The sequence below is a fragment of the Rhodococcus sp. NPDC057135 genome (assembly GCF_042670865.1).
Taxonomy (GTDB): domain Bacteria; phylum Actinomycetota; class Actinomycetes; order Mycobacteriales; family Mycobacteriaceae; genus Rhodococcus_F.
Genome location: NZ_JBHUUU010000003.1, coordinates 1 through 57671, shown reverse-complemented (window position 1 = coordinate 57671; position 57671 = coordinate 1). Strand labels below are relative to the sequence as shown.

46 protein-coding genes (1 of these 46 running past the window's edge) are annotated in these 57671 nt (G+C 61.3%); 27 read left to right on the top strand and 19 right to left on the bottom strand.

What is annotated here, in order from left to right; genetic code table 11:
* Window positions 1-1861, top strand: the 3' portion of a protein-coding gene (gene metE, locus ACFT1A_RS05675; protein WP_378446170.1) for a 5-methyltetrahydropteroyltriglutamate--homocysteine S-methyltransferase. 404 nt of this gene lie to the left of the window's left edge; only the last 1861 of its 2265 coding nucleotides appear in the window; its start codon lies beyond the left edge, outside the window; it ends in the stop codon at window positions 1859-1861.
* A 68-nt stretch (window positions 1862-1929) separates the two neighbouring features.
* Here the strand turns inward: metE and ACFT1A_RS05670 are convergent, their stop codons facing one another.
* The gene (locus tag ACFT1A_RS05670) at window positions 1930-2586 is read right to left on the bottom strand and encodes a TetR/AcrR family transcriptional regulator (protein WP_378446169.1); all 657 of its coding nucleotides are present in this window, start codon (window positions 2584-2586) and stop codon (window positions 1930-1932) included.
* A gap of 237 nt (window positions 2587-2823) precedes the next feature.
* On the opposite strand from ACFT1A_RS05670, the gene ACFT1A_RS05665 reads away from it, so the two are divergent.
* On the top strand, window positions 2824-4965 hold the full coding sequence (locus ACFT1A_RS05665) for an ABC transporter permease (RefSeq protein WP_378446168.1): 2142 nt from the start codon (window positions 2824-2826) through the stop codon (window positions 4963-4965).
* Window positions 4966-5236: 271 nt separating this feature from the next.
* Window positions 5237-5983, top strand: coding sequence for a phosphatase PAP2 family protein (locus tag ACFT1A_RS05660; protein ID WP_378446167.1), 747 nt, complete (start codon window positions 5237-5239; stop codon window positions 5981-5983).
* Between the two features lie 11 nt (window positions 5984-5994).
* Here the strand turns inward: ACFT1A_RS05660 and ACFT1A_RS05655 are convergent, their stop codons facing one another.
* Complete coding sequence (locus ACFT1A_RS05655) at window positions 5995-7593, bottom strand: ABC transporter substrate-binding protein (protein ID WP_378446166.1); 1599 nt, start codon at window positions 7591-7593, stop codon at window positions 5995-5997.
* A gap of 602 nt (window positions 7594-8195) precedes the next feature.
* Between ACFT1A_RS05655 and ACFT1A_RS05650 the strand changes: the two genes are divergently transcribed.
* From ACFT1A_RS05650 to ACFT1A_RS05630, 5 genes are all read left to right on the top strand, one after another.
* Window positions 8196-8750, top strand: a complete 555-nt coding sequence (locus ACFT1A_RS05650; protein WP_378446531.1) for a MarR family winged helix-turn-helix transcriptional regulator — start codon at window positions 8196-8198, stop codon at window positions 8748-8750.
* A 108-nt stretch (window positions 8751-8858) separates the two neighbouring features.
* On the top strand, window positions 8859-10055 hold the full coding sequence (locus ACFT1A_RS05645; RefSeq protein ID WP_378446165.1) for a homogentisate 1,2-dioxygenase: 1197 nt from the start codon (window positions 8859-8861) through the stop codon (window positions 10053-10055).
* A complete protein-coding gene (locus tag ACFT1A_RS05640; RefSeq protein ID WP_378446164.1) occupies window positions 10055-10924 on the top strand; it encodes a hypothetical protein in 870 nt (289 codons plus the stop codon). Before ACFT1A_RS05645 ends, ACFT1A_RS05640 begins: the two co-directional genes overlap by 1 nt.
* Window positions 10921-12111, top strand: coding sequence for a fumarylacetoacetase (gene fahA, locus ACFT1A_RS05635; protein ID WP_378446163.1), 1191 nt, complete (start codon window positions 10921-10923; stop codon window positions 12109-12111). Before ACFT1A_RS05640 ends, fahA begins: the two co-directional genes overlap by 4 nt.
* A 201-nt stretch (window positions 12112-12312) precedes the next feature.
* The gene (locus tag ACFT1A_RS05630) at window positions 12313-14205 is read left to right on the top strand and encodes an FAD/NAD(P)-binding protein (protein WP_378446162.1); all 1893 of its coding nucleotides are present in this window, start codon (window positions 12313-12315) and stop codon (window positions 14203-14205) included.
* A gap of 49 nt (window positions 14206-14254) precedes the next feature.
* On the opposite strand, the gene ACFT1A_RS05625 is transcribed toward ACFT1A_RS05630, so the two are convergent.
* From ACFT1A_RS05625 to ACFT1A_RS05610, 4 genes are all read right to left on the bottom strand, one after another.
* Entirely contained in the window at window positions 14255-16678 is a 2424-nt protein-coding gene (locus ACFT1A_RS05625; protein WP_378446161.1) for an ATP-dependent Clp protease ATP-binding subunit, read from the bottom strand.
* A 114-nt stretch (window positions 16679-16792) separates the two neighbouring features.
* Entirely contained in the window at window positions 16793-17308 is a 516-nt protein-coding gene (locus ACFT1A_RS05620) for a hypothetical protein (protein ID WP_378446160.1), read from the bottom strand.
* A gap of 12 nt (window positions 17309-17320) precedes the next feature.
* Entirely contained in the window at window positions 17321-18556 is a 1236-nt protein-coding gene (locus ACFT1A_RS05615; RefSeq protein WP_378446159.1) for an MFS transporter, read from the bottom strand.
* Window positions 18553-19455, bottom strand: a complete 903-nt coding sequence (locus ACFT1A_RS05610; protein WP_378446158.1) for an NAD(P)-dependent oxidoreductase — start codon at window positions 19453-19455, stop codon at window positions 18553-18555. Before ACFT1A_RS05610 ends, ACFT1A_RS05615 begins: the two co-directional genes overlap by 4 nt.
* A 108-nt stretch (window positions 19456-19563) precedes the next feature.
* On the opposite strand from ACFT1A_RS05610, the gene ACFT1A_RS05605 reads away from it, so the two are divergent.
* Window positions 19564-20142 carry a CGNR zinc finger domain-containing protein gene (locus ACFT1A_RS05605; protein ID WP_378446157.1) on the top strand — a complete coding sequence of 193 codons (579 nt, stop codon included), beginning with the start codon at window positions 19564-19566 and terminating at the stop codon, window positions 20140-20142.
* Here ACFT1A_RS05605 and ACFT1A_RS05600 read toward each other — a convergent pair.
* Window positions 20139-20768 (bottom strand): TMEM175 family protein, encoded by a 630-nt coding sequence (locus tag ACFT1A_RS05600; RefSeq protein ID WP_378446156.1) that lies wholly within the window; start codon window positions 20766-20768, stop codon window positions 20139-20141. The two genes, ACFT1A_RS05605 and ACFT1A_RS05600, sit on opposite strands and share 4 nt — an antisense overlap.
* A 216-nt stretch (window positions 20769-20984) precedes the next feature.
* Here ACFT1A_RS05600 and ACFT1A_RS05595 point away from each other — a divergent pair, with 216 nt between their 5' ends.
* The 3 genes from ACFT1A_RS05595 to ACFT1A_RS05585 all read left to right on the top strand — a co-directional run bounded on the left by ACFT1A_RS05595 (window position 20985) and on the right by ACFT1A_RS05585 (window position 24658).
* A complete protein-coding gene (locus tag ACFT1A_RS05595; protein ID WP_378446155.1) occupies window positions 20985-22235 on the top strand; it encodes an MFS transporter in 1251 nt (416 codons plus the stop codon).
* 16 nt (window positions 22236-22251) lie between these two features.
* Window positions 22252-23916: an amidohydrolase gene (locus tag ACFT1A_RS05590; RefSeq protein ID WP_378446154.1), complete on the top strand. Its 1665-nt coding sequence runs from the start codon at window positions 22252-22254 to the stop codon at window positions 23914-23916.
* A gap of 97 nt (window positions 23917-24013) precedes the next feature.
* Window positions 24014-24658, top strand: a complete 645-nt coding sequence (locus ACFT1A_RS05585; protein WP_378446153.1) for an LppP/LprE family lipoprotein — start codon at window positions 24014-24016, stop codon at window positions 24656-24658.
* Between the two features lie 93 nt (window positions 24659-24751).
* Here ACFT1A_RS05585 and ACFT1A_RS05580 read toward each other — a convergent pair whose 3' ends face one another.
* Window positions 24752-28207: an indolepyruvate ferredoxin oxidoreductase family protein gene (locus ACFT1A_RS05580; protein WP_378446152.1), complete on the bottom strand. Its 3456-nt coding sequence runs from the start codon at window positions 28205-28207 to the stop codon at window positions 24752-24754.
* A 321-nt stretch (window positions 28208-28528) separates the two neighbouring features.
* On the opposite strand from ACFT1A_RS05580, the gene ACFT1A_RS05575 reads away from it, so the two are divergent.
* Window positions 28529-29284, top strand: a complete 756-nt coding sequence (locus ACFT1A_RS05575) for a MerR family transcriptional regulator (RefSeq protein WP_378446151.1) — start codon at window positions 28529-28531, stop codon at window positions 29282-29284.
* 7 nt (window positions 29285-29291) lie between these two features.
* Here the strand turns inward: ACFT1A_RS05575 and ACFT1A_RS05570 are convergent, their stop codons facing one another.
* Window positions 29292-31814: a response regulator transcription factor gene (locus ACFT1A_RS05570; protein WP_378446150.1), complete on the bottom strand. Its 2523-nt coding sequence runs from the start codon at window positions 31812-31814 to the stop codon at window positions 29292-29294.
* Window positions 31815-32175: 361 nt separating this feature from the next.
* Here ACFT1A_RS05570 and ACFT1A_RS05565 point away from each other — a divergent pair, with 361 nt between their 5' ends.
* Together ACFT1A_RS05565 and ACFT1A_RS05560 are read left to right on the top strand one after the other, a co-directional pair.
* Window positions 32176-33177 carry a helix-turn-helix domain-containing protein gene (locus tag ACFT1A_RS05565; protein WP_378446530.1) on the top strand — a complete coding sequence of 334 codons (1002 nt, stop codon included), beginning with the start codon at window positions 32176-32178 and terminating at the stop codon, window positions 33175-33177.
* 49 nt (window positions 33178-33226) lie between these two features.
* Window positions 33227-33661 carry a hypothetical protein gene (locus tag ACFT1A_RS05560; RefSeq protein ID WP_378446149.1) on the top strand — a complete coding sequence of 145 codons (435 nt, stop codon included), beginning with the start codon at window positions 33227-33229 and terminating at the stop codon, window positions 33659-33661.
* A gap of 447 nt (window positions 33662-34108) precedes the next feature.
* Here the strand turns inward: ACFT1A_RS05560 and ACFT1A_RS05555 are convergent, their stop codons facing one another.
* Together ACFT1A_RS05555 and sthA are read right to left on the bottom strand one after the other, a co-directional pair.
* Window positions 34109-35011, bottom strand: a complete 903-nt coding sequence (locus ACFT1A_RS05555; RefSeq protein WP_378446148.1) for a hypothetical protein — start codon at window positions 35009-35011, stop codon at window positions 34109-34111.
* A gap of 151 nt (window positions 35012-35162) precedes the next feature.
* Window positions 35163-36575, bottom strand: a complete 1413-nt coding sequence (gene sthA, locus ACFT1A_RS05550; RefSeq protein ID WP_283302488.1) for a Si-specific NAD(P)(+) transhydrogenase — start codon at window positions 36573-36575, stop codon at window positions 35163-35165.
* Window positions 36576-37047: 472 nt separating this feature from the next.
* Here sthA and ACFT1A_RS05545 point away from each other — a divergent pair, with 472 nt between their 5' ends.
* The 6 genes from ACFT1A_RS05545 to ACFT1A_RS05520 all read left to right on the top strand — a co-directional run bounded on the left by ACFT1A_RS05545 (window position 37048) and on the right by ACFT1A_RS05520 (window position 43384).
* Window positions 37048-38580 (top strand): condensation domain-containing protein, encoded by a 1533-nt coding sequence (locus ACFT1A_RS05545; RefSeq protein WP_378446147.1) that lies wholly within the window; start codon window positions 37048-37050, stop codon window positions 38578-38580.
* Window positions 38513-39985, top strand: a complete 1473-nt coding sequence (locus ACFT1A_RS05540) for a condensation domain-containing protein (protein ID WP_378446146.1) — start codon at window positions 38513-38515, stop codon at window positions 39983-39985. Before ACFT1A_RS05545 ends, ACFT1A_RS05540 begins: the two co-directional genes overlap by 68 nt.
* On the top strand, window positions 39985-41412 hold the full coding sequence (locus ACFT1A_RS05535) for a condensation domain-containing protein (RefSeq protein WP_378446145.1): 1428 nt from the start codon (window positions 39985-39987) through the stop codon (window positions 41410-41412). Before ACFT1A_RS05540 ends, ACFT1A_RS05535 begins: the two co-directional genes overlap by 1 nt.
* Window positions 41413-41490: 78 nt before the next feature.
* Window positions 41491-41952: a MarR family winged helix-turn-helix transcriptional regulator gene (locus ACFT1A_RS05530; RefSeq protein ID WP_378446144.1), complete on the top strand. Its 462-nt coding sequence runs from the start codon at window positions 41491-41493 to the stop codon at window positions 41950-41952.
* Window positions 41949-42377, top strand: a complete 429-nt coding sequence (locus ACFT1A_RS05525; RefSeq protein WP_003939720.1) for an organic hydroperoxide resistance protein — start codon at window positions 41949-41951, stop codon at window positions 42375-42377. Before ACFT1A_RS05530 ends, ACFT1A_RS05525 begins: the two co-directional genes overlap by 4 nt.
* Window positions 42374-43384: an NADP-dependent oxidoreductase gene (locus tag ACFT1A_RS05520; protein WP_378446143.1), complete on the top strand. Its 1011-nt coding sequence runs from the start codon at window positions 42374-42376 to the stop codon at window positions 43382-43384. Before ACFT1A_RS05525 ends, ACFT1A_RS05520 begins: the two co-directional genes overlap by 4 nt.
* 78 nt (window positions 43385-43462) lie before the next feature.
* Here the strand turns inward: ACFT1A_RS05520 and ACFT1A_RS05515 are convergent, their stop codons facing one another.
* The 4 genes from ACFT1A_RS05515 to ACFT1A_RS05500 all read right to left on the bottom strand — a co-directional run bounded on the left by ACFT1A_RS05515 (window position 43463) and on the right by ACFT1A_RS05500 (window position 46024).
* A complete protein-coding gene (locus ACFT1A_RS05515) occupies window positions 43463-44338 on the bottom strand; it encodes an oxidoreductase (protein WP_378446142.1) in 876 nt (291 codons plus the stop codon).
* Window positions 44339-44389: 51 nt separating this feature from the next.
* Window positions 44390-45343, bottom strand: coding sequence for a membrane protein insertase YidC (yidC, locus tag ACFT1A_RS05510; protein ID WP_378446141.1), 954 nt, complete (start codon window positions 45341-45343; stop codon window positions 44390-44392).
* A gap of 113 nt (window positions 45344-45456) precedes the next feature.
* Window positions 45457-45762 carry a DUF6412 domain-containing protein gene (locus ACFT1A_RS05505; protein WP_029256089.1) on the bottom strand — a complete coding sequence of 102 codons (306 nt, stop codon included), beginning with the start codon at window positions 45760-45762 and terminating at the stop codon, window positions 45457-45459.
* A gap of 34 nt (window positions 45763-45796) precedes the next feature.
* On the bottom strand, window positions 45797-46024 hold the full coding sequence (locus ACFT1A_RS05500; protein ID WP_378446140.1) for a hypothetical protein: 228 nt from the start codon (window positions 46022-46024) through the stop codon (window positions 45797-45799).
* A 329-nt stretch (window positions 46025-46353) separates the two neighbouring features.
* Between ACFT1A_RS05500 and ACFT1A_RS05495 the strand changes: the two genes are divergently transcribed.
* Both ACFT1A_RS05495 and ACFT1A_RS05490 read left to right on the top strand, forming a co-directional pair.
* On the top strand, window positions 46354-46893 hold the full coding sequence (locus ACFT1A_RS05495; protein ID WP_378446139.1) for a C40 family peptidase: 540 nt from the start codon (window positions 46354-46356) through the stop codon (window positions 46891-46893).
* 190 nt (window positions 46894-47083) lie between these two features.
* Entirely contained in the window at window positions 47084-47320 is a 237-nt protein-coding gene (locus tag ACFT1A_RS05490) for a hypothetical protein (RefSeq protein WP_378446138.1), read from the top strand.
* On the opposite strand, the gene ACFT1A_RS05485 is transcribed toward ACFT1A_RS05490, so the two are convergent.
* Both ACFT1A_RS05485 and ACFT1A_RS05480 read right to left on the bottom strand, forming a co-directional pair.
* On the bottom strand, window positions 47295-49655 hold the full coding sequence (locus ACFT1A_RS05485) for an ATP-binding protein (RefSeq protein ID WP_378446137.1): 2361 nt from the start codon (window positions 49653-49655) through the stop codon (window positions 47295-47297). The genes ACFT1A_RS05490 and ACFT1A_RS05485 overlap by 26 nt on opposite strands.
* A gap of 88 nt (window positions 49656-49743) precedes the next feature.
* Window positions 49744-52080 (bottom strand): ATP-binding protein, encoded by a 2337-nt coding sequence (locus ACFT1A_RS05480; RefSeq protein ID WP_378446136.1) that lies wholly within the window; start codon window positions 52078-52080, stop codon window positions 49744-49746.
* A gap of 197 nt (window positions 52081-52277) precedes the next feature.
* On the opposite strand from ACFT1A_RS05480, the gene ACFT1A_RS05475 reads away from it, so the two are divergent.
* The 3 genes from ACFT1A_RS05475 to ACFT1A_RS05465 all read left to right on the top strand — a co-directional run bounded on the left by ACFT1A_RS05475 (window position 52278) and on the right by ACFT1A_RS05465 (window position 55419).
* Window positions 52278-53003 (top strand): GntR family transcriptional regulator, encoded by a 726-nt coding sequence (locus ACFT1A_RS05475; protein ID WP_378446135.1) that lies wholly within the window; start codon window positions 52278-52280, stop codon window positions 53001-53003.
* 107 nt (window positions 53004-53110) lie between these two features.
* Window positions 53111-54685 (top strand): NCS1 family nucleobase:cation symporter-1, encoded by a 1575-nt coding sequence (locus tag ACFT1A_RS05470; RefSeq protein WP_378446134.1) that lies wholly within the window; start codon window positions 53111-53113, stop codon window positions 54683-54685.
* Between the two features lie 5 nt (window positions 54686-54690).
* Window positions 54691-55419, top strand: coding sequence for an aspartate/glutamate racemase family protein (locus ACFT1A_RS05465; protein ID WP_378446133.1), 729 nt, complete (start codon window positions 54691-54693; stop codon window positions 55417-55419).
* Here the strand turns inward: ACFT1A_RS05465 and ACFT1A_RS05460 are convergent.
* Together ACFT1A_RS05460 and ACFT1A_RS05455 are read right to left on the bottom strand one after the other, a co-directional pair.
* On the bottom strand, window positions 55386-56561 hold the full coding sequence (locus ACFT1A_RS05460; protein ID WP_378446132.1) for an MFS transporter: 1176 nt from the start codon (window positions 56559-56561) through the stop codon (window positions 55386-55388). The two genes, ACFT1A_RS05465 and ACFT1A_RS05460, sit on opposite strands and share 34 nt — an antisense overlap.
* Window positions 56562-56662: 101 nt before the next feature.
* The gene (locus ACFT1A_RS05455) at window positions 56663-56974 is read right to left on the bottom strand and encodes an ArsR/SmtB family transcription factor (protein ID WP_378446131.1); all 312 of its coding nucleotides are present in this window, start codon (window positions 56972-56974) and stop codon (window positions 56663-56665) included.
* 338 nt (window positions 56975-57312) lie between these two features.
* Between ACFT1A_RS05455 and ACFT1A_RS05450 the strand changes: the two genes are divergently transcribed.
* The coding region (locus ACFT1A_RS05450) for an MlaD family protein (RefSeq protein WP_378446130.1) at window positions 57313-57671 on the top strand (359 nt) is incomplete at its 3' end.

The following is a 57671-nucleotide window of genomic DNA, read 5'->3' as shown; positions in this document are numbered from 1 at the left end:
CCCGTCCAAGGTCTTGTCCGAACTGGCAGAAGCACTTTCCGACGGCATTGCAGCCCGCCCGGTCGTCATCGGACCGGTCACCTTCCTGCTGCTCTCGAAAGCTGTCGGCACCGACGAGCCGCTGCTCTCACGGCTCGACGAACTACTCCCCCTCTATGCGGATCTGCTCGGTCGGCTCGCGAAGGCCGGCGCAGGGTGGGTCCAACTCGACGAACCGGCGCTCGTGGGCGATCGCACCGACGAGGAGATCGAAGCGGCACGCGCTGCGTACGAACAGCTTTCGGCACTTTCGGAGCGACCGTCGATTCTGTTGGCGTCGTACTTCGGTTCGTTGCGTGACGCGTTGCCCGCACTTGCTTCGACCGGCGTCGAAGGATTTGCCGTCGATCTGGTGGCCGGTCAAGATTCGATCGGCTCCGTCCCCGAACTCGCCCGCAAGCTGGTTGTCGCCGGAGTGGTCGACGGACGGAACATCTGGCGATCGGATCTGGACTCGGCACTGAGCACGTTGGGCGCCCTACTGGGTAGCGTCGATACGCTTGCCGTCTCCACGTCGTGCTCTCTGCTGCACGTTCCGTACACGCTCGACGCGGAAGCCGGGGTCGACAAGGCACTGCGCTCGTGGCTCGCGTTCGGCACCGAGAAGGTCAAGGAAGTAGTCACTCTCGCAACCGCTCTCACAAAGGGCCGAGAGTCGGTGGAAGACGAGTTCGCTCTGGCACGAGCGGCCGCGTCGACCCGCAAGGACGATCGCAGACTCAACGACGCGAGTGTTCGAGGCCGTCTCGATGCCGTTCTGAACTCGGCGACCGGTCGCGCGCCCGCCGCCGAGCGTCGCGCTGCCCAGGAAGAGTTGCTCTCTCTTCCGCCGCTCCCCACGACGACCATCGGCTCGTACCCGCAAACGTCGAAGATCCGCATCGCTCGCGCGGCATTGCGCAAGGGTGAGATCGACGAAGCCGAGTACGTCAACCGTATGCGCGCCGAGATCGCCGAAGTTGTTGCGCTCCAAGAAAAGTTGGACCTCGACGTACTTGTTCACGGTGAGCCGGAGCGCAACGACATGGTCCAGTACTTCGCGGAGCAGTTGGACGGATTCTTCGCCACCGCCAACGGGTGGGTCCAGTCGTACGGCACCCGCTGCGTGCGTCCGCCGATTCTGTACGGTGACGTCTCGCGTCCGAAGCAGATGACCGTCGACTGGATTACGTACGCACAGTCTCTGACCGACAAGCCGGTCAAGGGCATGCTCACCGGGCCCGTCACCATCCTTGCCTGGTCCTTCGTCCGCGACGACCAACCGCTCGCCGACTCGGCAAATCAAGTCGCACTGGCTATTCGAGACGAGACGGTCGATCTGCAGGCCGCCGGTATCGGAATCATCCAGGTCGACGAACCCGCACTGCGTGAGCTACTCCCACTGCGTGCGGCAGACCAGCCCGCATATCTGGACTGGTCCGTCGGTGCCTTCCGGTTGGCCACCTCGGGCGTCGCAGATTCCACAGCCATCCACACGCACCTGTGCTATTCCGAGTTCGGAGCGGTGATCGGTGCCATTGCCGGTCTCGACGCGGACGTCACGTCCATCGAAGCAGCGCGATCACACATGGAGGTCCTCGACGATCTCAGTTCGGTCGGGTTCGACCTCGGCGTCGGCCCGGGCGTCTACGACATCCACTCACCGCGTGTGCCGAGTGTCGACGAGATCGCCGAGTCGCTACGCGAAGCGCTCAAAGCTGTTCCGGTCGAACGGTTGTGGGTCAATCCGGACTGCGGCCTGAAAACACGCGGCCCGGTCGAGGTCGAAGCATCGCTGCGTAACCTCGTCGAGGCCGCGAAGTTGGTACGAGCGGAGCTTTAGGGGCAAAGCCCCTGTGCGCCTTTTTGGTAGTGGGCACTACCAAAAAGGCGCACGGGGGATGTTTGTTTCTACGAGAGCGTGCCGGCCGCGCGTGAGCTGAGGAAGTCACCGACGCTGGTCACCGGCGCCACGAACATTCCCGCGCAAGCATCGATGAGGAAGTAGGCCAGCCCGTTCCAGTCGGGCTCCATAGTGTCCTGCTCGAGGCGAGCTTCGTACTGAGCACAGGCCTCGGCGACCATTCGTCCCATGATCCATGACCTGGCAACGAGCACTGGTACGGGGATATCCGAGAGGAGCTCCATCGCCTGCTGAAACAGTTCGTCGACCAGCGGATCCGACAGTGCGGCAATGAGTTCGACTCCCGACGGCGCCACCTTCAATTGTTGTACGAGCCGTGCACGCCAACTCGGACGAGGCAGGGACGCCAGTTGGTCGGTCCACGGGAGGATGAGGCAGCCCAACAGGTCCCGGAGATCCGGTTCCTCGCCGAGTAAGTTTGCGAGTTCACGGCGCCGGCGACGGGTGTCGTCGGTATGACGCTCGATCAGCGCTCGGATGAGCTCGTCACGCCCACCGAAGTGATAGGCCACAGCGGAGTGATTGGCACTACCAGTGCGCTCGGCTATGTGCCGGTTCGAGACAGCATCAACCCCTTTCCTGGCAATGAGTTCCTCAGCCGCGTCCAGCAAGGCCTGCTTTACCCGTTCACCGTGTTGTCCCATACCTGCTCCTCGTCGACTTCGTCTGCCGGGCCGTTCGATACTCCGCCTCACCGATAGGACGGATATCACTACCCTGCCGGTTCAAATTTTAAGACATGCGGCGTAACTTTATTTAAGACAGCCTGCGTAATTTGCTGCTCGTAGGTGAGCGCGACCCTCACGGCCATACCGCGGATCCGCCCTGCCTGTCGCCACTGGATCGAGCAACAACCTGCCCAAGTTTCGAGGAGTTCCACGATGCCCACCACTGCTTTTTCTGATGCCGACAATCCGCCAGAGGAGGACGCAGTGGCCGACGCCGCTCGCGCCCGAAAGGAGCAGATCGGCCGCTACGTGGCGATGATCTTGCTGCCCTTCTTGATGGTCGCAATGATGATCACGGGCTACTTGGCTACCATGCACGCGCCTGCTCCGAACAACATGCCTATCGCGATTGCCGGACAGACGCTGCAGGCAGAGCAGTTCGCAGGGGCACTCGAAGCATCCAATCCTTCGGCCGTGGACGTACGAGTCGTCACGAGCGACGAGGAGGCACGTCAACTCCTCCTCGACCGCGAGGTGTCCGGCGTCGTATCGCTGCACACCCCGGACAACAACGGGACAGACAACGACGGGACGGACAACAACGCCACGATATACACCGCGAGTGCGGCCGGAGCTGCTCAGGTGTCCACAGTCACCGGACTCCTTGCTCCCCAGATACTCGCGCAGGGACTCGATCTCACCGTCGAGGATCTGGCACCACTGCCGGCGCACGACACTGCGGGCATGGCGGCGATGTTCATGGCCACCGCATTGATGCTGGCCGGCTACATGCCGCTGAGCATCACGCTGTCCAACTCACCCGAATTGTTGAAATTCCGAAGAGTCGTGCCACTTCTCGCCGGATGGTCAGCGCTGATCGCAGCCCTGGTGTGGTTAGTCGCGGGCCCGATCCTCGGCGCAGTCGAGGGGCACACAGCGGCAGTCCTGGGAATCTCCTGGCTCGCAGTATTCGCTGTCGGTTCCGTGCAGTTGTTCTTCACACGGATATTCGGGCCGCTAGCCGTGTTGGTCGGCCTGTTGTTCGTGATGGTGCTCGGTGTCCCGGCTTCCAACATGGGCATGTCGGTATTCACCATGCCGTCGATCTATGCGACATTGCACAGTTTCCTGCCGACTGCGGCCACCGGTGAGGCCCTGCGCTCGGTGCTCTACTTCGGTGGCGACGGACTGGGCACTCACCTGCTCGTCTTGGCCCTCGGCGCAGCGATTGCACTCCTCGCCACCCTGGGTGTCGATGAACTCAAACGGCGCCGCAAGCCTGATGCGGCGACGCCCGTTCCTTCGTTGGAGTCACTGACAGCAGGTCCGCGCCCCACCAGCAACAAGGTTCGATATGCCACCTTGGCGTTCTTCCCCTTCGCGATGGTCACGTTGATGCTCTCGGTTCTGCTCGGCTCGATGTATCAGCCCACTCCGCGCGACATGCCGGTCGCGGTTGCCGCCTCCACGACGGAACAAGCAGAACAAGCTGTCAGCGGCCTCGAACAAAACCTAGGCGGCCTGTTCGATCTGCGGGCAGTCGACTCGGTGGACGAAGCCCGCGCCCTCGTTCAGGACCGCACGGTCACCGCCGCGTTCGTCTTGCCTTCCGCAGAATCGCCTGCCGCGACGCTGATCACCAGTCAAGCCGCCGGAACCAGCCAGCAGCAGGCTGTGCAATCGGTCTTCAAGCAAGTGTCGGCCGGCCAACAGGTGCAACTGACCACGGAGGATCTCGCGCCGCTCGCACACTCCGATTCCAGCGGCACGGTCAGCATGTACGTGGCGATGGGCTGGATCTTGTCCGGCTTCATATTCATCGTCGTCGGTAGTAGCGCAGCACCGACAGTGATGAGGTTGCGGACTCTACTTCCCGTTCTCGCAGGCTGGTCGGTCTTCATGTCGGCCGTGATCTGGCTGATCGCCGGACCCATTGTGGGCACGATCGACGGGCATTTCTGGCAGCTTTTCGGAACCGGCGTCATCGCGATCTTCAGTACCGCCCTGTTCACCACCGTGTTGATTCGACTACTCGGACTTCTTGCCGTCATCCCGGCCGTCGGAATTCTGATGTTTCTCGGGGTACCGGCTTCGGGGGGCGCGATGTCGGTCTACCTGGAACCAGAGATCTTCCGCGTCCTACACGACATCCTCCCGATGCCCGCGGCGGTGGAGTCCGTCCGATCGATCCTGTACTTCGGCGCAGACACTGTCGGCACCCAGCTGATCACCTTCGGGGTCTGGGGCGTTATCTCTCTGCTGTGCGTGATGCTCATCGACAAAGTTCGCACAGACAAGTCTCGCCACGAAGAGTTGGCGGAACTTCCTTCTGGTCCCGACCTCGCCTCCGCGTGACCACCGGAACTTCTTGAAGGACAGGGATTCACGCCTAGCACGGTGGGTTCGAGCACTGCGACTGTCGGGGACCTGACCTGCGCACTCCGGCCGGGTCCTCGGCAGGTGGGAGTAACAAAAGATCGGACAACAAGAGAATGCCACTGAGCAATATGACAAAGACCGAAGACAGCCGAGCAGATTGCGGTGGCTCTCTCACACCGCCTGAAGGACACGAGCGCACGTAATGGGTGTTGCTGGAGTATCGACCCCTCGACAGATACTGGGACCCTTGTGGTTTCGATCTCTGCAGGCGAAAGTTCGAGGGCGCGGGCGAGAAGCGACAACACAGTTGGCGCTGATCACGGTGCTCTATGTCGGCTATCGTGCCGGAAGGATCTTTGCCACCGGTCAGGAGTCACGAGCATTTTCCAACGCCCACGCTCTCGTGGACTTCGAGCGCGGCTTGCACCTACCCAACGAGGCATCACTGAATGCCTTCCTCATGCATTCCGATACCCTCGCCAGATTTGCGAACGCCTACTACGCGAGCGTGCACTTCCCTTTTGCAATCGCAACGCTGTTATGGCTGTGGATATATCGCGCGCAGTACTACAAATGGGTCAGAAATGTCATGGCCGCGTTGACCGCAACCGCGGTTGTCATACACGTACTGGTCCCGCTTGCACCCCCGCGAATGTTGCCCGACCTCGGTTTCGTCGATCTAGCCGCCAGATACGGCCAATCGGTCTACGGGCCTCCCGCCACCGATACCCTCTCGAACCAATTCGCCGCGATGCCGTCGCTGCACATCGGATGGGCACTGTTGCTCTCCATCGCGCTGTTCCTTGCTATCCGGTCACGGTGGCGTTGGGTAGTTCTCGCCCATCCGGTGGTGACCACACTTGTGGTGATCGCCACCGCAAATCACTACTGGATGGACGGATTGGTCGCGATCCTCATCATGGTCGTAGCGATGGCCTTCATGACTTCTTCCTTTCCGCACCGTAACAAAATCGATTACGAGAGTGAGAGATAGCGGCGCAGAGGTCAGCTCAACCACGTATTGCCGAAGAGCAGAATCCCGTCTGCGCTCGGCGTCACTCCGTGCACGTTCTCGCGCCACGGGATGAAGACCTTGCCGGAGTTGACCACGGCCATCGGCGCCGTCTCGTTGACTACTGTCTGGATGTCGTCGATCACTGCTCGACGCTCTTCCTCGCCCGAAGCCGTCTGCAACTTGCCGAGCAACTCGTCCATCCGAGCGTTCTTGTAGCCGAGGATATTCGACGGCGACTCACTGAACAGATTGCCGTACATGCGTACGAACGGTGACTCTTCGAGAACGTTGAACGCGAAGTAGGACACGTCGTAGTCGTGCTTGGCGTACAGCATGGAGATCAAATCGTTGATGCTGGTTGCGTAGGTGATGTCGACCGTGAAACCCACTGCCTGCAAGAGCGACTGAAACGTCAGCGCGCTGCGTTGCGTCGCCGGATCGTTCATTCCGACGTAGGTCAGTTTTCCGTCGTAACCGTCGGCCTTCGCCTCGGCCAGATACTTCTTCGCGGCCTCGGGATCGAAGCCGTTCCCCGCCACCGAACCGTGCCACTGCGACCACGACGCGAACATATCGGTGCCAGGTTCGCCGAAGCCACCTTGAACCCGCTCGTTGAACGTATTCGGATCCACCGCAGCGACAATCGCCTTACGCACTCGCTCGTCCTTCGCGGCCCGATCGTCGCGCTGATTGATCGCCAGGACTCCGGCCATGCTGGCCGAGTACACAAATCCAGGATCACCGGCTTCGAAAGCCTCGTGAATGAAATCGGGAGACTTCAGATAGGCAACCTGAATTCCGTCGGTGTGTAGGCCCTCCAGTTTGCTCTTCTCGTTGACAATCGCCGGGAAGCGCAACTTCTCCAGATACGGCGCTCCGTCCCAGTACGTCGGACGGGCAGCGAGCACCAATTCGTCCTGGGAAGCGAACTTCTCGACGGTGAACGGGCCTGCTCCGACCGGGGCGAACGTGCCGGTTGCCATCGACGAGGGTGCGACGATCATGCCGGGACCGGTGGTGAACATGATCGGGAACTCGTCCCACGGCTGCGCCAAGGTGAAGACGACCGTACTCGGATCCGGTGAATTCATCTCGCGCACAGCGGTCTTCCACACCAGCGCGTGAGTTCCCTTCTTCTGCAGATAGTGATCGATGCTCCACAACACTGCCGCACTGTCCATCGCGGTGCCGTCGCTGAAGGTGACGCCCTCGCGCAATTTCAGTGTCCACACCGTGTTGTCGTCGTTAGCCGACAAGGACTGCGCCAAGTGGGGAACATATTCGCCCGCAGCGGTGTCGAAGCGCATCAAAAGGTCGTAGATGGCTGCCATTTCGCTACCACCGGTAGCGCCGCCGTCCTGACGGTCAGCTGGGTCGAGACTGCTGATTCCGTTGTACGTCGCAAACGACACCGTTCCACCCGAGCGTGGTTCTCCCCCGTCGTTCTGGTCGCCGACAACTCCGACCGTCACGTCCGATGCATCCGTGGTCGTACCTTGGCCACTACTCGCACACCCGGTCACCACCAGTGTCGCCGACGCCAGGACAACCATCCAGATTCGAGCGCGAGCTCGGTACGAGCGCTTCATTGCGACTCACTTTCACAGTTCACGGATACGTCGATCCTTGGATCCGATACCCGACAGATTTGTAAGTGAATTCTAGGTAAGCACTCATCCTGCGTCTTCGTTTTCGCAAAGCCGAGAAGCCAATCCGCATCCGCGGCGACAGAAAGCGAAATTGAATTCTAGCTGACTACCATTCCTCGGAACACAAATCCGACGACGTCGTCGACGTTCCGCCGAGCCTCCGCGAATCCAATCCGGCCACACGTCCACAGTTCGAGGGCCGTCAACATCGTGCCGCCTATCTGCCGGAACACCGTCCATCAATTCGAACAGCATTCTCCGATGTGCCACCGCGCGCTGATCCGTCGACTCGATCACGAACTGATCCGAGGACGAATGGACTGCCGTGGTCAAGCACCGTCGCCGCTCCAGTTGCCCCGTCGAATTGAGGTCCGTAGCCAGGGGAAACTCGTCGCTTCGCGCAGTCACTCGCGTCACGACAGTTCAGATGACTGGTCGAATTGCCGAGTCACCAAGGTTCATCACAGTCCAGGAAACTAATACACACATTAATTAAGTGTTGAACTATGCGATCACGCTAGGGTTAGGCCATGAATGACCCGATGACCGACAACCAGGCAACCGATGACCAGGCAACTGTCGGCGAACTCAACTTCTGGTCGTTCATCGAACTGGCCAACAAGCGACTGGCCGCTGAACACGGCTTTCGCGATCAGTTGGCCACCGAGGTACTCCTGACGCTCAATCGAGCCTCCAATGTGGTCACCTACGACCTCGAATCGTCGATCCACCGCCCGCGCGGCTGGTCATGGTCCTCGTTCCGGCTGCTGTTCGTCACCTGGCTTGCCGGACCGATCGAGCCGAAGGCTGCCGCCGAGCTCACCGGAATGAGTCGAGCTGCGGTCTCCAACCTGTCCAAGACCCTGCTGGCAGACGGACTGATCGATCGCCGCCCTACCGAGAACGACGGACGCTCGGTCCAGCTGTACCTGACCGACAAGGGCCGAGAAGCCATGGTCGAAGCATTTCGCGAGCAAAACGAACGCGAGCATGCCTGGGTCAGCGTCCTGAGCGAAGCCGAACAGCGCATCCTTGTCATGCTCCTGGACAAACTGATCACCAACCGCAGCCAATTCGACGTACGCGGACGTAACTGACGCAGATCAACACCGCGTCGAAGGTTGCGCCCATCACATCATTTTAGTTAATGTATTTACTATCTGGTGGAGGTGAGCCAGGCAGAACAGCACAGAAGGAGCCCCGTCATGGCGTTCTATCGACAACTCGGCAATATTCCACCGAAGCGTCACACCCAACACCGTGACGAGTCGGGCAACCTCTACTACGAAGAACTGATGGGCGAGGAAGGTTTCTCCTCCGATTCGTCGCTGCTCTACCACCGCGAGATTCCGTCGGCCATCGTCGACGCAACGGTCTGGGAACTGCGCGACCAGAGCACCACACCCAACCACCCCCTCAAACCGCGCCATCTGAAACTCCATGCGCTGTTCCCTGACAGCATCTGGAACGAGACCGACGTGGTCACCGGCCGTCGTCTCGTACTCGGCAATGCCGATGTCCGGCTCTCCTACGTGGTCGCTTCCGCACCATCCCCCCTGTACCGCAACGCAATCGGTGACGAGATGGTCTACGTCGAGTCTGGCGATGCTACCGTCGAGACCGTCTTCGGCGCGCTCGACGCCCGCGAGGGTGACTACGTCCTGATCCCGATGTCCACGACCCATCGGTGGATCCCCAAGGGCGACAAGCCACTTCGCGCTTACACCATCGAGGCGAACAGTCACATCGTCCCACCCAAGCGTTATCTCTCCCGCTTCGGCCAACTGCTCGAGAACGCGCCGTTCTGTGAGCGAGATCTGCACGGACCGACCGCGCCCATGGTCGCCGAAGGCACCGATGTCGAGGTACTGGTCAAGCACCGTACGTCGGCAGGCATCGTCGGAACCCGAATGGTGTACCCCACTCATCCTTTCGACGTCGTCGGTTGGGACGGCTGCCTGTACCCGTACACCTTCAACATCTCGGACTACGAGCCGATCACCGGCCGCGTTCACCAGCCGCCGCCGGCACATCAGGCGTTCGAGGGGAACAACTTCGTGATCTGCAACTTCGTACCGCGCAAGGTCGACTACCACCCGCTCTCGATCCCGGTGCCGTACTACCACTCCAACGTCGACTCGGACGAGATCATGTTCTACTGCGGCGGTGACTACGAGGCACGCAAGGGTTCCGGTATCGGGCAGGGTTCGATATCGATTCATCCCGGTGGCCACGCTCATGGCCCACAACCCGGCGCGTACGAACGAAGCATCGGCGCGGAGTTCTTCGACGAACTGGCCGTGATGGTCGATACGTTCCGTCCGCTCGAATTGGGTGAGGGAGCCTTGGCTTGCGAAGACGAAGCCTACGCCTGGAGTTGGGCAGGGCGGGGGCCGCAGTAATGACGATCATCTCTCCCCTCCTCCGCGCCCTGTGTGACGACGCAGCACTCTTCCCACCCGGCAATGCTCCTCTCGCCGAGGCAGTTCCGGCCCACGCCGCCTACCTGCAGGCGGACTACGACGCACTGGTCGGGCCCTTCGTCTTTCCCGCGCCGCGATTGAGCGAACTGGCCGCGTACGTTTCGGCAGACAACCCGGTGACGCTGAGTCTGACCGTACCGGCCGGCCCAGCCGATACGGCGGCCGCACTGTCGAACGCGCTCGCCATCCCTGGTGTTCACGTCGCCGCCGTCGAGGTGGGAATTCCTGACGGGCTTGACGCTGATGCGGCCTTCGAGGAACTCGCTCGTGTCCATGCCGCTCATCCCGACGTCGATATTTTCGTCGAGGTACCCCGCGGTGATCGGCGCGCGGACTATCTGACAGCTCTCGAAACTGCCGGGTACTCCGCAAAGTTTCGCACCGGCGGGATTGTCGCCGAGGCGTACCCGGACGAGGAAGAGCTCGCCGATGCGGTGATATCCGTTGTCCGAGCGAATATCCCGTTCAAGGCAACCGCGGGACTGCACCACGGCGTGCGCAACACCGATCCGGAAACAGGCTTCGAGCAACACGGCTTCCTCAACATCATGGTGGCCGTCGACGCTGCGAGGAGGGGCGCCGATCGTTCGGAAGTTGTTGCTGCACTGGCGCAGCGCAACGACGAATCGATTGCGCGAACCCTGTCCGGATTGACCGAGGCCGAGGCCGGCGAGGTGCGTCGCCGATTCCTCTCGTTCGGTACCTGCAGCATCTCGGACCCCCTCACCGAGCTCGAAGGGCTCGGATTGATCGTCCGCTCCGACAACACCGAAGGAACATTCGTATGACCGTCACGACCATCGACATTCCCGCCGACTCACTGTTCGGTCTCGACAATCTGCCGTACGGTGTCTTCTCCCCCGAGGGAGAGTCGCCGCGCATCGGTGTACGGGTCGCCGACTCGGTGGTCGATCTCGCAGCCACACTGGGTGATTCCGTCTTCTCCGAACCGACCCTGAACGCATTCATGGCCCAGGGCCGAGATCAGTGGATATCTGTGCGAAACCGGATCTCGGAACTCGTGACCGGTGAAATAGACTCGGATGCAGTATTTTCCGTCGACTCGGTAAAGCTGCACTTGCCCATCGCCGTGGCCGACTACGTCGACTTCTATGCCTCGGAGAATCACGCAACCAACCTCGGAAGGCTATTCCGCCCGGACGCTGCTCCCTTGATGCCGAACTGGAAGCACCTTCCCGTCGGATACCACGGACGCTCGAGCACCATCGTCGTCTCCGGCACCGATATCATTCGCCCCTGCGGACAGCGCAAGTCACCCGATCAGGAGAACCCGGACTTCGGATCGTCGCGTCGCCTCGACATCGAAGCGGAGATGGGGTTCATCGTCGGAACGCCCTCGAAGATGGGTGATTCCATCACCCCGGACGAATTCGCCGAGCACGTCTTCGGCGCTGTCGTCGTGAACGACTGGACTGCCCGAGACATCCAAGCGTGGGAGTACGTCCCCCTCGGCCCGAACCTGGGGAAGAGCTTCGCGACGTCCATCTCACCGTGGGTCGTACCGTTGCTCGCCCTCGACGCAGCCCGAATCGACACCCCGGTGCAGGACCCCGAACCGCTCTCCTACCTGCGCGGTGAGGAGAAGTGGGGGCTGGACATCGATTTGGCCGTCGAATGGAACGGTCACGTCGTCTCGCGACCGCCCTACGCGCAGATGTACTGGTCGCCTGCACAGATGCTTGCGCACACCACCATCAACGGCGCAGCGGCCAGTACCGGCGATCTCTTTGCGTCCGGAACCATTTCCGGACCGGACAAGGATCAGCGCGGCGCCTTCATCGAACTGACTTGGGGCGGCGAAGAACCCGTCGCAGTCGGCACCGAGACTCGCACCTTCCTCGAAGACGGCGACACCATCTCCATCTCAGCCACCGCTCCCGGCATCGGCGGTTCACGAATCGGCTTCGGGGATGTTCAAGCCCGTATTCTGCCGGCGACACAGACCGAAAGGTAGCCGTCGATCTGTCGACTCGGGAGATCGATTGACAACTGTTTGATTCACGCTGATCTGATGTCCGGAATTCCTTGCCTCACGATTCTCCGAAGATAAGCTGGACTAACCATCCAGAGCGATCGAGAGTCCTGGCTCCGTGACGTCGCAGCAACCCCCTCAGCTGAGGTGCGGGTGCTTTCTGCCAGGTCCGATGGAGGACTCGTGCCCGGCGATCGACCCCGTACCTCAGTGGGGACAGCAACTGTCATCGTGATCGTGGGCGGTGGACCCCGCGGTACCGGTGTACTCGAGCGGATCCTCGCTCACGAATCGGTGAATGCCGATCCCACACCGATCGACATTCACGTCGTCGACCCGTATCCGGCAGGTGCCGGCCGTATTTGGCGAGGCAACCAAGCGCCGCTCCTGTGGATGAATTCGACAACCGCGGACGTCACGATGTTCACCGACGAGACCACCGCAGTCACCGGTCCGGTACTGCCGGGTCCGACGCTCGCGGAATGGGTCGCCGAGAACTCGGCTGAGCTTGCCCACTTCCCCGAAATCACGGCAGAAGTGCCGACCGTCACGCCGTCGTCGTTTGCATCGAGGTCACTGCAAAGCCGATACCTGAACTGGGTGTTCCAGACCGCGGTCGACTCTGCACCAGCGCACGTCGATGTTCGGGTTCATCGACGATCCGTGGTCGACATCGTGAACGTCGGCGAAATACAGAATGTTCATCTGGACGACGGCGTTGTCATAAAGGCGGCGGCCGTCCTTCTTGCACAGGGGCACCCGGATGCGTTGGCTGCCCCGCGCGAATCCGCACTGAGCGGGTTCGCGTCCGAACACGGGTTGACCTATGTGGGTCCGGGATACACCGCCGACCTCGACGCCGATGTCATTCCAGCAGACGAGCCGGTATTGATCGCCGGACTCGGGTTGGCTTTCATCGACTGGATGGTTCTGCTCGCCGAGAGCCGCGGCGGTGTTTTCGAACGCGGTGACGACGGCGCCCTCACCTACGCTCCCTCGGGTCGGGAACCACTGTTGTATGCCGGATCTCGTCGCGGCGTGCCGTATCACTCCAAGATCTCTTACTCGATCACTGACGCCCGGCCACCGCTACCGCGGTTCTTCACCGCTGATCTTGTTCCCGGCGACGGGCCTTTGGATTTCCGAAACGACATCTGGCCCCTGGCGTCGAAAGAACTGGCAGGCGCCCACTATCACGAGCTGTTCGCCTCGCACCCGGACCGGACGGTGGGCACCTGGGAGGAGTTCGACGCCGAATTCGCAGCGCTGGCTTGGGGATCGCCTCGATTGCAGGAACTGGTCGAGAACGCGGTCCCGAAGCCGGAAGACCGTATCGATCTCGAACGGCTCAACCGCCCACTCGGCGGTGAGCGCTACGACGGGCTTGCCGAGGTCCAATCCCGGATCACCGAATACATTTCGGCAGACGTCGCACGCCGGTCGGACTCGTATTTCAGCGCCGACGCAGCTGTCTTCTCAGCACTGCTGTCGACGTACATGACCGTCGGAGAATTGTTGCGGCGCGGCAGAATCCCGGCCGAATCCGTCGCCAAGGACGTCGAGGGGTGGCTTCATTCGTTCTTCAGCTTCATTGCCAGTGGTCCGCCGCCTGAGCGTCTGGAACAGTTGGTCGCCCTCAACGAGGCCGGCATCGTCCAGTTCCTCGGGCCGGATTCGGTGTTCTCCACCGAGATCGACCCGGCAACGGGAGCGGGGATCTTTGTCGCTCGCAGTGCGTCGCACACCGACATCGTGGCCGCGAACACCCTCGTCGAGGCGCGCTTGCCGGTCGCTTCCATCAGCGCGAGCGGTGACTCGCTCCTGCGGACACTTCACGGTCGGGGCGAGGCAGTCGAACTACGTGCCACCGCCGACAGTGCTGCGAAGCTCGCGGTCGACGGCACGTCACGAATTCTTCATCAGGACAACACTGCTCATCCTCGCCGCTTCGCTGCCGGGCCGTGGGTTGCCGGACACAACTGGTCGGCGGCGTTCCCTCGCCCGCGCACCAATGCAGGGTTCTTCCGGCACAACGACGCTCTCGCTGCAGAGATTTTGGGCGCTACGCGCCTGTGAGCGGTTAGGGAGTCCCTGGACTCCCTAACCGCTCACGGGGGCTGTGCCCCTAGCTGAACACCAACTCACCCTCGTCAACCGCGACGGTGATGCTGCCTCCCTCTTCGAGGAGATCGTCGAGCAGCATGTCGGCGATCTTGTCGTCGACGACCCGCTGGATCGAACGGCGCAACGGGCGAGCCCCGAACTCGGGCTGATGCCCGTGCTCGGCGATCCAGTCCACGGCGTCGGCGGTGAACTCGATATCGATGCCCTTCGACTGCAACCGCTTCCGGCTGTCGTCGAGCAACAGATCAGTGATCCGGTGCAGTTGCTCGGTGTCGAGCTTGCGGAAGATCACGATCTCGTCGATGCGGTTGAGGAACTCCGGCCGCATCGATTCGCGCAATCTCGCCATCACGCGGTCGCGCAGTGGCTTCTCCGCCGACTCTGCATCACCTGTGGTGAAGCCGAGTCCACCGGACTTACTCGAGATGATGTCGGAGCCGAGGTTGCTGGTCATGATCACGACGGTGTTCTTGAAGTCCACCGTGCGACCCTGACCGTCGGTCAGGCGCCCGTCGTCGAGCACCTGGAGCAAGGTGTTGAACACGTCCGGGTGCGCCTTTTCGATCTCGTCGAGAAGGATCACCGAGTACGGGTTACGACGCACCTGCTCCGTGAGCTGTCCGGCCTCGCCGTAGCCGACATATCCGGGAGGAGCACCGACCAATCGGCTGACCGTGTGGCGTTCCCCGAACTCACTCATGTCGAAGCGCAACATCTTGTTCTCGTCACCGAAGAGTGTGGCAGCCAAAGCTTTTGCGAGCTCCGTCTTACCGACACCGGTAGGCCCGAGGAACAGGAAGCTGCCGACGGGGCGATCCGGATCGCTCATACCTGTCCGGCTACGACGCACCGCACGAGCGATGGCGCGAACCGCATCATCCTGACCGATGACACGACCGTGCAGTTCCTCCTCCAGACGGCGCAGGCGATCCTTCTCTGCCTGAGTCATCTGGCTGGCCGGAATACCCGTGGCGCGAGCGACAACTTCGGCGATCTGCTGAGCGGTCACGTCCGGAGTTTCCTCGGAAGGAACCGAGGATCCTGCCTTCTCGAGACGCTTTGCGACGCCGTTGATCTCGTCACGAAGGGTCGACGCCTTCTCGTACAACTCGTCGGCGACGGCTTTTTCCTTGTCGTTCTCGAGTTGCTCGAGACGCTGCTGCAGGGCAGCGGTGTCTACCGTGGCCGTCCTCAAACGGAGCCTGGCGCCGGCCTGGTCGATCAGGTCGATTGCCTTGTCCGGCAAGAACCTGTCGCCGATGTACCGTGCCGACAGCTCCACCGCAGCGGTGATCGCCTCGTCGGTGTAGTGCACCTTGTGGTGATCCTCGTAGCGACTGCGCAGTCCGCTCAAGATGGCGATCGCGTCCTCGATCGACGGCTCTCCGACCTGTACGGGCTGGAAGCGCCGCTCGAGCGCGGGATCCTTCTCGATGTTCTTGCGGTATTCGTCGAGCGTGGTGGCGCCGACGATGTGCAGTTCACCGCGAGCAAGCTTGGGCTTGAGGATGTTTCCGGCGTCCATCGCGCCTTCGGCACCGCCGCCTGCACCGGCGATGGTGTGCATCTCGTCGATGAAGACGATCAGCTCGTCCTTGTGTGCGGTGATCTCGTCGATCACCTTGGTGAGCCGTTCCTCGAAGTCACCGCGGTAGCGGGTACCCGAGACCATGCTCGACAGTTCGAGCTGGACGATCTTCTTGCCCACCAACGATTCCGGGACGTCCCCGTCGACGATGCGCTGGGCCAGCCCTTCGACAATGGCAGTCTTGCCGACACCGGCCTCACCCACCAGGACCGGGTTGTTCTTGGTACGGCGGGAGAGGATCTCGATGGTCTGTTCGATCTCGTCGGCGCGGCCGATCACCGGATCGACGCCGCCGTTGCGGGCCCGATCGGTGAGATCGACGCCGTACTTGTCGAGCGTCGGAGTGGTGGACTCGTCCTCCACTGGACCGGCCGCGGGATTCTGAACAGCGGCCTGCAGCTTCTCCGGCGTGATACCGGCGGAAGCGAGCAGGCGACCCGGGACATGATCGGGGTCACCGGCCAGTGCGATGAAGAGATGTTCGGGGTCGATGTACGTCGATCCCAGGGCTCGGGCCAGTTGATGTGCCTCGAGTAAAGCAGTTTTGACGGCGCTGCTGAGCGCGGGAGCTGAGTATGCACCCTGCTCACGGCCTTGTGGCAGTCGCAGGTCGACGGCGTCGACCACGGATTTCGGGTCGGCTCCGGCGCGCTGCATGAGCGTGCGGACCGGATCCTGCTCCGCCATGACGCGGAGAACGTGCAGTGCATCGAGATCCGAATCACCGCGAGCAGCCGCTACACGTGCAGCGTCAGCCATGAGTTGCTGGGTGGCCCTGCTCATGAGCCGGGAAATATCGATGCGACCGGGACCCTCGGGCCCGAAGAATGCTGGCATTCCGAAGCCTCCTTGCAGAAAGTTGAGCGTTACTGACTCAATTAACGTGCATGGGGCTCGATCAATTCCCGCGGGCTCAGATTTGTTTCAACACCCTCGGGCCGAAGATCGTTCTCAACTACCGAAAGATCCGGTAGATCGACCGACCGGGTACGCCTCGATGTGCATGATCACCGATCCCTCGCAGGGACCACTCTTGATGTCGGTACGCCACGAACCCTTCAGGCTGCCATCAGGCTGAGGTGTGTAGTACGCGTCCGAGTGTGCCGGCGCCCACACCTTGGGCACGCCCTCACCCTGGTAGCAATCCCACTCCCAGTCATAGGGGTGCACCCAACTGGTTCCGTCCCAGGTGTATTGCGCCGGCTGCGGCAAAGTCGGATTGGCGGGAGCCGGCCCGCCCACCACTGTGGCAACACACACTCCGCCCGAGCAGTCCGTCTCGAACGTGTACGTATCGGAGAAATCCGGCTCCCTTTGACCGGCGGCCAGACTTGTACCCGTCTTGGTCGCGGCGAAGCGCTTGAGCGAGTAATCACCGGACCAGTTCGCATCCGCCGCCCCCGCAGGCATCACCCCTGCGACAAACCAAGCAGCAACCAGCGCAACCACCAACAATGACTTCCGCATGCGTGAAGTGAATCACAAGCGATGTCCGATTTGTCGGATACTGGCCACAAGAACACCGACCACGATCAGCACCAGCGCTACCAAGGGCAACGCTCCCGCACCCCTGTTCGCCAAGATCAGGCCGCCGACGACGCCACCCGCTGCGATCGCCGAATTGAAGATCGTCACGAAAACCGATTGTGCAGTGTCCACCGCGTCACCCGTCGTTTCCGCGAGCGCAGTCTGAAGGAGAGTGGGAGCGCCTCCGAATGCCACACCCCATACTGCAACGCTGAGTGCGATCACTGCGAAGTTCTCGCCGCCGACACCCAAGGCCGTCAAAGCTGCGGCAAAGACCACCAAGCTCAACACGGTGAGGCTTCGAAGCGCCCGGTCGACGAGCACTCCGACCACACCGATGCCCACGAAGGCGAAAAGTCCGAACACGAACAAGACGATTCCCAACCGATCGCCGAAACCGATGCGATCCAGGAACGCCGCCAGGTACGTGTACACAATGTTGTGCGCGAGGATCCACAAGAACGCGACAAGGAGAATCGGTCGTACGCCCGGCAAGACCAGGACTTTCCGCACCGACAGCCGCCGATCCGCTTGTTGCCCGGGAAAGTCCGGCATCACTGCGAGTATCCACACCACCAGAAGTAGCGCAGAACCCGACATCAAGGCGAAGACGACGCGCCAATCGGCCAAGGTCCCGAGCCACGCCCCCATCGGAACGCCGATTGCCAACGCAATCGGCTGTCCGACAGAGGCAACCGCAACGGCCCGCCCCTGCAGGTGAGGGGGCGCCATCCTGCGTGCGTACCCGGCCAGCAATCCCCACACCACACCTGCCGCCATGCCCGCCAGGAACCGAACACCCAAGGTGAGAACAAGATTCGACGACAGCGCTGTCACCAGATTGAAGACACCGAACCCTACAATCGCCGACACCAGGACTGCGCGTCGTCGCAATCCCCGCGTCACTGCGATCAGCGGTACAGCCCCGACGACAGAGCCCAACGCGTATGCAGTGACCAATTGCCCGGCGCCGGAGACAGATACGGACAGTCCTGACCCGATCTGCACCAGTAGTCCGGCCGGCATGGTTTCGGTTGTGATCGCGATGAAACCTGCCATTGCGAGTGCCGACAACCCGGAAAGCGGTAGTGTCCGGACGGAATCGGTCTCCGCCAGTGCCGAAGTCGCATTCCCGTCCGAAGTCACAGTCCCGTCCGAAGCCACAGTCCCGTCCGAAGTCGCGCTCACCTCGTCGGTGTTTCGGGACTGCCTTCGCCTGACTGGCCGGAACGAACCAGTTCTGCAATCGACGCCCAGTCCATCTCGCCCTGACCGTTCGCCAGAGCCTGAGTGAGCACGCCTCGAAGTACGCCACCGAACGGCAAATCCAGATTGACGCTGTCGGCGGCGTCGAGCGCAAGCCTGAGATCCTTGAAGCCCAGAGCTGTGGTGAATCCCGCAGGCTCGTACTGACGCGACGCGACGAGGTTTCCGTAGCTGGAGTAAACCGGCCCCGGGAAGATCGTCGAGGTCAGCAGTTCTACGAGTTGGCTTCCGTCCACACCTGACCTCTCCCCCAATGTGATTGCCTCACCCAAGGATTGAATCGCGGAGAGGATGAGGTAATTGCCGATGATCTTGACGATGTTGGCCCGCTCCGGACGCTCACCTTGTGGCCACGTGCGAGCCCCGATGACGTCGAAGAACGGCTGTACTCGCGCGAGAAGCGCACTGTCGCCGCCGGCGATGATGTTCAACTGACCAGCCTGAGCAACAGAAACGCGTCCGAACACCGGCGCCGCGATGTAACCGATGCCGTGCTCGGTGTGCAGTGCGGCGGCACGCTTGGCAAGGTCGACGCTGACGGTGGCCATGTTGACGTGCACGGTTCCACTCGGAACGGATGCGAGTACGGCGGGATCCAGAATGGCCGCAGACACGGCTGAATCATCCGCCAACATCGACAGCACCACACCGGACTCGAACGCCTCGGCAACGGTTTTCGCGCCCGTCGCCCCTTCCTCGACCAGTTCGGCTACCGCTTCAGGGCTGCGATTCCACACCGTCACGTCGAAGCCTGCGCCCATCAGATTTCGAGCGATGGGACGACCCATCGCGCCCAAGCCAAGTACGGAAACAGAAGTCACGGAATTCCCTCTCGAAAGCACTGAACCATCTAAGACGGTTCAAGACTGTCACACGGGTACAGTTGCTGTCGAACCGGTTGAGATGGTTCACCACGAAGGAGGGCAAAAGTGAACGAAGCAGGAGCTGATCAATCCGCTCGGGACGTCTTTCGACTCGACAACGACACGCTCGCGTTCCGTTTCACCGCCACCCTCACCAACCGGAACGGCTCGAGGTTCGAGCGACTCACGAGCCCGCAGCGACTCGAATTATGGTTACGCGCCAACGATCTGATGAACACCGCGGCAAGAGCAACGGCAGACGACCTCCGCGACGCGCAGGATTTACGTGAGTCCATTCATCGCATTGGAACCGCCGTGTGCGAGAACCGCCAGGCTTCGCGCTCCGATGTCGCGATCGTCAACACCGCATCCGAACTCGGCAACACCCACCTCACCCTTTACGGCGGCCGAGCCCTCTGGAAATCGACCGGAGACAATCCGATCCGCGACGCCCTGTCGATCGTGGCAGCCGACGCGATCGCGGTACTGGGTGGTCCCGACCGCGACCGCGTCAAAGCATGCCAAGGCGACGGGTGCACCGGTCTCTACGTCGATACCAGCCGCGGCAGCAACCGACGCTGGTGCTCGATGAACATCTGCGGAAACAAGGCGAAGAAATCCGCGATGACCGCGCGTGCCGACTAGCTCATGCCACCTTCGCTGCCACTCGATTTCGCCGCCACTCGATCCCACAGCTTCTCGATCGGGGTCGACAACAGGAGAAGAAGTAACGGGAAGTACGACGTCGCCGGGACAAGCACGCTGACGAGCAGTGCCACCGCCATTATCAGGAAGGTGACGATCTCGGCCGTGAAAAGCGGCTTTGCACTCTCTTCGCTCAACGACGGGTTGCGGACCAGACCCCACGCGACCACCGCCAGGCACGCGGCGCTGATTGCCATCGTCCCGATGTAGAGGGCCCTGGTTCCCAGGTCCTGGGACGGCGCTGCAACCAGCGCCGTCGGGAAGGGCAAGAACACGATGGTCAGCACCCACAACCCCAGTCCGCGCACGACCACCTTGTCCCCGTCGATCACAAAACGAAGTAGTCGATGCTGCGACCACCACAGGCGGAAGATCACCAGAAAGCTCAGGGCGAAGGAGTAGAACTGGGCCGCGTTCTCGCGAAGCAGCTCGGACGTAGTTCCGTGGTGGTCGCTGGTCAGCTCGACCAGCGGCAGAACGAGCAGCGTGATCGCGATGGCGACAATCGCGTCGATGAAAGTGACGTAGCGCTCGAAGTAGCGGGTTCGTTCCGCGATCTCAGCCATTGCGGAAGCATAAGCCTCACAACAAGAAACAGAACGGCGACGCCACTTTGCGGGAGTCGGTATCCCGAAACATACAATTAACGAATCAAATTCGTTATACCTCTTGACCGAGCCCTCGACCATCCTCATACTTAACGAATCACATTCATTAAGTGACTCGCATCACGCCATCAGGGGTCGGTTCCGCCACCCCCTTCAGGACTTGGGGTTGCCCTAGTGCCAAACAACGCTTCTGCGAATACGAAGTCCGACCGGGTTCCACTCACCACCAACCGCGGTGTTGCCGTCTTCAGCATCGGCGTCATGGGGTTCATCACCGCGAACCTCATCCCACTGATGATCGTGGCAATGGTCGATGACCTCGGTGTCACCGAATCTGCCGCTGGTGCCGTCCTGACCGCGTCGCTGCTGGTCTGCGCGGGCACCTGCCTCGCCACCACGCGGATCGCATCGGGTCCGCGTCGTCACCTGCTCGGCCGCATCAGTCTGATCGCGATGGCGGCCGCATTCGGCGTCGCGGCCATCGCACCGACCACGGCAATCGCGTGTGCGGCGATCATCATCGGCGGCGTCGGCGCTGGTGGCGCCGCATCCGTCGGTGGCGCGGCATTGGCAGCGCTCACGAACCCGGACCGGGTATCAAGCATCAGCGGACTTGTGAATCGGGTCGTCGTCACAGCGGTCCTCGCTCTCATTCCCATCCTCGGCACACATATGACCAACGCCTTCGGCATCGTCGCGGTCCTGGCGCTTGCCACTGCCGCGACGGTGACCTGGTTGCCGTCATCCCCGGTGAAAGAGTCGCCGGAGACGGCGAAGTCCGCCAAGGCGACCACAACTCTCCCCGCCGGGGTCAGCGCGAAACGACTCACTTTTGCCGGGACTGCCTTCCTCGCGATGCTCGCCGTCTGGGCGATCAGCGAGGACTCACTGTGGGCAGTACTCGGCATCATGGGCTCGGAGCACGCCGGGCTCTCGGACCAACAGATGGGGCTCGCGCTGAGCGCATCAACGGCAGGTGGTGTCCTCGCGGCAGTTGTCCTGACCGCGCTGGGTTCCCGCGTCAGCCGGACAGTGTCGATCTCGGCACTCCTGATACTCGGGGCAATTCTGAAGCTGTCGGCTTGCCTCGCAACCGATTCCACGATCTACCTCATCCTGGCGATCGCCTGGAACACAACCTACGCGGCAACGTTCATCGTCTTGGTTGCCATCTCGGCGGCCCTCGACGCCGCCGGCCGATGGTCCGCCCCACTGCTCGGTACCTATCTCATCGGTTCCGCGTTTGCGCCGTTGTTCGGCACTTCGGTGACTGCGAGCCTCGGCTATCCGACCTTCGGAGTCATCATCTCGGGGATCAGCTTCGTCTTGTTGGTCCCGTTCGCCTTGGTATCGCGGCTCTCCGCACGTACCGAGGGTGCGTATCGTCACCACAGCGCCGCCATCACTACTACCGTCATCGCGTAAGGATCACGTAGAAGTCATGAATGACAGCATCACTCACTACCGCAACGGAAAAATCTTCACGGCCGCCGAAGACGGGTGGGCCGAATCGATAGTCGTCGAGGGCCAACAGCTCAGGTTCGTGGGCGAGACCGTCTATGCCGAAATCCTGGCTCCCGACGCCGAGGTGATCGACCTCGAAGGTGCGGTCGTGCTCCCCGGTTTTGTCGACGCCCATACACATTTGGTCATGATGGGATTCGCGCTGCAGAAGCTCGATCTTCTCGATGCCACCGATCTTGCCGACATTCAGTCCAGCATCCGGCAATTCGCGGAATCGAACCCGGACACGCCGCGCCTGTTGGGTCGCAGTTGGTTGTTCTCGGCGCTGAACGGAGAACATCCGACGCGAGAAATGATCGACGCCGTAGTACCCGACCGTCCGGTGTACCTCGACGCCAACGACGTACATTCGGTCTGGGTGAACACTGCAGCGCTGCGAGAACTCGGCATCGACGCCGACACTCCCGACCCCATCGGCGGTCGCATCGGCAGAGACCCGGAAACGGGTGAAGCGACCGGGATGCTGTATGAGACGGCCATGATGCTCTACGTCTGGCCGAAACTGGCGGAACTCGCTTCGGACGAAGACCGGGACGCTGCCCTCGCGCTCACGTTCCGCCACTATCTCGAGGTCGGCGTGACCGGCGCGGTGGACATGGCTCTCGGCGCGGACGAATTGGCCGCACTGGAACGAGCTTTGGATGCCGGGAACGGCACTCTGCCGCTACGAGTTGCGGCTCACTGGCTGATGACCCGAGAAGACAACGAGGCCGACAACGTGCGGCAAGTTCACGAGGCCATCGAACTCCACAAACGCATCCAAGGGCCGTGGCTCCGCATCGCCGGAATCAAGATCATCATCGACGGGGTGATCGACAGCTGCACTGCCGCAATGAAAGAACCCTACTCGAACGGCACCAACGCCGAGCCCATCTGGGATCTGGAGTCCTTGATCCCGGTCGTGACCGCAGCTGACGCCGCAGGCCTGCAGATCGCCATGCACGCGATCGGCGACGAGGCGTCGGAAATCGGATTGACTGCACTCGAGTACGCGATCGCCGCCAACGGAGACATTCCCCGCAGGCACCGAATGGAACACTTGGAGTCCATCACGCGAGACAACGTCGAACGGCTTGCCCGCCTGGGCATCATCGCCTCGATGCAGCCAGTTCACGCTGACCCTGCGATTCAGGAGAACTGGCAGGCGATGCTCGGCGACTATCGCGTGAATCGCGCGTACCCCTGGCCTGAATTCACCGAGGCCGGAGCGGTTCTGGCGCTGGGTTCGGACGCTCCGACGGCGCCTCACCCGCCGCTGCCGAACATGTTCATCGCCACCACCCGCCGATCCGCAATCGATCCGTCGCTGGCACCCAATCTGCCGAAGTACGCCCTCCCCCTCGCGGACGCGCTGGCTCACGCAACTCGTGACGCTGCCTACTCGTGCAGATGGGAAGATGTGACCGGCCAACTGGTTCGGGGTAAAGCAGCCGATTTTGTCGTGCTGAAACAAGATCCGTTCACCGAAGGGGTCGATTCTCTCCTGACCACGGAGATCGCGATGACCGTGGTTGCCGGAACCGCGCGATACGACGCATCCGAAGTTGCGAACACCGGATCCGCGAACACCGAACCCCGATAGCCGATCGTTACCAGTTGTTCGATAACGCAAACGCATATCTCGGCGACAGAACGAAGGAGGGACTTGAACACGTGAACCCATACTCTCTGGAGGACGCATGCGCAGGAAAGCTCCGATTTCGGTCGTCGCCGCGGCCATTGCACTGGTGACGGCCACTGCCCTGACGGTCGCCGGTTGCGGGTCGACCGAAGGAACACCTGAACCGGCGTCGAGTTCAACGACAGCAAGTTCGACTGCGGCGTCTTCGACTGCAAGCGAATCCGAGACGACGGTAGCGAGTTCTCCCCCGCCACAATCGGACACCCGCACAAGCGCATCCACGACAGCAATCCCCGCTTCGGGTCCCTGTCTCGACGTCGGCTCTCCGCTCGTCACCGATGCCGTCAGCACGCTGGGTACCGACGTCAACGGAGGTAACTGGATACCGACATCCTCGAGCGAGGAGCAGGTCGGGAATTGCCCTGACCTGCTCTGGGTTTCGGTCGACGGCGACGGCGTCGGCGATGCGACGTATCAGACACACGTTCTGTTCTTCCGTGACGGAACATACCTGGGCACTGCTACCAGTAAGCCGTACTCGTACACACACGTCATCGACAGCAACAAGGATTCCGTATCCGTCCAATACCGATGGTTGCTGGACGACGACGCGTTCTGCTGCCCCCAAGGCGGACCGAACATCGTGAACTTCACGTGGAACGGAAGCGCCGTGGTTGCCGACGGGCAGTTCCCGCCCTCCTGAACCTGTCCACGTACGATTCGGCTCCGAACACAACTGTGCCCCAGCAACAACGGTTGCTGGGGCACAGTTTCTTCGAGCTACTCGCCGGCGCTCCTACTCACCGACGCCGAGTTCACGCAGGCGAGTCTTGTACAGCTCGATGTTGCCGAGCTTGATGTCCTCGTAGCCACGAACCACGTCCGGCAGCGCCGCGATCTCGACGGCGCGATCGTATCCGTCGGTGCCGAGAGTACGAGAGAGATCAGCGATCATGGCCTCGTACTCGGCGAGCAGTTCACGCTCGACCTTGCGGACGTGCATGTAGCCGAAGGGGTCGAGCTTGGTGCCGCGAAGCTTCTTGCCCTTGGCCAGAACCTTCAGTGCAACATGCGACTTGGGTCCGAGACCGATCTTCTTCTTGCGACCCATCACTCGAAGGATCGGCGGGTGGAGCTTGTAGGTCAGGTTCTCCCCTGCCGGCACCTGCGACTTGACGTCTTCGATGAAAGCGGGGTCGACCAGCATACGAGCCACTTCGTACTCGTCCTTGTACGCAGTGAACTTGAACAGGCCGCGGGCAACCGCTTCGCTGAAGTCGGTCCGCTCGGTTGCGGCACGCTCGGCGATCCAGACTGCCTGGACCTGATCGATGTAGCGCTGGGCGATCTTGACGGACTGGAACTCGATGAGCTGCGCAGCACGCAGTTCCACCAGTCGCAGGGTTTCACCGGTGAAGGTGGTTCCGGCGAACATGTGAGCCGGTGCGACAACGGGTTCGCGGACGGACTTGGCCGGCGTGGTGACGGCCGAGAACGCAGCGGTGTCGGCAATTGCTGCGCGACCCCAACGGAATGCTGCGATGTTCGCGTCCACGGCAACGCCGTTGATGCCGATCGCTTCTTCGATGGCCTCGGCCGGCAGACGAAGTCCGCCGCTCTGGTAGGCCGCACCGATCAGCAGGAAGTTGGCAGCTGCGGTGTTACCGAACAGCTCCTGCGCCGCTGCGAGGGCGTCGAACGAACGCAGGGTGCGCGATACCTTGTCGAGGCGGGCGAGGAGTGAAGTCTCCTCGGGGTAGCGAACAGCCTTGTCGTAGACCATGTCTCCGGTCGGCGTCTGCGACGTCGACGCGATGGAGACCGTCTTCTCGGAGTTGCCGTAGTCGAGGTTCTTGTTGTCCGTCGCGGTCAGCAGGTCGAATGCGACGATGCAATCCGCACTGCCCGGGGTGAGGCGGTTGGACGGCTCGAGGGCGCTGGAGCTGAAACGCAGGTGCGAGACGACGGGCCCGGCCTTCTGGCTCAGTCCGATCTGGTCAAGGCTCTCCACCTCGAGGCCGGCGCGCAATGCCGCAGTGGCGAGCACCTGGTTGACGGTCACGATGCCGGTTCCGCCGATACCTGCCAGGAAGACGTTCTGCGTGGTGGTGAGCGGGCCGAAATCAGGATCTGCGACGACCGGCGGGACGGGACGTGCAGCCTTGGGAGCCTTCTTGCCCGGTACCAGTTCGACGGTCACGAACGACGGGCAATCGCCGTCCATACAGGTGTAGTCGGTGTTGCAGGACGTCTGATCGATCTTCGTCTTGCGGCCGTACTCGGTGTCCACGGGCTGGACCGAGAGGCAGTTGGACTTGACGCCGCAGTCACCGCACCCCTCGCACACTGCCTCGTTGATGACGACGCGAGTGTTGCGAGTGGGCAGCGTGCCGCGCTTGCGCTGACGACGAGCGTCGGCCGCACAGTGCTGGTCGTAGATCAGCACAGTGACGCCCTTGATCTCGCGAAGCTCCTTCTGGGCCTCGTCGAGGCGATCGCGGTGCCAGAGCTTGGTGCCCTTGGCCAGTGCGCGCTTGTTGTGACGCGAAGGCTCGTCGGCGCAGATGATGATCTGCTTGACGCCCTCGGTGGTCAGCTTGTGGCTGAGTTGAGCAACGGAGAGGGCACCTTCCGCGTCCTGCGCACCGGTCATCGCCACTACCTCGTTGTAGAGCAACTTGTAGGTGATGTTCACGCCTGCAGCGATGCACGCCTGGACAGCCAACTGACCGGAGTGGAAGAAGGTGCCGTCGCCGATGTTCTGGAACAGGTGAGGCACGTCGGTGAACGGTGCCTGCCCGATCCACTGGCTGCCCTCGCCGCCCATCTGCGTCAGACCGGTGACGGCGCTGTCCTCACGGCCGGACATGGTGACGAGTGTGTGGCAACCGATTCCGCCGCCGCCGATGGAACCCTCAGGGATAGCGGTGGAACGGTTGTGGGGGCACCCGCTGCAGAAGTACGCGGTTCGCTTGGCGGAGAGCACGTTCAGCGACAGCGGCGCCGGGAGGGTGCGCTTGAGCTCGACGTGCGGCTTGAGCACGCGACGCAGCGGGGCCAGCAGCCGACCTGCGGTCAACTCACCGCTGGCGGGCATGAGCAGACGGCCCTGGCCGTCACGCTTGCCGATGATGCGTGGGGCATCGTCGGTGCCGTACAGGACTTCCCGGATCTGCGCCTCGATGAACGCGGTCTTGTCCTCGACCACGACGATCTGCTCGAGACCTTCGGCGAACTCGCGAACCTTCTCGCCCACAACGGGATAACACATGCCGATGCGGAGGAGGCGGATACCGGCGCGGTGCAGCGCGGCATCGTCGACACCGAGGTCTGCCAGCGCCTGGCGAACGGAGTCGAAAGTTGTACCGGTGGCCGCGATACCGATCTTCGCACCGGACGGGTTGACCTCGATGACGTCGAGATTGTTGGCAGTTCCGTACGCGTGCACCAAATCCCATCGCGGGCCGTACAGATCGGCCTCGGCGATGACGCTGTCCGGCGGCGCGGCCATCTGACGCTGCTTGTAGACGAAGGGCTTGCCCTCGAACTGCACCTCCGGAACCACGATGTCGAAGTCCGCGATGCTGCCGTCGATCGTCCAGGCACCGTCGGCGACGTCGGCGACGATCTTGAGCGCCACGACACAACCGGACACACGCGAGAGTGCAACAGCGTGCATACCCATCGTGATGATCTCTTCGGCATTGCGCGGGAACAGAACCGGCACACCCATCGCAGCAAGCGAGCGCTCACTGACGGCAGGAACCGTAGATGACTTCGACGCCGGGTCGTCGCCCACCAGGAGGACGACGCCACCCTTGGGGTTCACGCCGTACATGTTGGCGTGGCGAATGGTGTCGGTAGCGCGGTCGACGCCTGGGCCCTTGCCGTACCAGACACCGGTCACGCCGTCGTGGGTTGCGGTTCCTGCGGGGAGGTCCGTCTGGCTTCCCCACACCGCTGTGGCAGCAAGTTCCTCGTTGAAGCCGGGGATGAAGGTGATGTCGTGCTCCGCGAGCACCTTGGGCATCCCGTGAAGCATCTTGTCGACGCCGCCGAGGGGGCTGCCCTGGTAACCGGACACGAAGGTGGCAATACGCTTACCTGCCCGAATGTCGCGAACGTGCTGCTCGACGAAGCCGCGTGCAATTGCCTGAACACCGGTCAGCAACACCGGTCCCGATCCCGACCGGTACCGATCATCGAGGTCATAGGGCTTGGCCTGGGCTACGCCCGACACCAGTTCAGTCATCGTGGACCACCGTTCCGTCTGCAGTGCATTTCAACTACCGTGCATTTTCAACAACCGCGTAACTCGATCTGTTCAGATGATCGTGGTCGAGGTATGTGAAAGCGTCAACAGAGGCTTGTTCAACTATTCAAATTGACAATTTGTGAGCCAAATCACGTGACCTAGGTCATCGAATCAATCAGTTGGAGACCCGTTCGTGGCGATACGGCGAAACGGACATAAAACGTTCCCGACAATGCACACCGAGAACATCCTTGACATTGACGCAACGTCAACTTGCATGCTGAATAGGCACAACCGATCCGAGAGTAGGAACTCCACGTGAGCGAATGGTCCATCCAAGAACTCGCCAAATCCGCCGGTACCACCAGCAGAACGCTGCGCCACTACGGCGATCTCGGGCTCCTGGAACCGAGTCGCATCGGCGCCAACGGCTACCGCTTCTACGACGAAGACGCCCTGGTGCGGTTGCAACGCATCCTGCTGCTCCGAGAACTCGGACTCGGATTGCCGGCCATCGCCGAAGTCCTCACCGGCGAACGCGACACGGCCGCCGCGCTGCGTACCCACCTCGAACTTCTCGAGCAGGAGCGCACGCGGATCTCGAGACAGATCGAATCGGTCAACACGACCTTGAACAAGACGAAGAAAGGTGAATCACTCATGCCGGAAGATGTTTTCGACGGGTTCGACCACACCCGATACAAGGACGAGGTCATCGAGCGTTGGGGCAAGGACGCCTACACCAGCGGCGACAACTGGTGGCGATCGATGTCCGAGCAGGACCGGAAAGCGCATCTGCAGACTCAAGCTGACATCGCAGAAGCATTCGGCACCGCACTGACGGCCGGTCTGTCCGCGGAGAGCGACGACGTCCAGTCGATTACCCAGAGACAGTTCGAGTGGATAAAGATCGGCTGGCAGGGAAGGACTCCCAGCGCCGACGCTTTCACCGGACTCGGACAGATGTACGTCGACGATCCCCGCTTCACTGCAAACTACGACAAGTACGGCGAAGGCACCGCTTCGCTGGTCCGTGATGCGATGAAGGTCTACGCCGAGCGCAACCTGCACTAGCCGGTAATCAGTCCTGCCCGCTGCCGAGCAGGTTGTGTCGGTGCGCTGCCGCGACGGCCTCTTCGCGGGAATGCGCACCGAGTTTGCGATACAGGGCTCGCAAGTGACTCTTCAATGTGTTGTTGGATACGAACAACTTTCGCGCTATCTCGCCGATCGGAATGCCGAGACCCAGTTCCACGAGAACGTCCATCTCCCGCTTCGTCAATTGAACTCGAACGATCGCCGCCGGATACATCTGCGGCGCTTCGGATTCGAGAAAGGTTGCGACGGCACTGCTCGAGCCCTCGGCCCGCTCTTCCAGTTGCCTGATCAGATCACGGGGAACGGTCGCCAGCGCCGACAGGACACCTGAGGTTTCGAGCAGTCCGCGAGCCTCCTCCCACGGGCTCGCGGCAGCGGGGATTCTGCCCAGTTCGCACAGTGCAGCACATTCGATCAGCAGGGACTCGAGCCGAAACCTCGTGAGATACTGCTCGCTCCAGTCGATTTCGCGACATAATTCCAATGCCTGTGACGGAGCCCCCGTCAGGAGATGCGCACGAGCGACAGAAACCGTGACAACGGCAAACGTGTGCGCGGCGGCAACTGATTCTTCCAGCGCCTTCGTACCCTCCCCGGACGCCAACAGAAGATCGATGCGCGCTGCGGTAAGTAGCGCGTCACCGAGCGATCGTTCACACGGATCCACGTGCCCGTGCGTTGCCACCGCCCGCTGCAGCGAGATCAGACCCCAGAACGGGTCCGATTGCAGCAGTGCGAATCTGGTGTACGCGTAGGCGGCGAATGCCCAGAGGTCCCCTGGCGGCGTGATCTCGGCGAGCACGTCCATCGCGACGGCGCCCGCATTCCGGTCCACGCTGTCGTACGCCACCAGTGCACGCGCGATCGCCCCGCCCATGTGCGAAGGCGGTCCCAGCCATCCCGAAACGTCCGGGTGCGTGCTCTCGAGCTGAAGCCACTCTGTCGCATGTGTGACATCGCCGATCAGCGCGGAGTTGAGCGCAGCGTTGCCTGCGGCGTGCCGTAGGACGAACTCCGGACCGTGCTGCACGGCGCCGTGATACGCGAGTCGCAATTCCACCGCGGCATCACCGAGGTCACCGGTCAACTGGTGCGAGACTCCCCAGATAAGCCGCAGGGCGGGCAGTTGAGACCCCAACGCGCACAACGACTCGTCGCCGAGTCCGTACACGACGTGCGCCAACTTGCGTGTGATCTCGGTCGAGCGCTGGTACTTTCCGGACGTTCTCAGTACGACGGATTGCACGGTCCCGACGTTCAACAAACTGCATGCTCGCGAACTACCGCCTATTGCGCGCAACTCAGCAGGTTCCGTCGGCAGCGAATCGCCGTTCATCAACTGTGGACGAAGGCGTGATTCGAGTAGGTCACGCCCCACCAGGATCGAGGGGTTTTCGGCCAGGACGTCACTGGGAATCGATTGCAGCGCCGTTCGAATCAATCCAGTGTGATCGACCAAGAGATCTGCCCAGTGCCGTTCGAGAATATCGAGCACCCGAAGCCACTGACGACCGTCCAACGCGTAGTGGACTGCACTGGCGAAATCCGAAGTCGCGAGAGCGTGACCGACGAGAGCCAGAAAGGGGTCTTCGAATCTCGCCCCTTGTTCAGACCGTATCTGCATGAATGCCAGTCGAACTGACGGCGCGAAATACCACGCCGGCTCCCCGGCACGACCGTCCCGGAAGATGAGTCCGAAAGACTCGAGCACGTCGAGTTTGCCCGTCACGTCGAGGTCGTCGGACACGACGGCCGCGATCGCAGGCGTGACCGTGCGCGCGGCGGCGATTGTCGTCGCGAAATCGAACAACTCGCGCGGCTTGCCCGATCGAGGGGCGGTCCGACTTACGTAAGCGAGGATCGCCTGGTCCACCCGCTTCTGAACGCGTTCGCGCCCACGATTCGGTTCACTCAACCCCGCAACCGCACTCAGAGCAACCTTCATCAGAACAGGGACGCCAGCAACGCGTTCGCAGATCGAATGCACGATGCCGGACGGAAGGTGAATCCCGGCGTCTGCAAACAGAATCGTGGACTCGTCAAGTGTGTACCTGAGGTCGTTCGCGCACAGGTACTCGTCCACACGTACACCGTCGAGCAAGTCCGTCGCAGATCGGTCCTGGAGTGTGACAATCACTTTCAACCCGGGCAGGCGCACGATCAGATCCACGAGTTGGTGGCCCACCTCGTCTCCCTCGACCAGGTCGATGCGGTTGAACACCAACACGAACGGCACGGCCGAGGAGTGGAGCAGTGATTCGACGGCTCCTACCGGATCGTCGAGTATTTTCGGCGGAGCCTTCAGCGATTCCAACGAATCCTGAATCAGGGCGTGCGCCGAGTTCCAGTAGTCGACGGGTGTCATCCGTTTCGACGGTGCCGGCACCCACACAACCGGTCTACTCGGCACCGTCCCGAGAGTCGTCAGCCACAAGGCCGCGAGTTCGGTCTTGCCGAACCCTCGGGGCGAGTCGATGACCGTCAACCCCGCGGGGCGTTCTGTCAAAGCGAGGAGGCGAGGGCGGACCGCGGTGGGTCCACGCCCCGCGAGACGCCGATGCAGCGAGCCCGTTCCGTGCGGGTTTCGCTTTGCTCGGGATAGCTGTGATCGATTCGAAGGGGACGTCACGATTGCCGGCCAGTGAGCAGCCGAGCCCCGCCGAATTCGAGATTTCGTTCGAGAACCGAACTCACAGCCTGTCCACCCATAACGAACAACATAGACAGAATCTGCACGACACGCGAGGGCCGTGCGTCTCAAAAACTCGTCCGTTTTGTCTCAATATGTGGGCTCAGTCACTATCGGCGATTATTTGCGGGAGAGTGACTGCGGCCTGCGGGATCTGACATATCATGCCCGCGTGTCGATGAATTCAGCCCGCATTCGCGTGTCGACCCGATCGGTCGCCCCTGCAGATGCCGACGACTTCTGGCGCGGCGCGACGCGTCCGTTCTTCGTCACCGAACCCGTGGGCGCCGACACCCCACTCGAAGGCTCGATATCCGCTCTGCCCATCGGGACCTCGTTGATCGGTAAAACCACCTTCAATGCGCAGAAGTACACCCGAAACAAAATCGTCATCGCCGAGAGCGGACTCGACGATCAGTACATGATCCAGGTCGTCCTCGACGGGCAGGTGAGTGGTGATGCCGAGGGGCTGGATTTTGTCGCCCACCCAGGGGACGTCACGTTCCTCGACCTAGGGCGCACCTGGACCGCGGACGCCGAGGCCGAGGTGACAGGGCGCACCATCACGCTCCTCGCCCCGCGCTCTCTCGTCGAGGCCGAGTCCAAGGGCCGTTCCCTCCACGGGACGGTACTGCGCGGAGTTCCTGCTTTCGTTCTCGCTCAGTGCATGCAATCGGTCGTACTGGCGCTGCCGCATCTCGACCCCGATGCTGCGGCGGGCTACGAGGACGTCGTCGCTTCCCTTCTCCGTGTCAGCTTGGGCATCGCCGAGCCGGACTTGTTGCCGCGGCCCGATCACTCTCTCCGCGATCGTGCGTACGCCTACATTGCCGAGCATCTCTCCGAGACTTGGCTGGGGCCGACGACCATGTGCGCGGCCATGTCCGTTTCCCGGGCGCAGCTCTACCGTGCATTCGCGTCCGACGGCGGAATTGCTCTCGTCATACGGCGCAAGCGTCTCAAACTCGTGTATCGCGAGTTGACCCGAGCCGAGATGTCGAACGAAACGATCGAAGCACTGGCGCAGCGTTGCGGCTTCACGTCCAAGTCCCAGTTGGCACGCGCGTTCAAGGACTTCTACGGTATGACACCGAGCCAGGCCCGTACCGACGGCAGACGCACGATCGGAGACCCGGCGATCGCGCGTCTGCACCGCCGTCTCCAGTTCTTCAGCCCTTGAATCGCAATACTTCACAGCCTCGGGATCGTGCCTGTGTTCTAGTTGATCCATGAGCTGGGTCGACAAGGAACTGAGTCTGGCTGCGCTCACCGGCGCAGTCACAGGTGTCGCCGTGATGATCCAGATAGTCGGCGATGGAGCCTGGTCCTGGGAAGGACTGCTCATACCCGCCTTCATCGGAGCGCTGGTCGGGCTGATAGTTGGCTCCAGCGCTGTTGCAGGCGGGCGCTGTGCGCTGAGCACAGGCCAGAGATGGCCGGCGCGCACAATCCGCCGCGGGAAGCATCGGTTCGCTGCGTATTCGACGATGGCGGTGACGCTACTGGTGGCCACGGTGTTCATGGCGGCTGTCATCGCTACGGGTGACCCGGTGCGAGATGCCGGAGGATTCCCGACTTCCTTGATCGTACTGGCGGTCATCGCCCTGGTGACGTACGTGTTCTCCTACGTGCTCGCCCCGGCCCAGGCCTCCGAAACTCCGTAAGAAGCTCTGCTTCATCACAATTCAGCACCCGAACCGCGGAAGTGTCCAATGAACTATCCACACCAGGCAGCGAGCTCAGATCACTTCAGCTGGAAATGAACCGAAGAACAAACTGCTCGATGCCTTCCGATATGACCTTGGTGAGGGCGGTGAAGTCGTTCGACCAACGTTGAATGTCCAAGCTGCTCATTGATTTCCTCCGGTCTACGTCCCGCCGCCTGTTACCGCATGACGTATGCGAGGCATCGGTCGCGCACCAGAACTATCTGCAAGAATCCGGTTTCCGTTACCGCTGGACTGACCGAACAGCGACACTGGTTCCTGCGAACTTGGTACTGCAGATGCCGTCGAACGGTTGCAACAACGCCGTGCAGAGTTCGAGCGAAAAGCGCTATCCACCAAAAGTATTAGCTCGAAAGAACTACGATCCACGCGACTTCCGGTACATCAAACGGTCGCTTCTTCGACCGGTTTCTCCTCGTGGGTCGCGGCGCCGAAGACGGCCACGGCGACGGCACCGGCGATCGCTCCGACGAAGCCGACGACGGCAAGCCATTCCAGGCCCGGTCGCGACGCGTCACCGAGTACCACGACGCCGACGATTCCCGGAACAACCGTCTCGCCGACGACAAGGGCCGCCGTCGCTCCGTTGACGGACCCCAGTTGCAGCGCGACCGTGTGCAGATAGAAACCGCCCAGGCCCGAGACGAGGATTGCCCACCCGGCCGGATCGCGGAGCATCGTGCCGATTTCGAACGGATCGATTCCGTAGACCACGCGTACGGCAATGGCCAGACAGCCGAACAGCACACCCGAGATCAATCCGGCCACAACTGCTGCGCGTGAACCCAACCATCGGATCAAACCGATGCCGATCGACAGGATCAACGCCGAGCCCACCAGGACGCCCCAGTGGACGACGTCATTGGAACTCCCGCCGCCCGCGTGACCCGACGACAAGCCGAGCAGCAGGAGCGATCCGATCACAGCGGCGATCGCGAACCAGTCGCGGCGATGCAACTGGATGCCCAGGACCACGGTCCCCAGCACTGCTGTGATGACGAGATTGGCGCTGACCACGGTCTGCGACAAGAACAATGGAATGAGCCGCGCGGAGATCGCACTACCGGCGAATCCGACCGCATCGAGGACGGTACCCAGGATGAACGACGCCGTCAGCGCGGCTGCGAACGTCGAACGCAAGGTCGGGCCACCCGACGCCGTCACGTGCCCGGACTCGCCCCGCTGCTCGGCGGCAGCTGCCGACTTGCGCGCACCGTACGCCTGCAGCACCGACGCAACGCCGTATCCGACACACGCCACGATTGCGGCTATCAGTCCGATCAGCATCGAAAGTCCACACTAAGTTCCAGGGCAATGGTCATAGAGGTAAACCCTGCCCTATTTCCCTTGTCCTGACATCACCCTCAGGTATTCGAACAAGTGCTACCCGAGAAGTACACCGACCAACCCTGACCGGTACCTGAGGACACCCCGACCCCTAGTGGAACTGCTTGAGAGCTCTGATCTTGTTCATGACGTCGAGCGCCGCCACCTTGTACGCCTCGGACAGCGTCGGATAGTTGAAGACGGCGTCGACAAGGTATTCGACGGTCCCGCCGCACCCCATCACCGCTTGACCGATATGCACGAGATCCGTTGCACCCGAGCCGAAGATATGAACACCGAGCAGTTTGAGGTCATCCGTCGACACCAGAATCTTGAGCATTCCGTAGGTGTCACCGCCGATCTGTCCACGCGCGAGTTCACGGTATCGGGAAACCCCGACTTCGTACGGCACCGACTCCTTGGTCAGATCCACTTCGGTGGCGCCGACGTACGACACCTCGGGAATCGAGTAGATGCCGATCGGCTGCAGATCCATCAGCTTCGCGCCGGGTTCGTCGAAGGCATGGTAGGCCGCGAGTCGACCCTGATCCATCGACGTCGCCGCCAATGCCGGGAATCCGATGACGTCACCGACGGCGTAGATGTGTTCGACCTTGGTGCGGAAATTGTCGTCGACGTAGATACGCCCTCGTTCGTCTGCCTCCAGCCCGGCGTTCTCCAGTGCTAGTGGCGCTGTGAGACCTTGACGTCCAGCCGAGTACATCACGGTCTCGGCGGGAATCTGCTTGCCGCTGCGCAGCGTCGTGAGCGTTCCGTTCGCTCCGACGTCGACGGCCGTCACTTCCTCACCGAATCGGAAGGTGACCGCCAGATCGCGCAGATGGAACCGCAGCGATTCGATGACCTCGGGGTCACAGAAGTCCAGCATCGACGTTCTCTTCTCGACGACGGTGACCTTGGTGCCGAGGGCCGCGAACATCGACGCGTACTCGATACCGATCACTCCCGCACCCACCACGACCATGGTGGTCGGGATGGAGGTCAGATCGAGGATTCCGTCGGAGTCGAGCACCCGGTGACTGTCGAAGGACACACCGGACGGACGGGCAGGCAACGTTCCGGTCGCGATCACGACGAATTTCGCAGTGATCGTCATCTTGTCTCCGCGCGAGGCGTCCTCGACGAGGATGGTGTGCTCGTCGACGAACGAGCCGACCCCTACCAACAATTCGACGCGGTTGCGCAGGAGTTGAGACCGCACGACTTCGATCTCTTTGGTGATGACATGCTGGGTTCGCGCCAGCAGGTCGGCCGGAGTGATGTTCTCCTTGACGCGGTAACTCGCGCCGTACAGTTCACGCTGGTTCATCCCGGTGAGGTAGAGAACCGCCTCGCGCAGTGTTTTCGACGGAATGGTGCCGGTGTTGACGCACACTCCCCCGAGCATGTTGCCTTTCTCGACCATCGCCACCCGTTTGCCCAGCTTGGCGGCCGCGATGGCAGCCTTCTGCCCACCCGGGCCGGAGCCGATCACAACCAGGTCGTATTCCATCGGATCAGTCATCGCTTACAGATACCGTCTGCATACGACCGGCAGATGCCGAGCATGTCAATACTCGGTGAACAATCCGCGGCACCGAGTGCGCTCACCGGACCTACACGAACCATGTTGCAATAGAAAGAGATACACCAGAATCTCTACGAAACTTACTACACACAAACATATTCCACTATTTGCATATTAGAATGTGTCGCGATCTCACAGCTTTTGAAGCAGGTTGATGAAATTTGTTTCACCACAGAGTGATTGATCGATAAACTGACAGCTGACCAGGGCTGTAAACCGGATGTCCAGTATTCGAATTGTCCGAAATAACGAGCGGAATGTTCCTCGTCACATCCCGGACCGAAGCAGTTGCGCGCAGCCTCGGGTCGCGTTCTACTTGCCTTGACTAATCATCTGTCACTCTCGGTTACAAACATCCGCCCCGTTCACGATCCCCACCTTTCGCCATCTCGAGAGATCAGGTTTCCCAATGGAATTCACGGAACTTGCCGACTATCCCTTACCGCCTGGGACCGTCACCGAGTGGACTCCCGCTGCGGTGAATCCGCCCGAGCATTGGCCTGTCGACCAGCGTCCCGCCAGCTACATTCACGAAGCACACTTGAAACATGCCGAACAGGTGAAACAGCAGGTGCACCATCAGATCGACGGATGCACTCCCTCCTGGTTGGGTACCTCGTTTCGCATCCACGATCGACTCGACCGAAGGATCTGGGCGGCTGCACTCGATCATTGGATCGATCGCCACGAAGTGCTCCGGACACACGTCGCCACAGAGGGCGAAGCGATAGTCCGACGCACCGCGGGGCCCGGAGACGTCCGGATTCTGGGCACCGAAGTCGGACACCTGGCGTCCTCGATGTCCGTCTTCACGCACCTGCAGCAACTGCTCGACCGGTCGACCGATCCACTCGTCTGGCCTGCGTATCAATTCGCGACGATTGAAAGTCCCCATCATTTCACTGTGGTTTTCGCCGCTGATCATGCTCTGCTGGACGGATATTCGGTTGCGCTGACCGCGCATGAACTGCAGACGATCTACCGATCGTTGAGCGAGGGAAGCCCTACCTCGCCGCCGGAGACCGGGAGCTACATCGACTTCGGCACCACGGAACGAGATCTCGTGGAACACGCGGACTGCTCCCACCCTGCGGTGCAGACGTGGCGTGAGTTCTACACGCACGGTGAGGCTCCGTTCTTTCCGGCGTTACCCGAACCGGTCACCGGACGCCGAGTTCCTCAGCAAAGCCTGTCCGCCTGGCTTCTGAGCGCCCGGGGAGCCGAACGCCTGGCAGAAGCGAGCAAGCGCAACAACCAAGGATTCCTGGCCGCGATACTCGCGTGCGCGGCCAAGGTGACCGGCGATCTCACCGGTGCAGACGAATTCCGCGTCGTCGTGCCGCAACACACCCGTTCGGAGCTTCGATGGGCTGCATCCCTGGGATGGTTCATCGGTGTTGTGCCGGTGAGGATTCCGATTGCCCCCGCCGCTACCGTGAGCGATCTGGCCCAGGTTGCCGGCGCGGCGGTACGACGCGTCCGACCCGCAGCGGCCTTGCCGTATTCGAAAGTGTGTGAGCTGATCGACTGCCCGCAGCACCTGCCGTTCGTGCTCTCCTACATGGACGTTCGTCACGTTCCCGGTGCCGAGCAGTGGACGAGCTGGCAGACCAGAGGCCTTCGTAGTCGCGATCATTCCGGAACCGACGTCTACATCTGGCTGACGCGTACGCCGGAAGGGCTCAATCTGGCCATACGCCACCCGGGCAACGCGCGCACGAGCCGCCACATCCATCAGTTCGCCGGGCTGTTACGCCGTGAGATGGAGGACTTTGCCTTCCTGAACGAAACATCCGCAGCGTCGACTGACACCGCTGCACCGATCAATCCCGCTGCACCGATCAACCCCGCTGCAACGATCGAGGAGAACTCCCATGGAAATGACACCCATCGATCTCTGGGCACCGAAAGCCGGGACGCTCACCGAGTTCAGGCCTACTGAGCAATCCCTGGCGGCGGCTTCCGGGGCACCGCGGAGCGATCAACCACTCTCGTTCCTGCAAGAGGGACACATTCGTACCGCCGACCACAAGCGCTCACAAGGCGTCGACTGGTCACCGTGGATCGGATTCACCTTCACTCTGCCCGGTGACCTCGATCGGGAGGCACTGCGGCGGGCAGTGCAGGCTTTTGTCCTGCGGCACAACACACTGCACAGTTGGTTCGAGGTCAGACCATCCGAAGATCCCGCCGGTAGTGGGGTCATCGACCGTCGGGTGGTGGATGCGTCGACGATCGAACTCGCGCCACACAGCGTCGGTCCCCTGAACACGACAGATGCGGTTCGTGAGCATGTGAGCCGAAGTTTCGCCGGCGATACCAGCCCACTGCAGTGGCCCTCGTTCATCAGTGGCGCCGTCGAACATGGCACGGGCGCCGGCTTCACCATCTACTACGGCGTCGATCACTCGCATACCGACGGCCTGTCGCTGATGCTGGGCGTCGAAGAACTTCGTGCCCTGTACGTCGCCGAGAGCGCCGGCATCGACGATCAACTTCCCGCTCCTGGAAGTTATGTCGAGTACAGCGGCGAAGAACGGGCAGCAGCGGGGAACCTCGACCTGACCGCAGCGCCTGTGCAGCAGTGGATTTCGATCCTCGCCGCCAATGCCGGACAACTCCCGACGTTCCCCCTCGACCTCGGTGTGGCGCGGGGCGAGCAGACCCGGTCGACGCGCACACATATCGACGTTCTCGACACCGACGAGTCGGCCGCATTCGCGGCGCTGTGCAAGGCCAATGGCGTCGGCTTCTCCACGGGGATTTTCGCCGCCCTCGCCCTCACCGAGATCGAGGTCGCGAACAGAGCGAACTACTTCGCGCTCAACGCGGTCGGCACTCGCTCCGATCCGAGATACCGCTATTCTCAAGGCTGGTTCATCAATCTCGTCCCGGTCTCGTTCACGCTGAGTGGTGTCACGAGCTTCACCGATGCACTCCCCCTTGCCCACGCTGCTCGCGCCGCAGTGAAGGGGCTCGCGGACGTGTCCATCCATTCGGTGATCGCCGAGGTGTCGAAGTTGACCGGATCCGACATCGGCGGAACGTCGGTCCCGCCGATGGTGTCGTACATCGACATGCGCCTGATTCCCGGTGCCGAGCACCACGACGAACTCGAAGCGCGTGCACTGGGTGGGCCTGGAACGACGGGTGATCTGTCGATGTGGATCAACAGGAAGGAAGACCGTACGTATGTGATGGTCAGTTTTCCCGACACCGAGCAGGCACACACATCGGTGGATCGATACCTTCGACATCTCCGCAACGTCCTGAGAACGGTCGCTGATGCCGGCGACTACCGCGTCGTTCGTCAGGCGGATGCGCGTCAGGAAGTGGAGACCGCCTGATGCACATCACCTTTCTCGACAGGTTCGAGGCACGGCCGGGCCGCATCCTGCAGTGGACGCCGAGCGAAATCTCCACCGGATCGACGTATCCGGTTCCTCCGACCTCCAATCAGCAGCTGCATCTTGCCGGCAGCCGCGGCGATACGACTTGGCTCGCTGCCACTTTCGACGTTCCCGGCCCCATCGACACGGACGCACTCAAGGCCAGCTTCGAGGAATGGACGTCCCGTCACGACGCCCTGTCGTGCTCGTTCTCCCAGGCCGAAGAACCGGGCGGATCCTCGGCACTGTTCGTCGACGTCGCCGACGTCGGCGATCTACGCCTGCGTGAGGAAACAGTGGCTGACGCACGAACACCTGAACAGGTGCGAGAACTCTTGGGCGAGCGCTTGGATCGCTGGTGCAATCCATTTGCGTTTCCCGCGTACTTTCTCGGTGCCATCACCCGCGAGGACCAGTCAACAGTGATCTGCGGATTCGACCATGCCATCTGCGACGGTTGGTCCATGAGCATCGCGATTACCGAGATCAGCACTCTGTATCGCGAATACACGCAGGCGAACCGTGTTCCGATCGCGTCGGATCTCTTGCCGGAGCCCGGGAGTTTCCTCAACTACTGCTTCCGTGAATCGGCAACCGCGGATCCAGAGCCCGGCGACCACCGCATTGCGGGTTGGCGGTCCTTCCTCCGATCATGCGGGGGTGACACTCCCCATTTTCCCGTAGATCTGGGACTGCCCGCCGGGACCATGTCGCCCCAGGGCACAGACACCCGGATGCTCCTCGACACCGGCGAAGCAGAGCTGTTCGACCAGAACTGCGCCGATCATCGACACTCGTCGTTCGGCGCGATTCTCGCGTCGATCGGTTTGGCCACAACACAATTGACCGGCAAGAGGGACACACACCTACTGTTCCCGGTCCACACCCGTCGGGAACCGCGACACAACCACACCTTCGGTTGGCTGGTGGCCAATGCGCCCATCACCGTGACGAGCATGGACAATCTTCACAGCACTGCTCGGGCAGTCAATCTCGCTTTCCACGAGTCACTTTCACTGTCGTCCGTGTCGTCGAGGCAAGTCTTGCAAAGCTTGGGGCCCGAGGTTTCGCCCACTCGCAGAGACATCTTCTCGGTGTCCTACGCTGACTACCGAAGCATGCCTGGTGGATCGCGCCCCCGTACATCACAGTCCAGCGAATCGCCGTCCTGCAAATCACAGTCCTGCAAATCACAGTCCTGCGAATCACAGCCTGCGCCGATCAATCCGCAGCAACTCAGTCGCGTGTCGAGCGCGGACGACGTTCAGTTCTGGTTCTCACGCACTCACGACGGATTGGCAGTGCGCACCAGGTTTCCGGCACCCGCGGCCCGGACAGTGCATACCTTCCTCGAGTGCGTCTCCGAGATTCTGTCGACGCCGTAGACGGACTGCCGATCATCCGAAGGTCTATTTGACACTTTTTTGTTGTGCACAACTTAACTGTGCGCTACAGTTATTCTCGTGACCAACCCACTCGCCCTCGAACGCCAGGTCTGCTTCGCCCTCTATTCGGCGTCGCGGGCTACTACGGCCGCGTACCGAGCAATGCTCGACGACCTGGAGATCACGTACCCCCAGTACCTCGTCCTGCTGACACTCTGGGAACGAGACGGCCGCGGCGTGCGAGAGATCTGCGAGGCACTCGATCTCGATACCGGAACTCTGTCGCCGCTGCTCAAGCGGCTCGAGGGTCTGGGATTCATCGAACGCCGACGCCTCACCACCGACGAGCGTCGCGTCGAGATCCACCTGACCGAGTCGGGTTCCACCTTGCGCAGCAAGGCCGAGGACATCCCGGCCAAGCTCGCAGGCGCCACTGGTCTGAGTAACGACGAACTCACCGAGCTCCGGGACGTTCTCACTCGTCTCGGCGAGTCACTTCAAGCATCCAATGCCCACTCCGACGGAAAGAAGAAGTCATGAACATCGTCTACACCGCAGAAGCACTTGCCACCGGCGAAGGCCGCAACGGTCACGCTCGCACCTCGGATGGACGCCTCGATCTCGGTCTCGCCATTCCCAAGGAAATGGGTGGCAGCGGCGAAGGCACCAACCCTGAGCAGCTCTTTGCCGCCGGGTACGCAGCCTGCTTCCACTCCGCACTGCAGATGGTCGCCCGCGCCGAGAAGGCCAACGTGGCCGATTCCGCAGTCGGCGCGCGAGTCGGCATCGGCCCCAACGGTGCAGGTGGTTTCGGACTCGCTGTGACGCTGGAAGTTTCTCTCCCCCATCTGCCCCACGATCAGGCCGTCGAGCTGACGGAGAAGGCGCACCAGGTGTGCCCGTACTCCAACGCGACTCGCGGCAACATCGAGGTCACCCTCGAAGTAAGTAAGGACGACGAATGAGCACCACCACCACTGTCAGCCGAGAAATCCATCTCGCTTCACGCCCCAACGGTTGGCCTACCCCGAAGAATTTCTCCACCGTCGAGGTAGAACTCCCCGAACTCGAAGACGGCCAGATCCTGGTCCGCAACATCGCCATCTCCGTCGACCCGTACATGCGCGGCCGGATGAACGACGTGAAGTCCTACCTTCCGCCGTTCCAGGTCGGTGCAGCGCTCGACGGTGGCGCTGTCGGCGAGGTCGTCGAATCCAAGTCGGCTGATCGCTCCGTGGGCGACGTCGTCGTCCACGGCCTCGGATGGCGTGAATACGCCATCCTCGACGGATCCGCAGTGACTCCGGCCGACACGTCCATCGCGCCGGCGACGGCTTACCTGGGCGCCCTCGGCATGACCGGTCTCACCGCGTATGCCGGCCTCACCGCGGTTGCGGAGTTCAAGGAAGGCGACACCGTATTCGTCTCCGGTGCAGCAGGTGCCGTCGGATCGCTCGTCGGTCAGATCGCCAAGTTGCTCGGGGCGAAGCGAGTAATCGGTAGCGCCGGTTCGCCGGCGAAAGTTGCCCGGCTTCTCGAGCTCGGATTCGACGCGGCGTTCGACTACCACGACGGCCCGATCACCGAACTGCTTGCCGCTGCTGCCCCTGACGGCATCGACGTGTACTTCGACAACGTCGGTGGCGAACATCTCGAAGCCGCCATCGATGCCATGAACCAGGGTGGCCGGATTGCCCTGTGCGGAGCCATCGCTCAGTACAACACCACCGACAAGCCCACCGCGCCCCACAACCTGGCACTGGTGATCGGCAAGCAGCTCACCCTGCGCGGATTCCTCGTGGGTGGCTACCGTCACCTCGGCGGCGAATTCCGCACCCACATGGCAGCGTGGCTCGCCGACAACAAGATTCAGTGGGACGAGACCATCGTCGAAGGCCTGGAGAACGCACCACAAGCCTTCATCGACCTGATGCGCGGCGCGAACACCGGCAAGATGGTTGTCACGCTGTAACCCGAACAGTCTGTAACTGAAACAGATATGACTGTGGCCGCGAACTTCTCGGAGTTCGCGGCCACAGTCGTATCCGAATCAGATGCCGAACGACACCCCGGTCAACTTCTCCGACAGGGTCCACAAACCCGCGGCGGTCCTCGTGTCATGTGACTTCTTGTTCGACCCCACGACCTTCGGATACCCGCGCTGCTCGAACGGACCGTCCGGTCCGATGTAACTGCCGCCGAAGGCATCCGGCGCGGTTGCCGCCCACAGTTCGGGAAGCGCACCCATCTCCGCGGACTGCGCGAAGATCTGATTGCCGATTCCCATCAGCTTGTCCTGGATCGACTCGGTGTGCCCTTGCAGGTTCGTCGACGCATATCCCGGATGCGAAGCGAGCGCCTTGAGCGGAGATCCCGAAGCCGCGAGCCTGCGCTGAAGTTCGTACGTGAACAACAGATTGGCAAGCTTGGACTGCCCGTAGGCCAACCAGCGGTTGTACTTCCGACGCTCGAAATTGAGATCGTCCAGATCGACGGTCCCGAGCTGATGCAAGGCACTGGACATCGTCACAACTCGGTCGGTGAGCTTGTCCTTCAGCAACCCGGTCAACGCGAAGTGCCCGAGATGGTTTGTGCCGATCTGCATTTCGAATCCGTCGACCGTGCGGCGGAACGGGACCGCCATCACGCCGGCGTTGTTCACCAGGACGTCAACCTTCTCCGTTGCGTCGGCAAAGGCTCGTACCGACGACAGATCCGAGAGGTCCAACTTGCGGACAACCGCGTTGGACCCGATCTCGGCGGCTACGGCGTCGGCCTTCGTGGTGTCGCGACAGGCGAGGACGACGTCGGCCCCGGCTTTGCCCAGCGCTCGTGCGACTACCTCACCCAGTCCGCTGTTCGCCCCCGTGACGACAAATGTGCGGCCGGTCTGATCGACTACGTCTTCTGCGGTCCATTTGGTCATGCATTCCAGCGTACGTGCCTTACCCGTCGGTAGGGAGGGCCGATTTTTCGGTCATCGCTTGCGCTTGGCTCGGATCGGCTTTGCTCCTGGCACCGGTGGGGCACCCGCTCCACGCGCCGGGGGCGTGGCCACAGCGGGTGTCGGCGACAGTTCGGCTTTCTTCTGCTCCGCCGCGATGCGTCCGTACACAAAATGCTGTTGCCCCAGCGTCCAGCAGTTGTTGCTCACGAAGTAGAGCAGGATCGCGACGGGTGCAAAAGCGCCGAAGACAATCACACCGACCGGAAATACCCACAGAGCAAGTTTGTTCATGATTGCCGTTTGAGGGTTGACGGTTCCGGTGTCCACTTGACGCGCGATGGACGCCCGCGACGTGAAATGCGTAGCGACGGCGGCAAAAATCATCAGCGGTACGGCAACCAGAATGATGGAGAACCGACTGACATCGCCGAATGCTTCCAGCTGCGCTGCCGGACTCGAAATCATGGCGGACAACGGCGCGCCGAACAGTTTGGCGTCGAGAAACGACTGCACGTCCGAGGCACTGAAGAAGTAGTTGGCCGTGTTCGCGTTGTCCGCCACCGACATCGGTTCGGTCGGGCTCAGAAACGGGACGTGGGATGCCGCTCCGGTTCGATTGAATGATCGCAGGACGTGGTAGAGACCAATGAACACCGGTGCCTGGACGAGCATCGGCAGGCATCCGAGCAGCGGACTGTAGTTGTGTTCCTTCTGCAGCTTTGCCATCTCGACAGTAAGTTTCTGCCGGTCGCCTGCGTACTTTTTCTCCAATGCCTTCAGCTGTGGTTGCAGCTTTTGCATGACCAATTGGGTGCGAACCTGCTTGACGAACGGTTTGAACAGCAAGGCCTTGAGTGTGAAGACCAGAAATACGACCGACAACGCCCACACGACGCCGTTGTCGGGTGATCCGGAGATCAGTGAGAAAACTTTGTGCCAGAACCAGAGGATTCCGGACACGGGGTAGTAGACAAAATCGAGCATGACGAATGAACCTCACCGAGAGGCACGCTCAGGCAATCGAGAGCGCGGGAATGGTCGTGGACGCAAGACGTCTGACCGACCTACGACGAGTTCACCCCCCGCCGACGGCCGATCTACAGACCGATTCCGGGTGCTCGAGGTTGCGGACGGCCAGGCGCGTCCGGGCTGCTCTGCCTGCGGAAAGCACCACGCAGGCAGCGTTCGTCATCTGACGGGCCGGTGGCCGAAACCGCACACAGTTGGAGAAGTTCGTACTTCGAGGAGGTTGCGAGGGCCGCGACCACGAAGACGGCAATCGCAGTTCCCAGCACCGCGGCGCTACCCGAGGAACCAAGCGGAGGCACTGCGAGAAGGGCGATGAACGGCAACAGAAGCAGCAACAGTGATCGCGTCACTGTTCCCGTACTCCGCTGTTGCATGACTGCGAGAGTACAGAACGACCACCGAATCCAGCTAGACGCTTGCCTCACGGACATGTCCGCGTAGCCGCCTATGAGCAGGATCGTGATCCAGCCGACCGTGCCACTGTTGGTGGATGGTGACGGTTGGTAGTTCGGTCGGCACCGCAAACCAGGCGACCTCGAGGCGAGCGGCAAAGTATCGGGCGAGTCTTTCCGGCACCAGTGCGACGAGATCGCTGTCGGCGGCCATCAGTGCCGCCGCAACGGGCGAGGCGACCACGGCGATCACCCGCCGGCGCACCCGAACGGGCCAGAATCCCAGTTCAGGTGTGGTGCTATTCGGATGAAGTATCGAACCCGATATTGCCGAGCGCGCGCCGGCGCCGCGACGACCGTGGTACCTACATCGGTACCTACTTCTTCCTTTCGGCGTCACAGTTCCCGGAATGCCGCGAAGTGCTGCCACTCGAAAAACAGGTATGCACCCCGTCCAACTGACCGGCGCGAACACGTCGATGCGAAACCAGGCTGTGTGTCACAAGCCGAAGCCCGATCACGCCCAGCTGAATACCTGCTTCGGGACGCATCGACACAAAGGCAACACGAGAAATGTCGCACCATCGATTCACCAACCCCCGCACGACGAAGAACACACTCCGGAGGGTCATCGTCATCGGCGCTCTTTCATTGACAACCCTCGCCGTGACTATCGACACCGCAAACGCGCAGGCACCCTTGCTTCCGGACCGGAACATCGCCGGTCTTTCCGTTGTCACGAATCCGGAGAAAGTGTCAGCTTTCGTTTCCTCGGATGGAGGCCGTGCCTTGGCCGCCGCAGAGTCCAAGATCGGCGCCCCGTACGTCTGGGGCGCGACCGGACCGGACTCGTTCGACTGCTCAGGCCTCGTTCAGTGGGCCTATTCACAAGCGGGCGTCTCGATTCCGCGAACCACCTACGACCAGGCGGTCGGCGGAACTCCGGTTTCCCGGGACGACCTCCAGCCGGGTGACGTGGTCCTGTACTACGGCGGGGAACATGTGGGGATCTATGCCGGAGGCGGTCAAGTCGTTCACGCCCCGACGTCAGGGGAGTCGGTCAAACGCGCACCCGTGGACTCGATGCCGTACTACCTCTCCCGACGTTACTGACATGTATCAGGTCAGCTTGACGAAAAGGCGTGTATTGCAGCGATATTCAGGACGGTCGTCGCGACCCGAATGCTTGACGCTCCCCCATTGCGCGGAATGCGATGCCATCCTCTCCCCTGCGAGTGCCGTCTGCTCCAGGTGTCGCGGGGCCCGGTTGGACCTAACGCGGTCTTGCGGAGACGGCACTGTCGTGTCCTGGCGAACGGTTCGCGGCGATCCCGCGACCGTTCTCGCCATCGTCGAATTGGACGAGGGCCCGTGGCTGTACACGTTGCTCACGGAATCCCCGCGCGTGGACGCGGCTGGACCGCTGCGAGTGTCGTTTCAACGGCGAGAAGTCGGTAAGCGCTACCCGGTATTCTGCCTGCGCAGCGACGACGGGGGCGAACTGCAATCGGACGTCAACTCCGGTCTGCTGAACCGTTGACCCCGCGCGAATCACGCTCCGACGCAGTCGACACCACCCACGCCGCGATCTGCGCTCTGGAGGTGAAGCCCAATTTTGTCAGCACGTGCTCCACATGCCCCTGGGCCGTCCGCGGCGAAATGACGAGGTGTTCGGCGACAGCGCGATTCGTGAACCCCTGAGCAACCAGTTCCGCAACCTGCTGCTCACGACGAGTAAGTCGAATCGCCTCGGTCGACATTTCCGTCTGAGCGGCATGCTGCTCGTCGAGCGCATATGCCACAGCTTCGCCCTCGGCCATCACAGCTCCCCGGTGAAAATTCTTGTCGAAAGCACTCTCACCCAAAGCCTTTCGAACAACCTCCACGGCATTGTCGCGGAATCGCGCCAATCCAGGGAATCCGGTGAGCGGTTGCCCGATCTTCAGCCAGTACATCGCTGCAGCGCCAAGCAGAATCGCTGCATGCTTCCAATCACGTTGCGCTGTCGCGGTCCACGCCAACGGTTCGATACACCACGCCGCATTCATCGAAGATTTGTCAGTCCGCAAACTGCGCGTCAAATACTCATTCGCGCGCTCGAAGTCGCCGCGAAGCCAAGAGATGAGTCCGATAAACCCCAACGCGTGGGCCTGATATGTCACTTCGTGCAGTGGCTCGGTGATCTCGATACACTCCTCGAAACACTCTACCGACCGCTCCAGTTCACCGGCAAGGATGCATGCAAGGCCGAGGGTGTCCAAACTGATGACGACGTATTGCAGATTTTCGTCGATTCGAAACAACGACACTGCAGTTTCCAACTTCACTGTGGCATTGCCGAATTCGCCCGCCAACATGTCGATGTATCCGCCTGCCCAAGCTGCCAACGCCCGCGAGCGCACATCCCCCAGGGCCTCGGCAAGGCGGCCGCCCTCGTCGACCAATTCTCGCGCGCGAACGACTTCGCCCTGCATCGCATGCGCCGCGGCGTCTACGCACAGGACATCCACGCGAAACATGTCAGGTCCAGCGTCTGGGACGCTCAGTGTTCGATCAGCCCAATACCGCACCTGGCCGATCAATCCGTCGGACACCCAGCATCCGTACAACGCGGCGACCATACGAGTCGCAGACCGCGCCTCACCAGCGGTGGAAATCGAGAATTCCAGCGCGTCGTTCAGATTGTGTTGTTCACGACCGAGTCGCGCGACCCATGCCTCCTGCCCTCTTCTGATCCAGTCGGAGTCGGCACGGACGACAAGAGCTTCAAACCAATTACGTTGTCGGCGATGTAGTTCGAGCTGTTCCCCGGTGGATTCCAATTTTTCACACCCGTACTCCCGGAGTAGGTCGAGTAGATGGTAGCGAACGGCGCCGTCGGTCTCTTCACGAATGAGGATGGATTTCTCGACCAACGCAGTGATCAAATCGAGCACTTCGTTCGAACCCATATCCTGCCCGCACACACCTTCGGCGGCCTCGAGATCGAACCCACCCGAGAACACCGACAGCCTCCCCCACAACTGTTGTTCGGATGGCGAGCAGAGGTCGTAGCTCCAATCGATCGACAATCGGAGCGTCTGTTGACGACTGGGTACGTCGCGCCCGCCGGAAGTGAGGAGACGGTACCGATCCGAGAGTCGGTTCATGATCTGCTCGGTAGACATTCCCCTCAGGCGAGCGGCCGCCAGTTCGATCGGCAACGGCAATCCGTCCAGATCGTGGCAGATACGGGCAACGGCATTCCGGTTCTCTTCGCTCAGCACGAAGCCCGGCACCACTGTTGCGGCTCGTTCCACGAACAACAGAACGGACTCGTACCGTGCCAGTCCGTCGAAAGCGCTCGGCCCCCGAAGTTCCGGAGTCGTGAGGGAGGGAACTCGCATCGCCACCTCGCCGCCGACGCCCAGCGATTCGCGACTGGTCGCCAGAACCTTTACGCCGGCGCACCGGCGTAGAACGGACACGGTAAACCGGGCAACCGAATCCACCAGGTGCTCACAGTTGTCGAGCACCAACAGAAGACTCCGATCACTGCAGTAGTCGATCAGTGCCTGCAGTGGGTCGGACGAGGAAACCGGACGCACGCCTAAAGTCACGGCGACATAGTCCTCGAGCAGATCCGCATCCGACAGCTCACCCAGTTCCACCAACCACGCACCGTCTCGGAACACCCGTTGCAACGCACCTGCAAGTCGGATCGCAAGCCGCGTCTTACCGACACCACCAACACCGGTCAGCGTCAACAAACGGGACGACTCGAACAATCTTCTGGCATCGGCCAACTCACGCCGTCGACCGACAAAACTCGTCAGTTCCAACGGCAAGTTGCCGACTACTCGCTGATCGGCATCTGAGCGCACAGCGGGGGCCATGGACCGTCTCGCTTTCTGCGATTCCACTACAGATCAACGCTACCCCCGCGAACAGCACCCAGAGAAGCGCTCACCTCTGCCCGCGGACTCAGCCTCGGGAGTCGGTCTCCTGCGCGGTCGAGACGAACCACGCCGCGATCTGCGCTCTGGAAGTGAATCCCAGTTTTGTCAGCACGTGCTCCACATGCCCCTGAGCCGTGCGCAACGAGATGACCAAGTGCTCCGCGATTGCGCGGTTGGTCAGTCCCTGAGCCACCAATTCGGCGACCTGCTGTTCACGACGGGTCAGGTGAGGTGCGTCGATCGGCGACGCGGCCGGGGCGTTACGACGCTCGTCGAGCGCGTAAGCGACAGCTTCACCTTCGGTCATCTCGAATCCTCTACGAAACTCCTTCTCGAAAGCAGTCTCACCCAATGCCTTTCGAGCGGAAACGGCAGCAAGGTCGTGATGGGTTGACAAACTCGAAAGCCCGCTCAGTCGACCCCCCACCCGCTGCCAGAACATCGATGCGGCACCGAGCAGAACCGCTGCTTGCTTCCAATCACGTTGTGCTGCAGCAATCCAAGCCATCGGTTCGACACACCATGCCGAGTTCAACGAGGCGTCGGTGGTCCGCAGACTTCGCGTCAAATGGTCACCGGCGCGCTCGAGGTCACCCCGAAGCCAATCCACGAGCCCGAGGTTGGCCAACGTCGAGGCCTGATACATCACTTCGTGCAGCTGTGCGGTGATCGCGAGGGACTCGTCGAAGCACTCCACAGAACGCTCCAACGCACCGGTGAAGACGTACGCGAGCCCGAGGGTGCCCAACCCGATCACTTTGTGCTGCAGATTCTCAGCTGATCGGAACAGCGTTACGGCAAGTTCCAACTTCTCAGTGGCAGTGTGGAATTCGCCATTGAACGCGTCGACATACCCGTCGGCCCATCCGGCCAGGCCTCGCGAGCGCACGTCTCCGATGATCTCGGCAAGGCGCAAACTCTCGTCTGCCTGTCTGCGTGCACGAACGAGATCACCCTGCATGCCGTGTGCCACAGCATCGATGCACAGAATTTCCAGGCGATACATGTCCGGCTCTCCATCGGATGCACTCAGCGTCCGATCCGCCCAGCGCCTCGCCGAACCGATCCGCCCGCCGTTGAGCCAGAATCGGTACAACGCCGCGACCATTCGTGTCGCAGACCGTGCCTGACCCGGCGTCGAAATCGAAAACTCCAGCGCTTCGTGCACGTTACGCTGTTCACGACTCAGCCACTCGATCCACCCAGCCTGCCCGCTACTTATCCATTCGGAATCAGCCTGTACAACAAGGAATTCGAACCAATCACGATGCCTACGACGTAGATCGGAGTACTCACCGGCGGACTCCAACTTTTCATGCCCGTACTCCCGCAGAAGATCGAGGAGGTGGTAACGAGCATCCCCGTTGGTTTCCTCACGAATCAGGATGGACTTCTCGACCAAAGCGGTGACGAGATCGAGTACTTCGGTCGAATTCAGATCCTGCCCGCACACACCCTCGGCGGCGTCGAGATCGAACCCACCCGAGAACACCGACAGTCTCCCCCACAACTGTTGTTCGGATGGCGAGCAGAGGTCGTAGCTCCAATCGATCGACAATCGCAGCGTCTGTTGACGACTCGGAACGTCGCGTCCACCAGTTGTGAGAAGGCGGTATCGATCCGAGAGCCTGTTCATGATCTGCTCAGCAGACATACCACGCAGGCGAGCTGCCGCCAGTTCGATCGGTAACGGCAAGCCGTCCAGATCATGGCAGATACGGGCTACAGCAAGCTTGTTCCCCTCCGTGAGGATAAAGCCTGGTACTACCGCAGCCGCACGCTCGGTGAACAGTGACACGGCTTCGTACCGAGCCAGCCCCTCGAACGCTCCCGAGTCATAGTGCAGCGGGGTACTGAGGGAGGGAACCCGCATCGTCGCTTCCCCACCGACACCCAGCGACTCTCGGCTCGTCGCGAGGATCTTCACACCGGCACATCGACGCAGGATCGCCCCGGTGAACAGGGCAACCGCGTCGACCAGATGTTCACAGTTGTCGAGCACCAAGAGCAGACTCCGATCGGCGCAGTAGTCGATCAATGCCTGCAGCGGGTCCGCCGACGAGACTGACCGGACACCCAGGGTCACGGCGACATAGTCTTCGAGGAGATCTGGATCCGTCTGCTCCCCCAGTTCCACCAACCAGGCACCATCTCGAAACACCCGTTGCAACGCTCCCGCAAGTCGGATCGCGAGCCGTGTCTTGCCCACGCCACCGATCCCGGTCAGTGTCAACAAACGGGACGTCTCGAACAATCTCCTGGCGTCGGCCAACTCGCGCCGGCGGCCGACAAAACTTGTCAGCTCCAAGGGCAAGTTACCGACAACTCGCTGGTCGGCTTCTGAGTGCACAGCGGATGCCATCCGACCGACTCGCTTTCTGCCATACCACTACACAACAACGCTACCCCCACGATCGGCCTCCTGAGCAGCACCCACGCGTGCCTGTGATCGGAGCCCTCAGGTTCTCCATCGAGTGCGCGATTCACGACGGCCACACCGGTGTCACGCGGGCGAAACAACGTATTTCTACGCTGGCAGATACACGAAGGGAGAGCGACATGCCGCCGCGCCGTAGATCGGTACTGCTGACGCAACTGGTAATCGATGCTCCCGGCAGTCCACAACAAGCGATCCTCGACGAACTGCGGCGAGTGATTCTGTCCGGCTCGGCACCTCCGGGTACCCCGATTCCTCTGGGCGACGTGGCTGATGTGTTCGGCGTCAGCCGAATACCAGTGCGGGAATCACTGAAAACCCTGGTCGGAGAATCTTTGGTCGACCACCGACATCAATTCGGCTACACCGTTGCTCAGTTGACGCCGGCGGAATTGCGTGAGATGTACCTCGTCCGCGAAACTCTCGAATCAGCTGCGTTGGCCGTCGCAGTCGAGCAGGCCACCGAGGAGGATCACGAACACGCCGTCGAGGTGAACTCCCGTCTGGAGATCGCATTGCGCTACGACGACTCTCAGTCCTATCACTGCGAGAGCCGAAACTTTCACCTCGCGCTGACTCGACCGTCGCACATGCTTCGACTTCTGCACATGTTCGAAGCTGCCTGGAACATCACCGAACCGGTTCAGCCGATGGTCCATGTTGCCGGCGTCGATCGCCAGGTTCTGCACTCGGATCACACCGCGATGCTGGACGCATTCCTGCACCGGGACGCAGCCGCCCTTCTGAGTGCTTCCGAAATCCATCATCGCCGACTCAATACCGTCATTGCGACTCTGCCCACAAACACCGGTCTACTGTCCGAAAAAGATATACCGATCACGCAATAACTGTGCAACACAGCGCCGATACCTTTCTCTCGACACGGTTTTCATCACTGACGCTGAGAGCTTGTGCTCTGTCCGCTGATTTCCTGCACTGATGCACAGGAGCTGTCATGACCGACATTCTTCCGTCTCGAACGACCTCTACACCTACTCCCGCAATGGAAACCGGCCCAGGTGACCTGGTCGAAGCCGCGGGTCACCCTGTCGGCAGCGGACTGATCAAGCCCGGCTACGACCCACGTTTGACCAATGAGGATCTGGCGCCGCTTCGCAAGCAGACCTGGTCGTCGTACAACATCTTCGCCTTCTGGATGTCCGACGTACACAGCGTCGGCGGATATGTCACTGCCGGCAGTCTTTTCGCACTGGGATTGGCCAGCTGGCAGGTCCTCGTCGCTTTGTTGGTCGGTATCACGATCGTCTACTTCTTCTGCAATCTCGTCGCCAAACCGAGCCAGGCCACCGGCGTGCCCTATCCGGTGATCTGCCGCAGCGTGTTCGGAGTCCTCGGCGCGAACATCCCGGCAATAATCCGTGGCCTGATTGCGGTCGCTTGGTACGGAATTCAAACCTTCCTCGCTTCGGCAGCGCTCGATGTCGTACTGATCAAACTCTTTCCGTCACTCGCGCCCTATGCCGTCGTCGAAGACTACGGATTCGCCGGACTCTCCGCTCTCGGCTGGGGAAGTTTCATGCTGTTGTGGGTATTGCAGGCCTGCGTGTTCTGGCGAGGCATGGAGTCGATCCGTCGGTTCATCGACTTCTGCGGGCCGGCAGTGTACGTCGTGATGTTCATGCTGTGCGGCTACCTCATCTACAAGGCGGGCTGGAGCGCAATCGATCTCACGCTAGGCGACGTCAAGTACTCGGGTTTCGACGCCGTCCCCGTCATGCTCGGTGCTATCGCTCTGGTTGTCTCGTACTTCTCCGGACCGATGCTCAACTTCGGCGACTTCTCCCGTTACGGGAAGTCGTTCGCTGCAGTCAAGAAGGGCAACTTCCTCGGTTTGCCGGTCAACTTCCTCGTGTTCTCGGTGCTGGTCGTCGTCACGGCATCGTTGACACTGCCGGTGTACGGCGAACTGATCACCGATCCCGTTGCAACCGTGGCACGAATCGACAGCACCTTCGCCATCGTCCTCGGCGCACTCACCTTCACCATCGCCACGATCGGCATCAACATCGTTGCCAACTTCATCTCCCCGGCCTTCGACTTCTCCAACGTCAGCCCACAGAAGATCAGCTGGCGCGCCGGCGGAATGATCGCAGCGATCGGCTCGATCCTCATCACCCCGTGGAACCTCTACAACAATCCGGACGTCATCCACTACACGCTCGAAACCCTCGGAGCGTTCATCGGTCCGCTGTTCGGAATCCTGATTGCCGACTACTACCTCGTGCGCAAGCAGAAGGTGATCGTCGACGAACTGTTCAGCATGTCACCTACCGGAACCTACTGGTACAGCAAGGGATACAACCCGGCCGCAGTGATCGCAACCGTCGTGGGAGCAGTCGTCGCGATGGTCCCGGTGCTGGCAAAAGATCTCACCGGGATGTACACGGCAGCACAGTACAGCTGGTTCATCGGTTGCGGACTCGGATTTGCCGTCTACTACTTGCTCGCCACGCGCACCCCCCTTGCTGTCCGAAATACTTCCTCCGCGGAAACCGCGACGGTCGACTGAACGTCATGAGAATCAAGGTGATCAACCCCAACACCACGTGGGCGATGACTGCCAAGATCGAGGAATGTGCCCGGGCCGTCGCCGGTCCGGGCGCGTTCGTCGAGGCTGTCAGCCCTGCCATGGGTCCCGCGTCGATCGAAAGCCACTACGACGAAGCTCTGAGCGTCCCAGGGATTCTCGCCGAAATCGCGTCCGGCGAGGAGAACGGTGTCGACGGATACGTCATCGCCTGCTTCGGGGATCCAGGTCTGGATGCGGCCCGCGAACTGGCCAGGGGTCCAGTGGTTGCGATCGCCGAGGCGGCGATGAACTACGCCGGCTTCCTGGGCCGTGGATTCAGCGTTGTGACAACCCTCGGTCGAACCCGTGGCCGCGCTGCCGACCTGGTGGACCGTTACGGGATGCAGGCCCGCTGCCGTGGAATCCACTCCTGCGAGGTTCCGGTTCTCGAACTCGATCGTGATCCCGATGCGCGAAAAGTGATCCTGGAAGCCTGTTTCGTCGCATTGCAACGCGACGACTCGGACGTCCTCGTCCTGGGTTGTGCAGGTATGGCGGACCTCTGCCAGGATCTGTCTGCCGAACTGGGGGTGCCGGTAGTCGACGGCGTTGCCGCTGCCGTCACCATGGTTCGATCCTTGATCACGCTTGGATTGTCGACCAGTGCGCGCGGTGAGTTCTCGCGGCCACTTCCCAAGAACTACACCGGAACCTTGGCGCCGTTCTCGTTGTGAACCCGCCCGAGCGACAATCGAGCGAGGATCATTGTCAGGGCGAGAGCAGCGAACAAGACTCCGGCCCAGACCAATTGACGTGTTCCGAGATGTGCGAGAAACAGGCCGCCTGTCGCTGTTCCGAGCGTGATCCCCAGATTGGAGAACGAGATGAACAGGCTGTTACCGAACTCGGGTGCATCAACCGAATCTCGTCCCATCCAACTCTGCGAAACGACCAGTCCACCGGAATGCACCATGCCCCACAACAACACGGCAACAGTCATCGCGGCAAAGTACGGACCCACCAGATAGATCACGACGTACACGACGACATACAGCAATGGAAAAGCCACAACCGTTCGCACGACACTCTTTCCGAGCATTGCGCCGAACACGAAGTTTCCGAAGATCATCACGACACCGAAAGCCAAGAGCATCGCGCTGATCCACGATCCGCTCATTCCGGTCACCCCGCCGAGATATTCGGCGAAGTATCCGTACACCGAGAACATGGCAGCGAAGACGAACGTGACGGAAAGAATGGTCAACCACACGCGGGGCCGGCGAAGTATTCGGACCTGCGCGCCGTACGACATGCGTTGTGTCACCGGGGTCGAGGGCAGAAGTGTCAGAATTCCGAAAAACGCGAGGACATTGATCACGGCGCCGAAAACGAATGCTGTCGACACCGTGAAATTCTCGGCCAGATACGACGTCAACGGCACACCGAACGCGAATCCGACGGTGACACCGGCAAATACCTTCGTGACCGCAGAAGTTGCCTCCTCCGGTGGCGCCAGACGAACCGCAGTCGCGAGCGCGAGCGCGAAGAAGACCGGATGAACGACGGCGGGGATGATCCGGAAAGCAAACATCATCTCGAAACTCGACGTTGTCGCATACACCAGATTGGAAACCGCGAAGACTGCAATCGCCACCAACAGAACGGTTTTCCTGTTGATTCCCGACGTGAAAAGCGTCGTGAACGGACCGGTCACCGCCACGACAAGCGCAAAGACGCCGACCAACCATCCTGCATCGGACGCGGTGATGCCGAACTTGTCGCTGATCTGGGGCAGAACCCCGATAATCCCCATCTCCGTGGTGATGATTCCGAATACGCCCAACGCCAGAACGGGAATCAACAATTTGGACTTCACAACACACTCCCCTTACCGCGCCACACGAGGCGCAAAAAAGATATATATCTATATATGTAGATATGACTAGGAACAACAATCGTCGCGGAAAAGACCAACTGTCACAGTTTTTCGCGAACGAATTCCCTGAACTCGGCGATCACGGCTTCATTCCGTCGGTAGTACGTCCACTTCCCGATACGTTCGGACTCGAGCAGGCCCACATCCTTCATGCCCTGCAGATACCCCGAGATCACCGACTGCGCAAGCCCTGATCGCGACGCGATGTCACCGACACAGACTCCGATGTGAAAACCGAGATCCTGTTGCGTGTACGAGTCTTCGTCGAAGTACTTCGCCGGATGCGCAAGCCACTCCATGATCTGCAGGCGGGTCTGGTTCGACAGGGACTTGAAAATCGCCAAAGCATCCATCGATCACACCTCACCCTTCGCCGACCGGAACGCATCTACTTTTATAGATACGACCGGCGAAGTCAAGCCTGCACGAGGCCTGGAAGGTTGTGCATCACACATCGACGCGCGAAGTGAGCTGTGCCACTTGAATTTCAGCGACCTGCGGAAACATACGCCCCGACTTTCTATCTGTGACGACTTGTTTATAGTTATCGCCAACAACGAATTGTCGGAACTTTCCGGTTCACCTCAGAACGTCCGTGGGTGAACACAATTCGCTCAACATCAGCCGTACCCGGCTTGTCATTCGGGAGTCGAACCATGAGCACACCACATCAGTTCGGGCTCGATCTCCGATGGTGATGTCGAGGCTCGCCAAATGGCAGCTGGTCGCTCTCGTCGCCGTCGCGCTACTCGGGTTGATCTACGTCGGTGCGAAATATGTACGGCTGGACAATCTTCTGGGATTCGGCCAGTACACGGTCAAGACCGAACTGGCGACGTCCGGCGGCATCTTCACCAATGCCGAAGTGACCTACCGCGGTGTACCCGTCGGACGCGTCGGCGACATGTCCCTCACGTCCGAGGGAATCGAAGTCGACCTGTTGATCGACAGCAGTGCTCCCCAGATCCCCGCATCAGCGCGAGCCGTCGTGGCCAATCGCTCCGCCATCGGCGAGCAGTACGTCGACCTGCAGCCCGATACCGACCAGGG

Bases quoted from the DNA above. Each gene is read 5' to 3' on its own strand.
- yidC (WP_378446141.1), bottom strand. From the start codon at position 45,343: ATGCTCGATTTTGTCTACTACCCCGTGTCCGGAATCCTCTGGTTCTGG.
- ACFT1A_RS05620 (WP_378446160.1), bottom strand. From the start codon at position 17,308: ATGCGGAAGTCATTGTTGGTGGTTGCGCTGGTTGCTGCTTGGTTTGTC.
- ACFT1A_RS05555 (WP_378446148.1), bottom strand. From the start codon at position 35,011: ATGCTGATCGGACTGATAGCCGCAATCGTGGCGTGTGTCGGATACGGC.
- ACFT1A_RS05455 (WP_378446131.1), bottom strand. From the start codon at position 56,974: ATGGATGCTTTGGCGATTTTCAAGTCCCTGTCGAACCAGACCCGCCTG.
- ACFT1A_RS05590 (WP_378446154.1), top strand. From the start codon at position 22,252: ATGAATGACAGCATCACTCACTACCGCAACGGAAAAATCTTCACGGCC.
- ACFT1A_RS05565 (WP_378446530.1), top strand. From the start codon at position 32,176: ATGAATTCAGCCCGCATTCGCGTGTCGACCCGATCGGTCGCCCCTGCA.
- ACFT1A_RS05520 (WP_378446143.1), top strand. From the start codon at position 42,374: ATGAGCACCACCACCACTGTCAGCCGAGAAATCCATCTCGCTTCACGC.
- ACFT1A_RS05580 (WP_378446152.1), bottom strand. From the start codon at position 28,207: ATGACTGAACTGGTGTCGGGCGTAGCCCAGGCCAAGCCCTATGACCTC.
- ACFT1A_RS05625 (WP_378446161.1), bottom strand. From the start codon at position 16,678: ATGCCAGCATTCTTCGGGCCCGAGGGTCCCGGTCGCATCGATATTTCC.
- ACFT1A_RS05505 (WP_029256089.1), bottom strand. From the start codon at position 45,762: ATGCAACAGCGGAGTACGGGAACAGTGACGCGATCACTGTTGCTGCTT.
- ACFT1A_RS05515 (WP_378446142.1), bottom strand. From the start codon at position 44,338: ATGACCAAATGGACCGCAGAAGACGTAGTCGATCAGACCGGCCGCACA.
- ACFT1A_RS05640 (WP_378446164.1), top strand. From the start codon at position 10,055: ATGACGATCATCTCTCCCCTCCTCCGCGCCCTGTGTGACGACGCAGCA.
- fahA (WP_378446163.1), top strand. From the start codon at position 10,921: ATGACCGTCACGACCATCGACATTCCCGCCGACTCACTGTTCGGTCTC.
- ACFT1A_RS05495 (WP_378446139.1), top strand. From the start codon at position 46,354: ATGTCGCACCATCGATTCACCAACCCCCGCACGACGAAGAACACACTC.
- ACFT1A_RS05465 (WP_378446133.1), top strand. From the start codon at position 54,691: ATGAGAATCAAGGTGATCAACCCCAACACCACGTGGGCGATGACTGCC.
- ACFT1A_RS05485 (WP_378446137.1), bottom strand. From the start codon at position 49,655: ATGGCCCCCGCTGTGCGCTCAGATGCCGATCAGCGAGTAGTCGGCAAC.
- ACFT1A_RS05585 (WP_378446153.1), top strand. From the start codon at position 24,014: ATGCGCAGGAAAGCTCCGATTTCGGTCGTCGCCGCGGCCATTGCACTG.
- ACFT1A_RS05560 (WP_378446149.1), top strand. From the start codon at position 33,227: ATGAGCTGGGTCGACAAGGAACTGAGTCTGGCTGCGCTCACCGGCGCA.
- ACFT1A_RS05670 (WP_378446169.1), bottom strand. From the start codon at position 2,586: ATGGGACAACACGGTGAACGGGTAAAGCAGGCCTTGCTGGACGCGGCT.
- ACFT1A_RS05480 (WP_378446136.1), bottom strand. From the start codon at position 52,080: ATGGCATCCGCTGTGCACTCAGAAGCCGACCAGCGAGTTGTCGGTAAC.
- sthA (WP_283302488.1), bottom strand. From the start codon at position 36,575: ATGACTGATCCGATGGAATACGACCTGGTTGTGATCGGCTCCGGCCCG.
- ACFT1A_RS05525 (WP_003939720.1), top strand. From the start codon at position 41,949: ATGAACATCGTCTACACCGCAGAAGCACTTGCCACCGGCGAAGGCCGC.
- ACFT1A_RS05545 (WP_378446147.1), top strand. From the start codon at position 37,048: ATGGAATTCACGGAACTTGCCGACTATCCCTTACCGCCTGGGACCGTC.
- ACFT1A_RS05650 (WP_378446531.1), top strand. From the start codon at position 8,196: ATGACCGACAACCAGGCAACCGATGACCAGGCAACTGTCGGCGAACTC.
- ACFT1A_RS05475 (WP_378446135.1), top strand. From the start codon at position 52,278: ATGCCGCCGCGCCGTAGATCGGTACTGCTGACGCAACTGGTAATCGAT.
- ACFT1A_RS05535 (WP_378446145.1), top strand. From the start codon at position 39,985: ATGCACATCACCTTTCTCGACAGGTTCGAGGCACGGCCGGGCCGCATC.
- ACFT1A_RS05655 (WP_378446166.1), bottom strand. From the start codon at position 7,593: ATGAAGCGCTCGTACCGAGCTCGCGCTCGAATCTGGATGGTTGTCCTG.
- ACFT1A_RS05665 (WP_378446168.1), top strand. From the start codon at position 2,824: ATGCCCACCACTGCTTTTTCTGATGCCGACAATCCGCCAGAGGAGGAC.
- ACFT1A_RS05470 (WP_378446134.1), top strand. From the start codon at position 53,111: ATGACCGACATTCTTCCGTCTCGAACGACCTCTACACCTACTCCCGCA.
- ACFT1A_RS05645 (WP_378446165.1), top strand. From the start codon at position 8,859: ATGGCGTTCTATCGACAACTCGGCAATATTCCACCGAAGCGTCACACC.
- ACFT1A_RS05600 (WP_378446156.1), bottom strand. From the start codon at position 20,768: ATGGCTGAGATCGCGGAACGAACCCGCTACTTCGAGCGCTACGTCACT.
- ACFT1A_RS05540 (WP_378446146.1), top strand. From the start codon at position 38,513: ATGGAAATGACACCCATCGATCTCTGGGCACCGAAAGCCGGGACGCTC.